The following is a 54,896-nucleotide window of genomic DNA, read 5'->3' on the forward strand; positions in this document are numbered from 1 at the left end:
TGTGTTTTACTTCAAAGGAACCTCGACCATCCGAAGATGGACGGGGTATCAACTAATCTGGCGTTGATTTTTGGCACGCTGTTGAGTTCTCAAGGAACGGACGCTTCCTTTGTACTCACCCTCTCGGGCTTTCCTCCGGGCTTCCCTTCGTGTTTCCAACCTTACCAGATCGTTTTCCGCTCCGTTTCCGGTTCGGATTTCATATCCAGTGGCCTGTTGGCGGCCTTGCCTCTCGGCGTGTTCACTACGTTAGCTGATTTCATCGGTGACTCATAATCGAGTCATTCGAATCCGAATTTCGGCACGCCGAAATAAGCCCCTGCTGGGGAGTCATCTTGAGTAGTGGGTGGCAGCTGCGGGGTGCTTGAACAAGCAGGCCCGTGTCCAGCTGCTCGGGCTACGTTAGGCGGTCGCCCGCCCGGAGTCAAGGCGGCGCTTGCGGGGCGTGTGGGGCCGGTAGGGACTGACCGTCGGATCGTCGTCGATCCAGAAGCGCCAGGGGTGCGGGGCGCCGTCGCCGCCCACACCCGTACGGGGGCCGTAGCGGACGAGTTCCGGCGCGGGCGGAGTCCCGGTCAGCAGGCCCACCGGGGCGTCCGGTCCGGCGCAGGCGTCCGTGCCGTTCAGGGAGAGACCGATGCCGAGGGCGGTCGCCAGACGGGCGGGGCCCTTCGCCAGCTCGCGGTCGGAGCGGGCCGAGCGGCGGCGTGGACGCGCCAGGTCCGCGCCCCGCAGGACCTCCCCGGCGCGCAGCAGCACCCCGCTCGCCTCGCCCTCGGGGCCGCACACCAGGTTCATGCAGTGCCACATGCCGTAGGTGAAGTAGACGTACACGTGTCCGGGCGGGCCGAACATGACGGCGTTGCGCGCGGTGCGGCCCCGGAAGGCGTGCGAGCCGGGGTCGACGGCGCCGGCGTACGCCTCCACCTCCGTGAGGCGCAGTTCCAGCACCCCTTCGGAGACACGGTGGACGAGCGTGCGGCCCAGGAGATCGGGTGCGACCTCCAGGACCGGACGGTCGAAGAAGGAACGCGGGAGCGGCGTACGGTCAGGGGTCTCGCTCATGGCGTCCGAGCGTAGTGGGGAACCGGTTACCGTCGTGGCGCGTATGTAGGGGTCAGGACCGAGAAGGAGTGAAAGTCATGGGATTCAAGAAGCTGCTCGCGAGCCTGGGCGCCGGCGGGGCCACCGTGGAGACGGTGCTCACCGAGGAGAACGTGGTCCCGGGCGGGGTCGTCCAGGGGGAGGTCCGTATCCAGGGCGGCAGCGTCGACCAGCAGATCGAGGGGCTGTCGGTCGGTCTCCAGGCGCGGGTCGAGGTCGAGGGCGGTGACCAGGAGCACAAGCAGAACATCGAGTTCGTCAAGGTGCGCCTCGGCGGTGCCTTCCAGGTGCGGGCCGGTGCGGTGCACGTGGTGCCGTTCGGTCTGGAGATCCCCTGGGAGACCCCGGTGACCTCGGTCTCCGGGCAGCAGCTGCGCGGGATGCACATCGGGGTGACGACCGAGCTGGAGATCGCCCGCGCGGTGGACTCGGGCGACCTGGACCCGATCAACGTGCACCCGCTGCCCGCGCAGCAGGCGATCCTGGACGCCTTCCTCCAGCTGGGCTTCCGTTTCAAGAGCGCGGACATGGAGCGCGGGCACATCCGGGGGACGCGGCAGCGGCTGCCGTTCTACCAGGAGATCGAGTTCTTCGCTCCGCAGCAGTACCGGGGGCTCAACCAGGTCGAGGTCAGCTTCGTCGCGGACGACCGCGAGATGGACGTCATCCTGGAGATGGACAAGAAGCCGGGTCTGTTCACGGAGGGCAGCGACTCCTTCCGCGCCTTCAAGGTCGGGCTGCACGACTTCCACACCACCGACTGGGCGGCCTACCTGAACCAGTGGCTCGCCGAGGTCGGCGGCCGTCGCAACTGGCTCTAGGCTCAGTCCCGTCAGGCTGCCGAGGCAGCGTACGGGCGTGAGGTTCGGAGGTTTTCGACGTGTCCGAGGGCAAGAGGGCGCCGCTCCCCCACGACTTCCATCCGCCGGTGGCGGCGTTCACCGTGGTGAGCGACGACATCGCACCGGGCGGGGTCCTGAAGGACGCGCAGGTGTACGCGGCGGGGAACACCTCGCCGCAACTGCGCTGGGAGGGTTTCCCGGCGGAGACGAAGAGCTTCGCCGTCACCTGCTTCGACCCGGACGCCCCGACGGGCAGCGGGTTCTGGCACTGGGTGCTGTTCGACATCCCGGCGTCGGTGACGGAGCTGCCCGTCGGCGCAGGCTCCGGTGCCTTCGAGGGACTGCCCGCCGGGGCCACGCACGTACGGAACGACTACGGGTCGAAGGACTTCGGCGGGGCGGCTCCCCCGGCGGGGGACCCGGCGCACCGGTACGTCTTCACGGTGTACGCGGTGGACAGCGAGAGGCTCGGGCCCGACGGGGACGTGTCGCCCGCGGTGGTGGGCTTCAACCTGCGCTTCCACACGCTGGGGCGCGCCCAGTTGGTCGGTGAGTACGCGGCTCCCGCGGCGGTCTGATCGTTCGTTTGTTGTTTGCCCGCTTCTGGTCTTGGAGAGATCAGAAGCGGGCATCTTTTGTTGCGCGGAAATTGCGTTGTCCGACCCCGGCCGTCCCGGCCATCGTTGATCCAGGTCCCGTCGCCCCGCCCGGGGGCCGGACCTGCACACGGGAGGTGGGCATCCATGCGGGAGACGCTGGTACTGAACGCGAGCTTCGAGCCGTTGTCGACGGTCACGCTCAACCGCGCGGTGGTGCTCGTCCTGACGGACAAGGCCGTCGTCGAGCACGCCCATCCCGATCTCCGTGTGCGGGGCGCGGCCGTCGATCTTCCGGTGCCGCGGGTGATCAGGCTCTGCCGGTACGTGCGGGTGCCCTTCCGAAGACAGGCGCCGTGGTCGAGACGGGGGGTGCTGGTGCGCGACCAGCACCGGTGCGCGTACTGCGGGCGGCGGGCGACGACCGTCGACCACGTGGTGCCGCGCGCCCAGGGGGGTGGGGACAGTTGGCTGAACACGGTCGCCTCCTGTGCCGAGGACAACCACCGCAAGGCCGACCGGACGCCCGAGCAGGCCGGGATGCCGCTGCTGCGCCAGCCGTTCGAGCCGACGCCCGCGGACGCGATGCTGCTCGCGATGCGGGCCGGTGACCGCTCCCAGCTGCCGGAGTGGCTGGCGGGGGTGGCCGCGTAACCCCTTCTCCCGCGGTGTGGGCCCGTCTTCCCCGGTGGGGGGAGGCGGGCCCTTCCGGCGTCGGGGTCAGCGCAGGGTCAGCTGGAGGATGGCGACGACGCCGACCGTGATGATCACTCCGCGCAGGACGGCGGACGGCAGTCGGCGGCCGATCTTGGCGCCGATCTGGCCGCCGAGGGTGGAGCCGACGGCGATGAGCAGGACCGCGGTCCAGTCGAAGTCGGCGACGAAGAGGAAGAAGACGGCGGCGACGGCGTTGACGAGGGCGCCGAGGATGTTCTTGACGGCGTTGATCCGCTGGAGCTCGTCATGGAGCAGCAGGCCCATGAGCGAGAGGTAGAGGACGCCCTGGGCGGCGCCGAAGTATCCGCCGTACATGCTGGCGAGGAAGAGTCCGACGAGGAGGACGGGGCCGCCGTCGGGGTGGGCCTCGGTGCCGGTCCGTTCGCGGCGGCGCTTGACGACGGCGGCGATCCGGGGCTGGAGGACGACCAGGACGAGTGCGAGTCCGATGAGGACGGGGACGATCGCGTCGAACGCCTTGGACGGCAGGGCCAGCAGCAGGATCGCGCCGATGAGGCCGCCGAGGAGGGCGGCGGTACCGAGTCGCAGGACACGGTTCTTCTGGCCCTTGAGCTCGCGCCGGTAGCCGATGGCTCCGCTGACGGAGCCGGAGACGAGTCCCAGGGCGTTGGACACGTTCGCGGTGATCGGGGGGAGTCCGGTCGCGAGGAGGACCGGGAACGTGATGAGCGTTCCCGATCCGACGATGGTGTTGATGGTGCCGGCGCCGATGCCGGCGGCGAAGACCGCCAGGGCTTCCCAGATGGACAACGCCATCTCCTTACATGGTCAGCGAGTCGCCTCCCCGCCCTGAGGTCGTCCGGGTCGAGGGGCTCGTACCGATCATGCACGAGTGTTACGTGTACGTGTCAGTCAACCGGCGGTTCGTCGCGTCGCTCGGCCCCGGCGCTCTTGGTGTTGAAGCCGGGTGCGCCGCCGGGCACGTTGCCGAAGGCGCCGGAGAGGCCCTTGAGGGCGTCGCCGATCTCGCTGGGCACGATCCAGAGCTTGTTGGCGTCGCCCTCGGCGATCTTCGGAAGCATCTGGAGGTACTGGTACGAGAGGAGCTTCTGGTCCGGGTCGCCCGCGTGGATGGCCTCGAAGACCGTGCGGACGGCCTGGGCCTCGCCCTCGGCGCGCAGGGCGGCGGCCTTGGACTCGCCCTCGGCGCGCAGGATCGCGGACTGCTTCTCGCCCTCGGCGGTGAGGATCGCGGACTGGCGGGTGCCCTCGGCGGTGAGGATCGCGGCGCGCTTGTCGCGCTCGGCGCGCATCTGCTTCTCCATCGAGTCCTGGATGGAGGTCGGCGGCTCGATGGCCTTGAGCTCGACGCGGTTGACGCGGATGCCCCACTTGCCGGTGGCCTCGTCGAGGACGCCGCGCAGGGCCGCGTTGATCTCCTCGCGGGAGGTGAGGGTGCGCTCCAGGTCCATGCCGCCGATGATGTTGCGGAGGGTGGTGACGGTGAGCTGCTCGATCGCCTGGATGTAGCTGGCGACCTCGTAGGTCGCGGCCCGCGCGTCGGTGACCTGGTAGTAGATGACCGTGTCGATGTTGACGACGAGGTTGTCCTGGGTGATCACCGGCTGCGGCGGGAACGGCACGACCTGTTCGCGCAGGTCGATCCGGTTGCGGATCGAGTCGATGAACGGGACGACGATGTTCAGCCCGGCGTTGAGCGTGCGGGTGTAGCGGCCGAAGCGCTCGACGATCGCCGCGCTCGCCTGCGGGATGACCTGGATCGTCTTGATCAGGGCGATGAAGACGAGCACCACCAGAATGATCAGGACGATGATGACTGCTGACATCGTGTTCCCCGTGCCCTTCGCTGCCGGTTGACTGCCGGGATGCTTTCGATGATCGAGTTTCGCAGACGTCGGGACGTCATGGGCGAGGTTCGGTCACATGACGACGGCGGTCGCTCCGTCGATGTCGACGACGTCGACCTGTTCGCCGGGCTCGAAGGTCTGTCCGGTGTCGAGGGTGCGGGCGGACCAGATCTCCCCGGCGAGCTTGATGCGACCGCCGTTGCCGTCGACCCGTTCGAGCACGACGGCCTGACGCCCCTTCAGCGCGTCGATCCCGGTCGCGATGCCCGGTCCGCCGCCGCGGTGGCGGGCGGCGATGGGGCGTACCACCGCGATGAGCGCCACCGAGACCACCACGAAGACGAGCACCTGGGGAACGACGCCGAAGCCCAGGGCCGCGGTCACCGCCCCCGCCACCGCTCCCACGGAGAACATGCCGAACTCCGGCATCGCGGTCAGGACCAGCGGAATGCCGAGCCCCACCGCGCCGATCAGCCACCAGATCCACGCGTCGATGTCCACCTGGTCATGGTAGGGCGGGTGGGGCCCCCTGGGACAGGGCGCGGGCGGCTGTGCGGGACGCCGGCGCCGGGTGGGTCACTTCAGGGGGAGGCCGCGGGCGGTCCAGCGGTCACCGGCGCGCTCGACGACGAGCGGCAGGCCGAAACAGTGCGAGAGGTTGCGTGAGGTCAGCTCCATCTCCACCGGGCCCGCGGCGAGGACCTTGCCCTGGCGGATCATCAGGACGTGGGTGAAGCCGGGGGCGATCTCCTCGACGTGGTGGGTGACCATGATCATGGAGGGGGCGTACGGGTCGCGGGCCAGGCGGCCGAGACGGCGGACGAGGTCCTCGCGGCCACCGAGGTCGAGACCGGCGGCGGGCTCGTCGAGCAGCAGCAGCTCGGGGTCGGTCATCATCGCGCGGGCGATCAGGGTGCGCTTGCGCTCGCCCTCGGAGAGGGTGCCGAACCTGCGGTCCAGGTAGTCGCTCATGCCGAGGCGGTCGAGGAAGGCCTTGGCGCGCTCCTCGTCGACCGGGTCGTAGTCCTCGTTCCACGTGGCGGTCATGCCGTACGCGGCGGTGAGGACGGTCTCCAGGACGGTCTGGTGCTTGGGGAGCTTCTCCGCCATGGCGATGCCCGCCATGCCGATGCGGGGACGGAGCTCGAACACGTCGGTGCCGACGCCGCCGAGCTGCTCGCCCAGGACGCGGGCGGTGCCGCGGGTGGGGAAGAGGTAGCTGGAGGCGATGTTCAGAAGGGTGGTCTTTCCGGCGCCGTTGGGTCCGAGGATCACCCAGCGCTCGCCCTCCTTGACCGACCAGGAGACCTCGTCCACCAGAGCACGTCCGTCGCGGACCACGGATACGTCCACCAGCTCCAGTACATCGCTCATGAGCGCGTTGTCTCCCCTTGCGGTCGAGTCGTGTCGTCGCCTTGCGCCGATGGGCGCGGCGTCCAGGGGAAAACCTACGTTATCGGCGGGACGGGCCGGTCCCTAGGGCTTCCTTTGGGCCGGAGAGCGCGCCCTAGTCTGGGGGGATGCTTTCTGAACCACGCTCAGGACGCCTGGCCGCATGGGGCAATGCCCTGCTGGCCGGGGAGGTGTCGCCGGACGGGGCGGCGCTGGCCATTGTCGGGGAGGACGCGGTGCACCGCGTCGAGGGGCTGCCGGGCGAGGCCGGGCAGGTGGGGTTGACGCTGGCGCTCGGGCGGCTGCGGGGGCTCGGGGTGACCGGGTGGCGGGTGGCGCTGCCCGCGCCGGGGCATCCGCTGGGGCTGAGCGGGCCGCCGGACTTCAACGCGCGCGCCCTGGAGGCGGAGGAGGCGGTGGTGGGCTTCGGCGCCCCGTACGGGCTCGTGCCCGAGGTCTCCGAGACGGGGCCCCCGGGTGACGCGCACGTGTCGGTGGTGTGGCGGTGCCTCCCGGTGCGGGAGGCGCCGCCCGCCGACGTGCCCTCGCTGGGCGAGGCGGAGCGGGAGCTGGCGGAGGGGCTGCGGGAGGCGACGGCGGTGCTGACCCGGCTGGACGTGGCGGCCTCGGGGCCGGTGGCGGACGCGGTGCGGGAGGCGTACCGGGCGCGGGCGGAGGTGGGGCGCGAGGTGCTGGCGCCGGGGTATCCGGCGCGGGCGGTGCGGGTCCTGGAGCTGGCGCAGCGGGTGGGGCTGCTGGTGGACCTGGCGTACGACCACGGGCACGGGGGCGCGGTGAGCGCCTCGGAGATGGCGGCGCGGGGGGCGGCGCTGCGGCCGGTGGAGCGGGCGGCCCGGCGGGCACAGGTGGCGGCGTACAACGCGTATGTGGAGGAGAGGGAGCGGGGGGTCTGAGGAGCCGCGCCCTCGTCTGTCCGGTGTCCGGGCGGGGCACGCGGGACTGGGACGAGGCCCTCGCCCTGAGATCCGTGCGCCCTCGCACTCTCGCGCCCTCGCCTTCGCCGGGGCGAGGGGTTGCGGGGTGGTCGGGGCGTGGTCGGGGGCGTACGGCTTCCGGGGCCGGAGTCCTGGTGGCCCTGTCTGTGTGCGGAGGGGGAGGCCGGGGCTGGTGGGAGCCTGCACTGCCTCGGGCGGCGGGGGCGTGGGGGGCGCGTGCCCTGGGTGGGCGGCTGGCCCGGGGCGTAACGGCCCGGGGGCGAGGTCCCCGGACGCGGGACCGGCCCAAGAACGGGTCCCGGACGCCGGACCGGCCCAAGAGCGGGGTCCCGGACGCGGGACCGGCCCCCGGCGGTTGCCGGGGGCCGGTCGGGTCCTGCGTGCGGTGGTCAGCCGTTGAAGGCGCCGTTGCCGAAGGCCGGGTTCAGCAGGCCGATCACGTTGACCGTGTTGCCGGAGACGTTCACGGGGACGTGGACCGGGACCTGCACCAGGTTGCCGGAGGCGACGCCCGGCGAGTGGTGGGCCTGCCCCGTGGCGTCGGCCCCGTGGGCGGAGGCGACACCGGCACCGGCGGCGACGATGCCACCGGCGACCATGGTGAGGGCGGCGGCCTTCTTGAGGTTCTTCACTGGGTACTTCCGTCCTGGTCATGGCTGCGGCCGGTCCGCCGCAGCACGCCATGGAGAACGCCGTACCTCCCGCGAGGTTGCGCCGAACGGGGGACATACACACGACGGTATGAAGTATTGAACGGTCGTGCGCCCGGCGCGTTCGGGGGCGCGTCAGTCGGTGAGGCCGTGCCGGACCGCCCAGAGGGCCGCCTGTGTGCGATCCGCGAGGTCGAGTTTCATCAGGATGTTCGAGACATGGGTCTTGACCGTCTTCTCGGAGAGGACGAGCGCGCGGGCGATCTCGCGGTTGGAGCGGCCGTCCGCGATCAGGCCGAGCACCTCGCGCTCCCGCTCGGTGAGGGTCGAGCCCCGGCCGGTGCCGCCCGGCGAGTCCTCCTGGGAGAGGAGCGCGCCCGCGACCTCGGGCTGGAGCAGCACGTGCCCGGCGTGGACCGAGCGGATCGCGCCGGCCAGCGCGTCCGGGTCGATGTCCTTGTAGACGTATCCGGAGGCACCGGCGCGGAGCGCGGGCACCACCGTGCGCTGCTCGGTGAAGCTGGTGACGACGAGGACCCTGGCGGGGTTGGCGAGCCCGCGGAGCCGCTTCAGCGCCTCCATGCCGTCGGTGCCGGGCATCTTCACGTCCATGAGGATCACGTCGGGGCGCAGCTCCTCGGCCCTGGCGACGCCCTCGGCGCCGTCGGACGCCTCCCCCACGACCTCTATGTCGTCCTGCACCTCCAGGAAGGTGCGCAGTCCCCTGCGGACGACCTGGTGGTCGTCGACCAGCAGGACGCGGATCCGCTTGTCAGCCACCGGGTACCTCCATCTCGATCGTGGTGCCCTCGCCCCGGGCCGAGGTCACGGTGAGCGATCCGCCGACGCCGCCCGCCCGGTCCCGCATGGAGACGAGGCCGAGGTGGCGGCCCGCGCTGCGGACCGTACGCGGGTCGAAGCCCTTGCCGTCGTCGGTGACGGTCAGCCGGGCTCCCTGGCCCGCGCGGGCCAGGGAGACGGCGACCTGTCCCGCCTCCGCGTGCCGCAGGGCGTTGTGCAGGGCTTCCTGGGCGACGCGGAGCACGGCCTCCTCCTGGGCGGCCGGCAGGGCCCTGGTGCCGGTGCTCTCGAAGGTGACGCGGGCGCTGTGGGCGCGGTCGAGGACCTGGATCTGGGTACGGAGGGTGTGGACGAGGCCGTCCTCGTCGAGGGCCGCGGGGCGGAGCTCGACGACGGCGGCCCGCAGTTCGTCGGCGGCCTCGGCGGCGAGCGCGGCGACCTGCTGGAGCTCGTCCTTGGCGCGGGCGGGGTCGCGGTCGACGAGGGCGGCGGCGGCCTGGGCGGTCAGCCGGAGGGAGAAGAGCTTCTGGCTGACGGCGTCGTGCAGCTCGTGGGCGAGACGGGAGCGCTCCTCGGCGATGGTCAGCTCGCGGCTGCGCTCGTAGAGGCGCGCGTTGGTGAGGGCGATGGCCGCGTGCTGGGCGAGGATCGAGAGGAGTTCCTCGTCCTCGGCGGTGAAGCCGCAGCGGCCGTCCTCCTTGGGGCAGCGCTTGTTGGCGAGGAAGAGGGCGCCGAGGGTCTCGTCGCCGTCCCGGACGGGCAGGCCGAGGAAGTCGGACATCTCGGGGTGGGCGTCCGGCCAGCCCTCGAAGCGGGGGTCGCGGCGGACGTCGGCGAGCCGCTCGGGCTCGGCCTTGTGGAGCATCGCGGCCAGGATGCCGTGCTGCCGGGGCAGCGGGCCGATCGCCTTCCACTGCTCGTCGCTGACGCCGTCGACCACGAACTGGGCGAAGCCCCCGTGGTCGTCGGGGACGCCCAGGGCCGCGTACTCGGCGTCGAGGAGCTCGCGGGCGGAGGCCACGATCGTCTTGAGGACGTCACGGACCTCCAGGTGTCTGCTCATCGCGAGGAGGGCGGTGCTCACGGCGGCCAGGCCGGAGCTGGGTCGATGGCTCATGTGTTCACCGTACCGGCGGGTCGTGACACTGCGTATCCGTCCGGGGACCTCGGCGGACGGGACCCGGGACCTAGGTCGCAGGGCCCCCGGGACCTTCTCCCCCTGAAGGAGGAGAACGCTCACCGAATGCGTTGCTTCAGCAACGTGGGGTGAGTTCGAGGTAGGGGCGGTGTGAGCCCGCGCATAGGACGCACATCACTTACGAAGCGGCCTAGTGGGCGCTCCACGGTGGCCCCAGAGCGGGGTGAGTCGGACATCAGGACCCTTCCGTGGTCCCTGCACAGGCCCCTGATCCACTACCCGGGATCGTAGGTCGCACCTTTGCCACAGTGTTTTGCCGCCGCTAAGAATTGCCCTCGTCGCCGCCGAGCAGGCGCAGCGCCGCCCCGGCCGAGCGACCCCCAGCGATTCGAAGAGGTAGTCCGTTATGTCTGCGAACACCCCTGGCCACAGTCGTGGTCTGAAGAAGACCCACAAGGCCGCCGCCGCCGGTGTGGCCGCTCTCGCTGCCGGGGCCCTCGCGCTCTCCCTCGTCCCGGGGAACGGCGGCACCGAGACGGAGCCGCAGGCCCTCTCCGGGGCACAGCGGGTCTCCTGGTCGTACGACGCGAACAGCCCGCAGGCGAAGGCGCTGGCCGCCAGCATCGCCGACCAGCAGAGCACGATCGGGCTGAAGGCCAAGCAGGAGGCCGAGGCGAAGGCCACGGCGGACGCGAAGGCGAAGGCGGACGCCCGCGCCAGGACCGAGGCGAAGGCCAAGGCCGACGCCCGGGTCAAGGCGCAGGCCGCCGCGCAGAAGCGCGCCGCCGAGCAGACGGCCGCGAACCGTTCCGTGGCCCGCACCCCGGTCTTCGCGAACAACCTCGACGGCTGGATCCGCGAGGCCCTGTTCATCATGGACAAGCACAACATCCCGGGCAGCTACAACGGCCTGCACAAGAACATCATGCGCGAGTCCAGCGGCAACCCCCGCGCCATCAACAACTGGGACATCAACGCCGTCAACGGCGTCCCGTCCAAGGGTCTGCTCCAGGTCATCTACCCGACCTTCAAGGCGTACCACGTGCCCGGCACCCCCTTCGACCAGTACCACCCGGTCGCCAACATCGTCGCCGCCGCCAACTACGCGGCCGACCGCTACGGCTCGATCGACAACGTCAACAGCGCGTACTGAGCCCGCGCGGACCACGCCGGGTCCGCCGCTCCGCGCCGTCGTACGCCGAAGGGCGGCACCCCGGGTCAGGGGTGCCGCCCTTCGGCGTGCGGACCGCGCTGTGCGGCCGACGGCTACTTGCGCATGACCTCGGGCTCGTGGCGGCGCAGCAGGCGCGCGACCAGGACGCAGCAGACCGTCGCCATCAGGAGCTGGACGCCGAGGTCCAGGCTCCACTGGCCGACCGAGTGCTCCCACAGCGGGTCGGTCTCGAGCGGGTTGTCGCGGTCCCACGGCGGCATCAGGTGCCCCAGATCGAGCGTGGCGCCCGCGCCCGCGATGGCCCAGCGGGACGGCATCAGCCAGGCGAACTGCTCCAGGCCGGGAGAGCCGTAGACCTGGAAGAGGACGCCGGTGAAGACGACCTGGACGATCGCGAACATGACCAGCAGCGGCATGGTCTTCTCGGCGGTCTTCACCAGCGCGGAGATGACCAGGCCGACCATCATCGAGGTCAGGCCGAGGGCGATGACCTGGACGCACAGCTCGACGGCCGGGGGCATGAGGAGGCCCTCGGCGGGCAGCGCCCGGGTGGAGAAGCCGATGCCGCAGATGATGACGCCCTGGATCGCGGTGATCACGCCCAGCACGATGACCTTGGACATCAGGTACGCCGAGCGGGACAGGCCGGTGGCCCGCTCGCGCTCGTAGATGACCCGTTCCTTGATCAGCTCGCGGACGGAGTTGGCCGCGCCGCTGAAGCACATGCCGACCGCGAGGATCAGCATGATCGTTCCGGCGTCGCTGTTGAAGCGGGCCGGAGGCTTGGGCGCGCCGAGGCCGAAGTCGGCCGGGATGACCACCGAGACCGCGCCGAGCACGGCCGGGAGGATGACCATCAGGGCCAGGAAGCCCCGGTCGGAGGCGATCACCGAGACGTAGCGGCGGATCAGGGTCCACAGCTGGGAGCCCCAGCCCTGCGGCTTCGGCGGCCGGACCATCGCCTGGTGCGGCATCTGCACGGGCTGGGCGGCGACGGCGTCGATGTCCGCGGCGTACAGCTGGTAGTGCTGCGAGCCCTTCCAGCGGCCCGCCCAGTCGTAGTCGCGGTAGTTCTCGAAGGCGGAGAAGACATCGGCCCAGGTGGAGTAGCCGAAGAAGTTCAACGCCTCCTCCGGCGGGCCGAAGTACGCCACGGAGCCGCCGGGGGCCATCACCAGGAGCTTGTCGCACAGGCCCAGCTCGGCCACCGAGTGGGTGACGACGAGGACCGTGCGGCCGTCGTCGGCGAGGCCGCGGAGCAGCTGCATGACATCGCGGTCCATGCCCGGGTCGAGACCGGAGGTCGGCTCGTCCAGGAAGATCAGCGAGGGCTTGGTGAGCAGCTCCAGGGCGACCGAGACGCGCTTGCGCTGGCCGCCGGAGAGGGAGGTGACCCTCTTCTCCTTGTGGATGTCGAGCTTCAGCTCGCGCAGCACCTCGTCGATCCGGGCCTCGCGCTCGGCCGTGGCGGTGTCGCCGGGGAAGCGGAGCTTGGCCGCGTAGCGCAGGGCCTTCTGGACGGTCAGCTCCTTGTGCAGGATGTCGTCCTGCGGGACCAGACCGATGCGCTGGCGCAGCTCGGCGAACTGCTTGTAGAGGCTCCGGTTGTCGTAGAGGACGTCGCCCTCGTTGGCCGGGCGGTAGCCGGTCAGGGCCTTGAGGAGGGTGGACTTTCCGGAGCCGGACGGGCCGATGACGCCGATCAGCGACTTCTCCGGGACGCCGAAGGAGACGTCCTTGAGGATCTGCTTGCCGCCGTCGACGGTGACCGTGAGGTGGCGGGCGGAGAAGGAGACCGAGCCGGTGTCGACGAACTCTTCGAGTCGGCCTTCGACGATCCGGAAGGTCGAGTGGCCGACGCCGACGATGTCCTGCGGTCCGAGGACGGCGGCGCCGCCCTTGGGGATCGGCTGGCCGTTGACGTACGTGCCGTTGTGCGAGCCGAGGTCGCGGATCTCGAAGCGCCCGTCGGGCGTCGAGCGGAACTCGGCGTGGTGGCGGGAGACCTGGAGGTCGGAGACGACCAGCTCGTTCTCGAGCGCACGGCCGATCCGCATGACGCGGCCCAGCGCCAGCTGGTGGAAGGTGGTCGGGCTGCGGTCGGCGTAGGCCGACGACGCCCCCGCGACGCCGTCGGGGCCCTGCTGGTGCGGCATCGGCTGGTGCGGAACCTGCTGATGGGGTACCTGCTGGTGCGGTGCCTGCGGCTGCGCGGGCGGGACCTGCTGCCAGCCCTGCTGCTGCGGCGCCTGCTGCGGCGGGCCGTCGTGCCCGGCCCACTCCGCCCGCTCGGCCGGCTGGTGGGCCGGGACCTGCTGGGCCACCGGAGACTGCTGCGGCGGCGGCTGGGCCTGAGCCTGCTGCGGCTGCTGGGCCTGCTGTCCGGCGGCGGCGAGATTCAGCCGCGGGCCGTCGGTCGCGTTGCCCAGGTGGACGGCCGAGCCGGGGGCGATCTCCATCTGGTGGATCCGCTGCCCCCGCAGGAACGTGCCGTTGGTGGAGCCGTGGTCCTCGATGACCCAACTCCGGCCGCCCCAGCTGATGGTGGCGTGGCGCCACGAGACCCTGGCGTCGTCGATGACCAGGTCACCCTGTGGATCACGGCCCAGGGTGTACGACCTGGACGGGTCGAGCGTCCAGGTTCTTCCGTTCAATTCCAGTACGAGTTCCGGCACTCCATGCCCCACTACTTGTCCCCCGATGTACCCCCGTCGCCGGGAGTCCAGGGATGGCGAACATCCGGGGGGAACTATTTCAGGCCCGGTCCCCTCTCCGGAAGTCGGGCCGGGGCGCGGACCGGCGGAACCTCCGCCCCGTCGTTCCGCCCGCTCTGGCTTCTTCCTTCTTCCGCCTTCTTCCGCCCGCGCGCCCGTTCGCTTCCGCCCGCGCGCCCGCGCGTACCCCACGGGGTCCTCCGGGGCAGCCGCGCGACCACTCGGGTGTCCGCTGGGCGGGACGGGGGGCCGGGGGGCGGGGCGTGCCCGATACGGTGGAAGCACCATGAGCGCATCGCAGACCTCAGACGTTCCCACCCTTCTCGTCAAGATCTTCGGGAAGGACCGTCCCGGGATCACCGCGGGACTCTTCGACACCCTCGCCGCCTACTCCGTCGACGTCGTGGACATCGAGCAGGTCGTCTCCCGCGGCCGTCTCGTCCTGTGCGCGCTCGTCACCGAGCCGACCGTCGCCCCGCAGGGCGAGCTCCGGGCCACCGTGCACAGCTGGGCCGAGTCCATGAAGCTCCAGGCCGAGATCATCTCCGGCACCGGTGACAACCGCCCCCGGGGCGAGGGACGCTCGCACGTCACCGTGCTGGGCAACCCGCTGACCTCGGAGCAGACCGCGGCCATAGCGGCCAGGATCACGGAGTCCGGCGGCAACATCGACCGCATCTTCCGGCTGGCGAAGTACCCGGTCACGGCGGTCGAGTTCGCCGTCTCCGGCTGTGGGACCGAGCCGCTGCGGACGGCGCTGGCCACCGAGGCGCACACCATCGGCGTCGATGTGGCCGTGGTCTCCGCCGGGCTGCACCGGCGGGCCCAGCGGCTCGTCGTCATGGACGTCGACTCGACGCTGATCCAGGACGAGGTGATCGAGCTCTTCGCGGCGCACGCGGGCTGCGAGGACAAGGTCGCCGAGGTGACCGAGGCGGCGATGCGCGGGGATCTGGACTTCGAGCAGTCCCTGCACGCGCGGGTGGAGCTGCTGGCCGGGCTCGACGCCTCCGTGGTCGAGAAGGTCCGCGCCGAGGTGCGGCTCACGCCCGGGGCCAGGACCCTGATCCGTACGCTCAAGCGGCTCGGCTACCAGGTGGGGGTCGTCTCCGGGGGGTTCACCCAGGTCACGGACGATCTGAAGGAACAGCTCGGGCTCGACTTCGCCTCCGCCAACACCCTGGAGATCGTGGACGGCAGGCTCACCGGGCGGGTGACCGGCGAGATCGTGGACCGGGCGGGCAAGGCACGGCTGCTGCGCCGGTTCGCCGAGGAGGCGGGTGTGCCGCTGGCGCAGACGGTGGCGATCGGCGACGGGGCGAACGATCTGGACATGCTGAACGCCGCCGGGCTCGGGGTGGCGTTCAACGCGAAGCCGGTGGTGCGGCGGGCCGCGGACACGGCGGTGAACGTGCCGTTCCTGGACACCGTGCTCTACCTCCTGGGGATCACCCGCGAGGAGGTCGAGGCCGCGGACGGCGGCGAGGACCTGCTGCACTGAGCGGGGGCTGCCGTACCGGGTGGGCACCTGCCGCGCGGAAGCCGGGCAGGTCCCGGGCGGAAGCGGAAGTCGTACGGGAGAGGGGCCCGGTCGTCGTCGGACGGCCGGGCCCTTCGTCGTACCGCGCTCCGTCACGCGCCGGGCGGCCCGCCGGGACCGGGGCTCTGGCCTGCGGGGTCCGGGCCGTACGGAGTCACGCCGTACGGGTCAGGGCCGTACGGGTCAGGGCCGTCACGCCGTACGGGGCAGGGCCGTACGGGATCCGGGGCGGACCGCTCCGGGCCGTACGGGATCCGGCGCGCCAGGCACGTGGAAGGGCGGCTCCGGCAGCCGGGCAGAGCACGGAGCCGTGGGGGCGGGCCCGGGAGCACCTGGATCAGGACACGTGCACGGGCGCCTTCCCCACGGCGGGTCACCTGAGCGGGCTCGAAAGCGCCGGGTTCGGGACCGCTGCCCGGACGTCCTCCCGGCAGCGGTCACCGGGGGCGGGCTCCGGAACACCGGGCTCAGGAACACCAGGCTCAGGAACACCAGGCTCCGGAGCTCCGGGCTCCGGAGCTCCGGGCTCAGGCGTGCGGCGTCCAGAAGTCGGCCAGGCGGCCGACGCCGTGCTCGACCGACTTCCACGGGCCGTCGAAGGTGAGGACGGCGAAGGCGGAGGTCGGGAAGCCGCTGCGGTTCATCCGGGCCTGGGCGTCTCCCTCGGCCTCGCCCGCGAGGGCGTCGGCGAGCGCGTGCATCCCCGGGTTGTGACCGATGACCAGGAGGTCGGAGACCTCGTCCGGCACCTCGTTGAGCAGGGCGATGAGCTCACCGAGCGAAGCCTCGTACAACCGCTCCTCGTACACGGTCCTGGGGCGCTCCGGCAGTGCCTGGACGGCCAGCTTCCAGGTCTCGCGCGTTCTGAGGGCGGTCGAGCAGAGGGCCAGGTCGAAGCCGATGCCGGTCCCGGCGAGCTTGCGGCCGACCAGGGGGGCGTCCGCGCGGCCTCGCTCGGCGAGGGGGCGCTCGTGGTCCGACTCCTGGTTCCAGTCCGCCTTGGCGTGTCGGAGCAGCGCGATCCTGCGGGGTGTGTCGACGCTCATGGTGCTCAGCTTCGCATGAAACAGGCCGTGTCGACTCAGAGAGAGAGCGTTTGCTGAACCCGCTCCAGGAACCCTCCGACCCCATGGGCCCCGAGGGGCGCCTGGGACTCTCCCGACCCGGTCACCAGGAGCAGCAGGGCGAGGAACGCGGCCACCGGAAGGGCCAGGGCCCACCAGGGCAACCGGGTGTCGACGCCGCTCGCCGTGGGCCGGGCCCGGGTGTGCGTATGGGCCGACATGACCGCCTCCATGGGTGAGAGTCTCCGTTTTCCCTGTGTCTCCAACCTAGGGATCGCGGACCCTCCGGCCCATCAGGTGATCCACCCACTTCACCCTGAGACGCGCCCCCTAGGGGATGCGGGGGTTACCCCCACCCCGGGGCGGGGCGCCGGGGGTTCAGGGGGAGGCGAGGGAGGCGATGACGGCGATGACGACCGTGATGCCGATCATGGCGCCGAAGACGATGAGCAGCTTCTTCTGGCCGTTGGGGGGATTGGGTTCGAGGACTGGCATGGGAACAGTCTCGCATCTCAGCATTCGTCCTCGACCGTCCGGTCCCTCCCCGCCAGGGTGCCGACGATCATCTGCGGGATCATCAGTCCGCCCATGAGCGCGATCGGCAGTCCCCAGCCGCCGCTGTGCTGGTAGAGCACGCCGACGAGGAGGGGGCCGGGGATCGAGATGAGGTAGCCGACGCTCTGCGCGAAGGCCGAGAGCCGGACGACTCCGACGCCGGTGCGCGAGCGCATCCCGATCATGGTGAGGGCCAGCGGGAAGGCGCAGTTGGAGATGCCGAGGAGGACGGCCCAGGCCCAGGCTCCCCCGGCCGGGGCGAGGAACAGGCCGGTGTAGCCGGTGAGTCCGCAGAGTCCGAGCGCGACGACGATCGGGCCCTGGGCCTTCATCCGGCTCGCGACCCGGGGTATGACGAAGGCGAGCGGGACGCCCATGACCATGGTGACGGCCAGGAGCACGCCCGCGGTGGAGGCGGAGACGCCCGCGTCACGGAAGATCTGCGGCATCCAGCCCATGGTGATGTAGGCGCCGGTCGCCTGGAGTCCGAAGAACACGGCGAGCGCCCAGGCGGTGGGACTGCGGCCGACGCGCGGGGCAGCGGCGGACGCGACCGGGCCGGAGCCGCCGACGGGCGTGGCCCCGGCGGGGGCGGTACCGGCCGGTGCGCCCGGGGTGGTGGCGGTGTTCGTGGCGCGGTCGCGCACCAGCGGCAGCCAGGGCAGTACGGCGAGGGCCGCGAGGACCGCCCAGATGCCGAGGCCGAGGCGCCAGTCGCCGCCGAGGGCCGCGGTCACGGGGACGGTGGCGGCGGCGGCGAGGGAGGTGCCGAGGGCCAGCGCCATGGAGTAGAGGCCGGTCATGCTGCCGACGCGGTCGGGGAAGTACCTCTTGACGATGACGGGCATCAGGATGTTGCTGACGGCGATGCCCATGAGGGCGAGGGCGCTGGCGGCCAGGAAGGCGGGGGTGCCGGTGGCGAAGGACCGCAGGAGCAGACCGGCGAAGATCGCGGCCATGCCCGCGCAGACGACGGCGGCGGGGCCGAAGCGGCGGGCGAGGCGCGGGGCCGTGATGCCGAAGACCGCGAAGCAGAGCGGCGGCACGGAGGTCAGGACCCCGGCGAGGCTGCCGCTCATGTGCAGGTCGGCGCTGACGTCTTCGAGGAGGGCGCCGAGGCTGGTGATGGCGGGGCGCAGGTTCAGCGCGGCGAGGACGAGGCCGACGGTGACGAGGCCGAGGGTCCAGCGGAGCGCCGGGGCGGGGGCGGCAGAGTCGGCGGCGGCCGTTCCGTTCGCCTTCGCGGAAGCGACCGGTGCGGAGGCGGCCGGTGCGGAGGCGGCCGGTGCGGAAGTGACCGGTGCGGAAGTGACCGGTGGTGCGGAGATGACCGGTGTGGAGACGGTCGGTGTGGAGACGGTCGCGCCGACGGCACCGTCCGCGGCGGGGCTCCCGGCCGGTCGTGCGGCGGGGTCGAGGGTCTTCGGCTCGTCTGGCATGAGGCCATCATAGAATCATGGGATGATTGATTGTCCAATCTCGAACGAACGGAAGGTGTTTCCATGGCCCTCGGTCACCCGCGGCGCGCAGGTCTCTCCGATCAGGTGATCGCCGAGCTGCGGAACCAGATCACCTCGGGCGAGTGGCCGGTGGGTTCCCGCATCCCGACCGAACCCGAGCTGGTCGAGCAGCTCGGGGTGGCCCGCAACACGGTCCGCGAGGCGGTGCGGGCGCTCGCCCACAACGGACTCCTCGACATCCGCCAAGGCTCGGGGACGTACGTCATCGCCACCAGCGAGCTGGCGGGCGTCATGCACCGCCGCTTCGCGGGCTCCGACCCCCGGCACGTCGCCGAGCTGCGCTCGACACTGGAGTCCACCGCCGCCCGGCTCGCCGCCGCCCGGCGCACCGAGCGGGACCTGAAGCAGCTCGACGCGCTCCTCCTGCGACGGGAGGAGGCGTGGGAGTCCGGGGACGCGGAGCGGTTCGTGACCGTGGACGCCGCCTTCCACCACGCGGTCGTCGCCGCCTCGGGCAACGAGGTGCTGACCGAGCTCTACGCCGACCTGGGCGATCTGCTGCGGCAGTGGCTGCGCGACGACATCGGGCAGGTGCTGCGGCCGGAGAACCACATGGACCACGCGCGGCTGGTGGACGCCGTCCGGGAGGGCGACGCCGAGCGGGCGGGCGCGGAGGCGGCCGGTTACCCCTTCATGTGCCTCAGGAGCCCCGTACCGGAGCCGGAGTCCGGTCCGCGGGCTGGTGGGTGAGCCAGGCGGCCCGGACCTCCTTCCAGCAGCGGCCGTCGAGCCGGCCGTAGTCGGCGGGGCCGACCTCCACCGGGGTGCTGTCGGTGTCCACGTCCCACCAGCGGTCGCACTCGACGTGCAGCCGGACCCGGTCGGTGACGAGGTAAGGGTTCTGGCAGTGCGCGGTGACGTGGGAGCCCCGCACCACGGTCCGGCAGGAGGCGCCGAAGTTCTCCGGCTCCCCGCCCTCCCCGCTCCGCGCCGGGGCGGCGGCGGGAAGGTCCTCGGCGGGGGCGGGCGCGGCCCGCACCTCGGCGGCGACGGCCATGCCGGTGAAGAGGACCGCGACGGAGGCGGTGACACCGAGTCCTTGCCGGGTGACGCGCATGTCCGCACCTCCTCCCCACCCGTAGCAGGAACATCACGCTCCGCCCATTTTGGGCTGGTTCGCGTGACTTTTCGAGTCGGGCAGGAGTTGCGGAACGCCCAGGGCCGTGCACCGCCCGGCGGGGGGCGGACGCACGGCCCTGGGGCGTCACGGAGACCGTGACGGGAGGAACGGGACGGACGGAAGGGTCCGGGCCCGCTCAGGCGTGACGCGGAACGGCCGCACGGGGCACCGGACGGTCACACGAGGTGTCGTACGGTCACGCGCCGATCGCGTGCAGACCGCCGTCGACGTGGATGATCTCGCCCGTCGTCATCGGGAACCAGTCGGAGAGCAGCGCCACGATGCCGCGGCCGGCCGGCTCCGGGTCGGCGAGGTCCCACTCCAGCGGGGAGCGGCTGTCCCAGACGGAGGCGAGCCCGTCGAAGCCCGGGATGGACTTGGCGGCCATCGACCCCAGCGGACCCGCCGAGATCAGGTTGCAGCGGATGTTCTGCTTGCCCAGGTCACGGGCCATGTAACGGCTGGTGGCCTCCAGGGCCGCCTTGGTCGGGCCCATCCAGTCGTACTGCGGCCAGGCGTACTGCGCGTCGAAGGTGAGGCCGACGACGGAGCCGCCCTCGGTCATCAGCGGCAGCAGCGCCACCGTCAGGGACTTCAGCGAGAAGGCCGAGACGTGCATGGCGGTGGCGACCGACTCGAACGGCGTGTGGAGGAAGTTGCCGCCGAGCGCGTCCTGCGGGGCGAAGCCGATCGAGTGCACGATGCCGTCGAGACGGTCACCGAGGTGCTCGCGGACCTGGCCTTCGAGGCGCGCGAGGTGTTCGTCGTTGGAGACGTCGAGCTCCAGGACCTTGACCTTGTCGGGGTGGGGCAGCTTCCTGGCGATGCGCTCGGTCAGCGACGGCCGGGGCCAGGCGGTGAGGATGATCTCCGCGCCCTGCTCCTGGGCCAGCTTCGCGGCGTGGAAGGCGATGGAGGACTCCATCAGCACACCGGTGATCAGGATGCGCTTGCCCTCGAGAATTCCGCTCATGTGATCAGTGACCCATGCCCAATCCGCCGTCAACCGGGATGACGGCTCCAGTGATGTACGAGGCGTCGTCCGAGGCGAGGAACCTCACCGCGGCGGCGATCTCCTCCGGCCGCGCGTAACGGCCCAGCGGCACCTGCGACACGATGCCCGCGCGCTGCTCGTCGGTGAGCACCGCGGTCATGTCGGTGTCGACGAAGCCGGGGGCGACGACGTTGAACGTGATGTTGCGCGAGCCCAGCTCACGCGCGAGGGAACGGGCGAAACCGACCAGGCCCGCCTTGGAGGCGGCGTAGTTGGCCTGGCCCGCGGAGCCCAGCAGACCGACGACCGAGGAGATCAGGACGACCCGGCCCTTCCTGGCGCGCAGCATCCCCCGGTTGGCGCGCTTGACGACCCGGAAGGTGCCGGTGAGGTTGGTGTCGAGGACGGACGTGAAGTCCTCCTCGGACATGCGCATCAGGAGCTGGTCCTTCGTCACGCCGGCGTTGGCCACGAGGACCTCGACCGGACCGTGCTTCTCCTCGATCTCCTTGTACGCCTGATCCACCTGATCGCCGTCGGTGATGTCGCACTTCACCGCGAGGAACCCCTCCGGAGGCAGGCCGGAACGGTACGTGATGGCGACCTTGTCGCCCGCCTCGGCGAACGCGCGGGCGATGGCGAGGCCGATGCCCCGGTTTCCTCCGGTGACGAGAACCGAGCGGCTCAACGGATCACCCTTTCGATAGCGGTCTGGTAGCCGAAAACCTATCGGTAACGCTCCCGACATGAGGAATCGACCTCCGACAGTCGCATACCGGCGGGACTGTCGAGTCCCTACAGCTCGGGGGCCCCGCGGGGGATCCGTACAGGGCTCCCGTCTGCGCCGCACGCCGTCCCCGCGCGCCCCGGAACGGCGGAGCGCGACAATGCGCCGCCCCCGCGCCCCGAGCCGTGATTGACTGCGCGGGCAGTCCAACCGCCGCATTTTGATCGCCGAGAGCGAGGCCGCTCGTGGTCCATCAGATCGACCCTTCGTTCGTCGCGCTGCCGTTGCGGGCGCTCGCCGACGCGGCGCTCGCCCGAGCGCGCGCGCTGGGTGCCGAGCACGCCGACTTCCGTCTGGAGCGGGTGCGCAGCGCCTCCTGGCGGCTGCGCGACGCCAAACCGTCCGGTTCCTCGGACACCACCGACCTCGGGTACGCGGTACGGGTGGTGCACGGCGGGGCCTGGGGGTTCGCCTCCGGGGTGGACCTGACCATGGACGGGGCCGCCCGGGTCGCCTCGCAGGCGGTGGCCATGGCCCAGCTGTCCGCGCGGGTCATCGCGGCGGCCGGGTCCGAGGAGCGGGTGGAGCTGGCGCCGGAGCCGGTGCACGAGGACAAGGTCTGGATCTCCTCGTACGAGATCGACCCCTTCTCCGTGCCCGCCGAGGAGAAGGGCGCGCTGCTCGCCGACTGGAGCGCGCGGCTGCTGCGCGCGGACGGCGTGGCGCACGTGGACGCCTCGCTGCTCACCGTCCACGAGAACAAGTTCTACGCGGACACGGCGGGGACCGTGACCACGCAGCAGCGCGTCCGGCTGCACCCGCAGCTGACGGCGGTGGCCGTCGACGAGACGACCGGCGAGTTCGACTCGATGCGGACGATCGCCCCGCCGGCCGGACGGGGCTGGGAGTACCTGACCGGCACCGGCTGGGACTGGGACCGGGAGCTGGACGAGATCCCGGGGCTGCTCGCCGAGAAGATGCGGGCGCCGAGCGTCGAGGCGGGCCGGTACGACCTGGTCGTGGACCCCTCGAACCTCTGGCTGACCATCCACGAGTCGATCGGCCACGCCACCGAGCTGGACCGGGCGCTGGGCTACGAGGCGGCGTACGCGGGCACCTCCTTCGCCACCTTCGACCAGCTGGGCAAGCTGGCGTACGGCTCCTCGATCATGAACGTGACGGGCGACCGGACCGCCGAGCACGGGCTCGCGACGATCGGGTACGACGACGAGGGCGTCGAGGGCCAGAGCTGGGACCTGGTGAAGGACGGCACGCTCGTCGGCTACCAGCTGGACCGGCGGATCGCGAAGCTCACCGGGCTCGGCCGGTCGAACGGCTGCGCCTTCGCGGACTCCCCCGCGCACGTGCCGGTGCAGCGGATGGCGAACGTCTCGCTCCAGCCGGACCCGGGCGGGCTGTCCACCGAGGACCTGATCGGCGGGGTGGAGCGGGGCATCTACGTGGTCGGCGACCGCTCGTGGTCGATCGACATGCAGCGCCACAACTTCCAGTTCACCGGACAGCGCTTCTTCCGCATCGAGAACGGCCGGCTCGCCGGGCAGCTCCGGGACGTGGCCTACCAGGCGACGACCACCGACTTCTGGGGCTCGATGGAGCAGGTCGGCGGCCCGCAGACGTACGTCCTCGGTGGCGCCTTCAACTGCGGCAAGGCCCAGCCGGGCCAGGTCGCCGCGGTCTCCCACGGCTGCCCCTCCGCCCTCTTCCGGGGCGTCAACATTCTGAACACGACGCAGGAGGCCGGTCGATGAACGTCCGCCACACGATCCGCTGGGGGTCCGGGGGTCGTCCCCCGGGCGAGCACAGCCCGAACACGACGCAGGAGGCCGGTCGATGAGCCGCGTCAGCAAGCCGTACGAGATCGTCGAGCGGGCCCTTGAGCTGTCCCGTGCCGACGGATGCGTCGTCATCGCCGACGAGGAGTCCTCGGCCAATCTGCGGTGGGCGGGCAACGCGCTCACCACCAACGGCGTGACCCGGGGCCGGACGCTGACGGTCGTCGCGACCGTCGACGGCTCCCGGGGCACCGCCTCCGGTGTCGTCTCCCGGTCCGCCGTGACCGCCGACGACCTGGAGCCGCTGGTACGGGCCGCCGAGGCCGCCGCGCGCGCCGCGGGACCCGCCGAGGACGCGCAGCCGCTGGTGACCGGGGTGCCCTCGTCGCCCGACTTCACGGACGCCCCGGTGGAGACCTCCTCCGCCGTGTTCGCCGACTTCGCTCCGGCGCTCGGCGAGGCCTTCGCCCGCGCGCGGGCCGGGGGCCGCGAGCTGTACGGCTTCGCCAACCACGAGCTGACCTCCACCTATCTGGGGACGTCGACGGGGCTGCGGCTCCGGCACGACCAGCCGAACGGCACCCTGGAGCTGAACGCCAAGTCCCCCGACCGCTCGCGCTCCGCCTGGGCGGGCCGGTCCACCCGGGACTTCAAGGACGTCGACCCGGCCGCGCTCGACGCGGAGCTGGCGACCCGGCTCGGCTGGGCGGAGCGGCGGATCGAGCTGCCCGCCGGGCGGTACGAGACGCTGCTGCCGCCGACGGCCGTGGCCGACCTGCTGATCTACCAGCTGTGGTCGTCGACGGCCCGGGACGCGGTGGAGGGCCGTACGGTCTTCTCCAAGCCCGGCGGCGGCACCCGGCTCGGCGAGACCCTCTCCCCGCTGCCGCTGACCCTGCGCAGCGACCCGCACGAGCCGGGTCTGGAGTCCGCGCCGTTCGTGATCGCGCACTCCTCCGGCGACGACTCGTCCGTCTTCGACAACGGGCTGCCGGTCGCGCCGGTGGACTGGGTCCGGGACGGGAAGCTGGAACACCTGATCACCACCCGGCACACGGCGGGCCTGACCGGGCTGCCCGTGGCACCGGGGGCGGGGAACCTGATCCTGGACGGCGGCGGCGAGCGGTCCCTGGAGGAGATGGTGGCCGCCACCGAGCGCGGTCTGCTGCTGACCTGCCTCTGGTACATCCGCGAGGTGGACCCGGCGACGCTGCTGCTGACCGGTCTGACCCGGGACGGCGTCTACCTCGTCGAGAACGGCGAGGTGGTCGGCGAGGTGAACAACTTCCGGTTCAACGAGTCGCCGGTGGACCTGCTGTCGCGGGCCTCCGAGGCGGGCCGGACGGAGAAGACGCTGCCGCGCGAGTGGAGCGACTGGTTCACCCGGGCCGCGATGCCCGCCCTGCGGGTGCCCGACTTCAACATGAGCTCGGTCAGCAAGGGGGTCTGACCCGCCTAGACTGGCCGAGAACAACTCTTTCCCACAGCATCACGAGGAGACGGACGATCGTGACCGACATCGTCGACGAGCTGAAGTGGCGCGGGCTCTTCGCCCAGTCCACCGACGAGGACGCACTGCGCAAGGCTCTCGCGGACGGTCCCGTGACGTTCTATTGCGGTTTCGATCCGACCGCGGCCAGTCTCCACGTGGGGCACCTGGTGCAGGTCCTCACCGTCCGCCGGCTCCAGCAGGCCGGGCACCGGCCGCTGGCGCTGGTCGGCGGGGCCACCGGTCAGATCGGCGACCCGCGGCCGACCGCCGAGCGCACCCTGAACGACCCCGAGACGGTCGCGAACTGGGTGGACCGGCTGCGCACGCAGATCGAGCCCTTCCTCTCCTTCGAGGGGGAGAACGCGGCGGTCATGGTGAACAACCTGGACTGGACCGCCGGTCTGTCGGCGATCGAGTTCCTGCGGGACATCGGCAAGCACTTCCGGGTCAACAAGATGCTGACCAAGGACTCCGTGGCCCGCCGCCTGGAGTCCGAGCAGGGCATCAGCTACACGGAGTTCAGCTACCAGCTGCTCCAGGGCATGGACTTCCTGGAGCTGTACCGCCGGTACGGCTGCACGCTCCAGCAGGGCGGCTCGGACCAGTGGGGCAACCTGGTGGCCGGTCTCGACCTGATCCACCGCCTGGAGCCGGGGGCGCACGCGCACGCGCTCGCCACCCCGCTGATGGTCAAGGCGGACGGCACCAAGTTCGGCAAGACCGAGGGCGGGGCCGTCTGGCTGGACCCGGAGATGACGACCCCGTACGCGTTCTACCAGTTCTGGCTGAACGTGGACGACCGGGACATCTCCACGTACCTGCGCATCCTGTCCTTCAAGTCCCGCGAGGAGCTGGAGGCGCTGGAGGCGCAGACCGCCGAACGGCCGCAGGCGCGGGCCGCGCAGCGGGCGCTCGCGGAGGAGCTGACCGCCCTGGTGCACGGCGCCGGGCAGTGCGCGGCCGTCATCGGCGCCTCCAAGGCGCTGTTCGGGCAGGGCGACCTGACCGAGCTGGACGGGGCGACGCTGGCCGCCGCCCTGTCCGAGCTGCCGCACGCCCGGGTGACCGCGCTGGGCCAGGTCGTGGACCTGTTCGCGGAGGTCGGTCTGGTGGCGAGCAAGTCGGCGGCGCGGCGCACGGTGAAGGAGGGCGGGGCGTACGTGAACAACGTGAAGGTCACCGCCGAGGACGCCGAGGTGTCGGCCGACGACCTGCTGCACGGGCGCTGGCTGGTGCTGCGGCGCGGCAAGAAGAACCTGGCGGCGATCGAGTTCACGGGGGCGTGAGTCCCTTGCGCGCGAGCCCTCCCGCGAGCAGCGCTTCGCGGGAGGGCCCGCGCGTGTGAAGGGCTCGCGTGCCTGAAGGGCCGCGCGAGCCGCTCGTCGTGCGTCCTTCCCCATGAGAACCGGAGGCCCGGTGCCGCACCTGAGGTGTGGCACCGGGCCTCCGGGTTTCCGTCGCTCTGCGCGCGGGTCAGCTCCGCTGTCTGCTGCCCTTCATCGAGACCCAGAGCATGTCGCCGACTCCGACCACGGCGACGGCGCCGATCAGCTGGAGCAGATGGCGGATCCAGTCGATGCCGCTGGTGTCGTTGACTCCGATCCAGGTCGCGACGGCGTTGCCGAGGAGGCTGCCGACCATGCCGAACACGATCGTCAGCCAGAGCGGGATCTGCTGTTTCCCCGGCAGGATCGCCTTCGCGATCAGACCGAGGACGAGTCCCACGATGATCGCCCACAACCAGCCCATGGTCGCCTCCTTCTGCGGGTCTGCGCCCAGTCTCGGCCCATCCTCCGTACGGCGCACGTCGGACACCGCCATCCGTGCCCCGGTCTCGTCGGCGCGGGCGGGCGGGCGTACCGTGGAGCGAGGTCCGGACCGGGGAGGGTCCGGCGCGAGCGGCGGGTGGTGGAGGACGATGCGGAAGCACGGCGGAAGCGAGGTCTTCCGGATCACGGGGGCCCGGCAGGGGCTCGCCGACGACGTGCGGGGGCGGCAGCGTCGCTATGTCATCTCCATGACGGTCCGCACACTGTCCGTGATCGCGGCGGCGGTACTGTGGAACGTCGAGCGGCACGTGGCCGTCGTGGCGCTGGCCCTGGGCATCCTGCTCCCCTACGTCGCCGTGGTCGTCGCGAACGCGGGCCGCGAGTCCGCTCCGTCCCTTCCCTCCACTTTCGTACCGGCTCCGGTGCGTCCGGCGCTGGCGTCCGACGAGGTCGCGGAAGGCCCGGACGACGGCCCTTCGAGCGGCCGGAACTGAGTCACTGGCAGTGGCCGGAAACCTCAGTAAAAGCTCAGATCAATCATGAAGTTCCGGTGCACCGCACCCTGGGTGCCGTGACATACTGCGTACGCGCTCCGCATCCCCCGTCGGAGCGACAGACCGATGCCGGGCAGCTCCCCCCGTGGCTGCTCGGCATCGCCTTTGCCGGACAATGACCGGATGAGCGAAGAGAATCCGAGCTGTTCCGCCAAGGGCTGCCGCGCCGACGCCGTCTGGGTCCTGGCGTGGAACAACCCCAAGCTGCACACGCCCGAGCGGCGCAAGACCTGGCTCGCGTGCGACGAACACCGCGAGCACCTCTCCCAGTTCCTGGGCGTACGGGGCTTCCTGAAGGACGTCGTCCCGCTCGCCGAGTGGGAGTCAGCCGCCGATGGCTGACATCGGGCGCTCGGGCTGGAGGAAGTCCGGGGCGTCGAGGCCCGAGCCCGCCTTCTTGCCCCACATCGCCCGCTCCCACAGCGCGGCGATCTCCTCGTCCGGCGCGCCGGAGCGGAGCGCGGCCCGCAGGTCCGTCTCCTCGGTGGCGAACAGACAGGTCCGCACCTGCCCGTCGGCGGTGAGCCGGGTCCGGTCGCAGGCCCGGCAGAACGGGCGGGTGACGGAGGCGATGACGCCGACCGTGTGCGGTCCGCCGTCCACGGTCCAGCGCTCGGCGGGGGCCGAGCCGCGCTCGTCGGCGCCCTCGGGGGTCAGGGCGAAGCGGGTGCGCAGGGACTCCAGGATGTCACCGGCGGTGATCATCCCGTCGCGCTTCCAGCCGTGCTGGGCGTCCAGCGGCATCTGCTCGATGAAGCGGAGCTCGTAGCGCTGTGTGATCGCCCAGGCGAGCAGGTCGGGGGCCTCGTCGGCGTTGAGTCCCGGCATCAGGACGGCGTTGACCTTGACCGGGGTGAGTCCGGCGTCCCGGGCGGCGGCCATGCCGTCCAGGACGTCCTGGTGGCGGTCGCGCCGGGTGAGCGTCTTGAAGACCTCGGGGCGCAGGGTGTCCAGGGAGACGTTGACGCGGTCGAGTCCGGCGGCCTGGAGGGCGGCGGCCGTGCGCTTGAGGCCGATGCCGTTGGTGGTGAGGGAGATCCGGGGCCGGGGCTCCAGGGCCGCGCAGCGCTCGACGATGCCGACGAGACCGGGGCGGAGCAGGGGTTCGCCGCCGGTGAAGCGGACCTCGGTGACGCCGAGGCGGGTGACGGCGAGCCGGACGAGGCGGACGATCTCGTCGTCGGTGAGCAGGTCCGGTTTGGCGAGCCACTGGAGGCCCTCCTCCGGCATACAGTACGTGCAGCGCAGGTTGCAGCGGTCCGTGAGCGAGACGCGGAGGTCGGTGGCCACCCGGCCGTAGGTGTCGATGAGCACTGTGGGCCCCCTTCCCGTCTTGCGGACGCGTGGTGCGGATGCGTGTGTTCTGAGACTACGTGAGCCCTCGGACAGCGAGGAGGGCAGATTGTCACGGGACCGGGGAGGCCGCGTCGTAGGACTCTACGACGCGGCCTCCCCGCGGTCGCGGACCGTGTGCGGACCGCTGCGCTCCGGTCAGTGCTTCACCGCCTCGCCGACCCCGACGCCGGTGAGGGACTTGACCTCCAGTTCGGCGTACTTGCCCGCGTCCGGCTCCTCCTTGGAGAGCAGCGAGCCGAGCCAGCCGAGGAGGAAGCCGAGCGGGATCGAGACGAGGCCGGGGTTCTCCAGCGGGAACCAGTGGAAGTCCACGCCCTTGAACATCGAGGCCGGGCCGCCGGAGACGACCGGGGAGAAGAGGACGAGGACGACGGAGGAGACCAGTCCGCCGTAGATCGACCACAGCGCGCCCTGGGTGGTGAAGCGCTTCCAGAACAGCGAGTAGAGGATCGTCGGCAGGTTGGCGGAGGCGGCGACGGCGAAGGCCAGGGCCACCAGACCGGCGACGTTGAGGTCGCGGGCGAGGGCGCCGAGCGCGATGGAGACGACGCCGATGAGGACGGTCGCCCAGCGGGCGGCCCGCATCTCCTCCTTCTCGGTGGCCTGTCCGCGCCGGATCACATTGGCGTAGATGTCGTGGGCGAACGACGAGGAGGAGGCCAGGGTCAGTCCGGCGACGACCGCGAGGATGGTCGCGAAGGCGACGGCCGAGATGACGGCCAGCAGGATCGCACCGCCGGTCGAGCCCGCGCCGCCGCCGACCTCCAGGGCGGTGAGCGGGGCGGCGGTGTTGCCCGCCTTGTTGGAGGCGATGATGTCGCTGTTCTTCAGCAGGGCGGCGGCGCCGAAGCCGAGGACGATCGTCATCAGGTAGAACCCGCCGATGATGCCGATGGCCCAGTTGACCGACTTACGGGCGGCCTTGGCGGTCGGCACCGTGTAGAAGCGGATCAGGATGTGCGGCAGACCGGCCGTGCCGAGGACCAGCGCGATGCCGAGCGAGAGGAAGTCCAGCTTCGACAGGGCGCTGACGCCGTACTTGAGGCCGGGCTCCAGGAAGGCGTCGCCCTTGCCGCTGTTGGTGGCGGCGGCGCCGAGCAGGTCGGAGAGGTTGAAGTCGAACTTGAGGAGGATGAGGAAGGTGATGAGGAGCGTGCCCGCGATGAGCAGGACGGCCTTCACCATCTGCACCCAGGTGGTGCCCTTCATGCCGCCGATGGTCACGTAGACGATCATCAGGACGCCGACCAGGGCGACGATCGCGACCTTGCCGCCGTCGCTGGTGATGCCGAGCAGCAGCGAGACGAGGACGCCCGCGCCCGCCATCTGGGCGAGCAGGTAGAAGATCGAGACGACGATGGTGGAGGTGCCCGCCGCGGTCCTGACGGGCCGCTGGCGCATCCGGTAGGCGAGGACGTCGCCCATGGTGAACCGGCCGGAGTTGCGCAGGGGTTCGGCGACCAGGAGCAGGGCGACGAGCCAGGCGACGAGGAAGCCGATGGAGTAGAGGAAGCCGTCGTAGCCGTAGAGGGCGATGGCGCCGCTGATGCCGAGGAAGGACGCGGCGGACATGTAGTCGCCGGAGATGGCTAGGCCGTTCTGGAAGCCGGTGAACTGCCCGCCGCCCGCGTAGAAGTCGGCGGTGCTGCGGGTCTGGCGGCCCGCCCAGACGGTGATGATCAGGGTCGCGATGACGAAGGCCCCGAAGAGGGCGATGATCAGCGGCCGGTGCTCGCTGGTGGCGTTGCCCGCCGCGAGCAGGACGGGTGTGCTCATGCGTCGCCCTCCATACGGGTTCTGATGGCCTCGGCCCTGGGGTCGAGGCGGCGTGCCGCGTGCCGCGAGTAGAGCCAGGCGATGAGGAAGGTCGTGGCGAACTGGCCGAGGCCCATCACGAGGGCCACGTTCACGTTGCCGAAGACCTTGGTGCCCATGAAGCCGCCCGCGTAGTTGGAGAGCAGCACGTACAGCAGGTACCAGGCGATGAAGGCCAGGGTCAGCGGGAAGGCGAACGAGCGGTAGGTGTGCCGCAGTTCGCCGAACTCCGCGCTCCGCTGGACCTCGACGAACTCCTCCGTCGTGGGCTGTGCGGGACCGGCGGCGGTCTCCGTGCCGTCTCTGGGCGGCGGTGCTTCGGTAGCCACGGAATCTCCTCGTGACGCGGGAATGGACGGCGTGGTCAAGGGGGCCTCACCGGGGGTGCGGACGACGGGGTTCCGGCTGGAACCCCTCCCCTGCACAACGGCACGGAGCGGGAAGCGAAGCGGTTCACCGGGAGATTTTCTTGCGCAGATCTTCATGAAGTCTTCTCAACTCATTGAAGGCCGAGGAAGATCAGCGATAGCTTCACTCGTCATACACCTGTTCGTGCGTAAACCCGCGCGCGGACGGACACGTACGGATGATGTGGAGAACCCATGGCTCATCTGGGATCGAGGCGCGGCCGAGCTCTCGCTCTGCCGGTTGGTCTCGCGCTCACGGCCTCGCTCGGCTTCCTTCCCTCCGGCGCCGCCTCCGCCGCGGAACTGAGTGACGCTCCGGCGGCCGCGGTCGCGGCGACGAACGGCCCGAAGCTGTCGTACGTCGTGAACGTCGGGGACGGCCGCAAGACCGCCGCCTCCGTGAAGAAGGCCATAGCCGCCGCGGGTGGCGAAGTGGTCATCGCGTACGACCAGATAGGCGTCATAGTCGTCCACTCGCAGAACCCCGAGTTCGCGAAGACGATCCGCAAGGCCCGTGGTGTGGTGTCGGCCGGTTCGACCCGTACCGCCCCGCTCTCCGTGCAGAGCGACAACGCGATCGGCGGCGGCACGCAGGTCCTGACCGAGGCCGAGGCCAAGGCCGCCGCGGCCCGCGCCACGGACGAGCAGGACGCCCTCGAGCCCCTGCAGTGGGACCTCCCCGCGATCAAGGCCGACAAGGCCCACAAGAAGACCCTGGGCAGCAAGCGCGTCACCGTCGGTGTCATCGACACCGGTGTCGACGACACCCACCCGGACCTGGCCCCGAACTTCAACGCCAAGGCCTCGGCCAACTGCGTGTCCGGCAAGCCCGACACCACGGCCGGCTCCTGGCGCCCGAAGGCGGGCGAGAGCGACCACGGCACCCACGTCGCCGGTACGATCGCCGCCGCGAAGAACGGCATCGGCATCACCGGTGTCGCCCCCGGTGTGAAGCTCGCGGGCATCAAGGTGTCCACCCCGGACGGCTTCTTCTACACCGAGGCAGTGGTCTGCGGTTTCGTCTGGGCGGCCGAGAACGGCATCGCCATCACGAACAACAGCTACTACACCGACCCGTGGATGTTCGCGTGCAAGAACGACGCGGACCAGGGCGCCCTCATCGAGGCCGTCACCCGCGCCACCCGCTACGCGGAGCGCAAGGGCACGGTCAACGTCGCCGCGGCCGGCAACTCGAACTTCGACCTGGCCGCCGACTCGATCGTCGACAACAGCAGCCCGAACGACAGCACCCCGGGCGACCGCGTCATCAACCCGAAGGAGTGCCTGGACTACCCGGCGATGCTCCCGGGCGTCGTCACGGTCTCCGCGACCGGAGCGAAGGGCCTGAAGGCCTCGTACTCCAACTACGGCCGGGGCGTCATCGACATCGCCGCCCCCGGTGGTGACCGCACCGCGTACCAGACCCCGGACGCCCCGGCGACCAACGGCCTGATCCTGTCGACCACGGTCAACGGCGGCTACAACTACAAGGCCGGTACGTCGATGGCCTCGCCGCACGCGGCGGGCGTCCTCGCGCTCCTGAAGTCGACGTTCCCGAAGGCGGGCCCGGCGACCCTGAAGGCGCTGCTGTACGCGCAGGCCGACAAGCGCGCGTGCACCAACCCGTACGACATCAACGGTGACGGCAAGATCGACGCCGTCTGCGAGGGCGGCAAGAACAAGAACGGCTTCTACGGAGTCGGTCTGATCGACGCGCTGGACGCCGTCCGCCCCTGACGGCGGCAGCCCCACGGTCACCGCGCGCCGGTGACGGCGGGCGTGTGAGCGGGAACCCGTCGGCCACGGCGGGAGCGTGAACGAGGGCCCTGGTGCGGCAGTTTCGCACCAGGGCCCTTCGCATGGCACCCAGTGCCACACTGGGTGCCATGGAGAACATCGACAACACCGTGCGCGGGGGTACGGAGGCGCTGTGGTCGGCCCTGGGCGGCGATCCCGCCCTGCTCGACCGGGTCGAGTACGGCGGGCCCGCCGGGGTGCTGCCCGCGCGGCTGCCGGTGCGGGAGCTGGCCCTCGCCACGGTCGCGGTCGCCGGGCTCGCCGCCGTCGAACGGGCCGGGCTGCCGGGCCCGGTGCGGGTGGACGAGGGGGCCGTCGCCACCGCCTTCGTCAGCGAGCGCCATCTGCGGATCGACGGACGGGCTCCGGTGAACTTCGCCCCGCTGTCCCGGTTCTGGCGGACCCGCGACGGCTGGGTCCGCACCCATGCCAACTACCCGCGCCACCGGGCGGCACTGCTGTCCGCGCTCGGTGTGCGGGACGGGGCCGCGGGGACCGTGGCGGCCGTGGCGGCGGCGCTCGGCGAGCGCACGGCAGTCGAGACCGAGACGGCGGTGTACGCGGCCGGGGGCCTGGCCGTGGCCCTGCGCACCCCCGGGGAGTGGGCGGCGCACGCGCAGGGCCGGGAGGTGGCGGCGCGCCCGGTGCTGACCCGGGAGCGGCTCGACGAGGCCCCGCCCCGGCGGCGCCGGGGACCCCTGCGGGTGCTCGACCTGACCCGGGTGATCGCCGGACCGGTGGCGACCAGGACGCTCGCGCTGCTCGGCGCGGACGTGCTGAGGATCGACCCGCCGGGCAGTCCGGAACTGCCCGACCAGCACGCGGACACCGACGTCGGGAAGCGGACCTCGGCGCTCGACCTGACCCGCCGGTCCGACCTGCGTACCTTCGGGGAGCTCCTCGCCGCCGCCGACGTGCTCGTCACCGGCTACCGGCCGGGTGCCCTCGACCGTTTCCTCACCGGCGCCGACCGGCCGGGCCTGGTCACCGCGCGGCTCTCCGCCTGGGGCGACTTCGGGCCCTGGGGCGGGCGGCGGGGTTTCGACAGCCTGGTGCAGGCGGCGACCGGGATCGCGGTCACGGAGGGGTCGGCGGACGCGCCGGGGGCGCTGCCCGCGCAGGCCCTGGACCACGGCACCGGCTACCTGCTCGCGGCGGCGGTGCTGCGGTCGCTCACCGAGCAGGATCGGGACGGCGGGAGCAGGCTGGTCCGGCTGGGTCTGGCGCGGACCGGCCACTGGCTGACGCACGCGCTGCCCCTCCCCCACGGTCCCGGGGACACGGGCGGTGCCCCCGTCCCGCCCGAGCGGTACCTCGCGGAGTCGGACGGGCCGCTCGGCAGGCTGCGGTACGCGCGGTCGCCGGTGGCGTACGAGGGCGGACCGGCGGACTGGTCGCGTCCGCCGGGGGTCGCGGGGGCCGACGCCCCCCGCTGGCTCACGGCTTGACGAGGACCTTGAGCGCGGTCCGCTCGTCCATGGCCCGGTAGCCGCCGGGGACGCCGTCGAGGCCGACGGTCAGGTCGAAGACCGGGGACGGGTCGATCGTGCCGTCGAGGACGTCCGGGAGCAGCTCGGGGATGTAGGCGCGGACGGGGGCGACGCCGCCGCGCAGGGCGATGTTCCGGTCGAACATGACGGAGAGGTCGAGGCCGGTGCCGCTGCCGTGCGGGACGCCGACGTAGCCGACGGAGCCGCCGTCCCGGGCGATGGCGACGGCGGTGCGCATGGACTGCTCGGTGCCGACGGCCTCGATGACGCCGTGGGCGCCCTGGCCGCCGGTGAGTTCGCGGACGGCGGCCTCGGCGGCCTCGCCGCGTTCGGCGACGACGTCGGTGGCGCCGAAGAGGCGGGCTATGTCGGTGCGCGCGGTGTGGCGGCCGAGGGCGATGATCCGTTCGGCGCCGAGGCGCTTGGCGGCGAGGACGCCGCAGAGGCCGACGGCTCCGTCGCCGACGACGGCGACGGTGGCGCCGGGCCGGGCGCCCGCGCCGAGGGCGGCGTGGTGGCCGGTGCCGAGGACGTCGGAGAGGGCGAGCAGGGCGGTCAGGAGCCGGTCGTCGGAGGCGGCGTCGGCGGGGAGCTTGACCAGGGTGCCGTCGGCGAAGGGCACCCGGACTGCCTCGCCCTGGCCGCCGTCGGAGCCGACCGAGCCCCAGAAGCCGCCGCGCGGGCAGGAGGTCTGGAGGCCCTCGGCGCAGTGGTCGCAGGTGCCGTCGGACCAGACGAAGGGGGCGACGACGAGGTCGCCGGGGGTGAAGCCGGTGACCTCGGGACCGGCCGCCTCCACGACGCCGAGGAACTCGTGGCCGATGCGCTGGCCGGGGCGGCGGGCCGACTCGCCCCGGTAGGCCCACAGGTCGCTGCCGCAGACGCAGGCGCGCAGGACGCGGACGACCACGTCGGTGGGGTCCTGGAGCACCGGGTCGGGCACCTCCTCCACGCGCAGGTCGAACGGGGCGTGGATGGTGGTGGCGCGCATGACGGACGGTCCTTGCTGTCAGACGGTTGTACGACTTTCGCTTATGTACGACTTTCACCGTACAGCGCGCGGAGGGCGCCCGAGGTCAGCAGGTACTGGGCGGCGAGGTAGGTCAGCATGACCCAGAAGTCGGGCGCGGGGAGCTGGGGCCAGTCGGCGATGCCGCCGGCGATGAGGGTGTCCGAGAGCAGGAAGAGGGCGCCGCCGACGCCCGCCGCGAGCCCGAGGGAGCTGGCCCGGTAGGCCATGGCGGTGAGCAGCAGGGAGTAGCAGGCGACCGGGAGGCGCAGGTCGGCGGGGAGGTCGGGCCAGAGGAGGAGGACGGTGCCGACGAGGGCGACGGCGTACAGGGCGCCGAGCGCCGGGGAGGTCCGGCGGCGGCCGAAGAGGACCAGGTAGCAGACGTGCCCCACGGCGAAGGAGCCCATGCCGACGAGGAAGGCCCAGTCGGCGTCGAGGAGCAGGAAGACGTCGCCGCCCCAGCCGAAGAGGAGGGCGGCGGTCAGCAGCCGGGGGGCGCCCCGGGTGGCGGCGTACGCGGCGAGCAGCGGCAGCAGGAGGGGCTTGGCGATCCGGTGGCCGAGGTCCGCTCCGGCGAGCAGGGAGAGCAGGTCGACGGCGGCGGCGAGCACGAAGGCGGCGAGCAGGACGCGGGAGACGGTACGGGGGGTGGTGCGGGCGGTGTCGGCGGGGGTGGCGGTGTTCACGCGGTCGCCTCCGGGGCGGTGGGGGCGGTCGGTCGGGTGTCGGGGCGGGCGGCGGGGGCGGGCCGCCAGCCGGGGCCGCGGAAGAGGTGTCCGGCGCGTTCGCGCCAGCCGTGCGCGGTGCGCAGGTCGCGGGCGATGGCGGCGTACTCGTGGGTGGCGACGCGCAGCGGGTTGTAGGTCTCGATGTTCTTGGTGAGTCCGTAGACGGGCCGTTCGGTCTCGCCCGTCCAGGAGCCGAACATCCGGTCCCAGACGATGAGGATGCCGCCGAAGTTCCGGTCCAGGTAGCCGCCCTGGGAGGCGTGGTGGACGCGGTGGTGGGAGGGGGTGTTGAGGACGTACTCGAAGGGGCGGGGCAGTCTGCCGACGCGTTCGGTGTGGACCCAGAACTGGTAGACGAGGTTGACCGAGTAGCAGAAGGCGACGGCCGCCGGGTGGACTCCGAGGGCGATCATCGGCAGGTAGAACGGCCAGCCGGTGACGCTGGTCCACGGCTGGCGCAGGGCGGTGGTGAGGTTGAACATGCGGCTGCTGTGGTGGACGACGTGGCAGGCCCACAGGACGCGGACGACGTGGTGGCCTCGATGCTGCCAGTAGTAGAGGAAGTCCTGCGCGAGCAGCATGAGCGGGATCGTCCACCACAGGACGGGGACGCGGAGCGGGGTCAGCTGGTGGACGGCGGTGTAGACCGCGACGACGGGGATCTTCCACAAGGCGTCGAAGAAGAGGCTGCCCAGGCCCATGCCGAGGCTGGTGGCGGCGTCCTTGGCCTCGTACCCGGCGGCGTCCTCGTCGGGACGGATCCGGTGGCTCACCATCTCCACGACGGTGAGCAGGACGAACGCCGGTATGGACCAGAGCACGACATCGGGCAGGTTCGACATGCCGACGACGGTAGAGGCGGGGGCGGGGGTGCGGCTAGACGTGGTTACCAACAAGTATGCGAGACGGCTTGTCAGCAAGCTTTGGAGCCTTCCGACAAGGGGCTCCGGCAAGGGGCGGGGCCTGCCCGGTGGCCGGGCGGCGCTCCCGCCCGGTGGCCGGGACCGGTCCCCGTCCCGGGGGGCCGGGCTCAGATCCGGGGGCCGGGCTCAGATCGGAGGGGCCGGGCTCAGATCGGGAGGGCCGGGCTCAGACGCCCGCGGCTCCCAGCAGTGCCCCCGTCGCGTAGGTGACCGCCATCGCCAGGGCGCCGCCCGCCACGTTGCGGAGGATCGCCGGGTTCGTGGGGGCCCCGCCGAGGCGGGCGCTCCACCAGCCGGTGAGGACGAGGGCGACGAGCACGCAGGCGACGGTGACCCAGAGGCGGGCCGAGGCAGGGGGGAGGACGATCGCCAGGAGCGGGAGCAGGGCGCCGACGGTGAAGGCGAGGAAGCTGGCGGCGGCGGCGTGCCAAGGGACGGTGAGCCGGTCGGGGTCGATGCCCAGTTCCACGCGCGCGTGGGCGCGCAGCGCGTCGCGGGCGGTGAGCTGTTCGGCGGCCTCGCGGGCCACCTCGGCGGAAAGGCCGTGTCCGGCCAGCAGTCCGGTCAGCTCGCGGAGTTCGGCCTCCGGCTCCTCCCGCAGTTCGCGCTTCTCCTGGGCGAGCGCGGCCTCCTCCGAGTCGCGCTGGGTGGAGACGGAGACGTACTCCCCCGCCGCCATCGACATCGATCCGGCGACGAGCCCGGCGAGTCCCGCGGTGAGCAGGGCGTCGTGGGACTCGGTGGCGCCCGCGACCCCGACGACGAGGCCCGCGGTGGAGACGATGCCGTCGTTGGCTCCGAGCACGGCGGCCCGGAGCCAGTTGAGACGGGGGCCGAGGCCGCCGCCGTGGGCCTCGTCATGGGCGGGAAGGGACGAATCGGTCACGTCAGGAGGGTCGCACCCGGTGGTTCACCAGACGCGGACCGACCCGCCCGGGGCGAAGGCCGGGCTGGTGGCGCCCGCCGGGACCTCCGTGAGGGGTTCGGCGATCTCCTCGACGGCCGGGCCGTGGACGGCGGCCAGGGCGTCGAGGAAAGTGAGGTCGAAGCCGTAGACGCGGGCCGCGTTGCCGCCCACCATGGCCGCGACCTCGTCCCTCGGCAGACCCGCGTAGGCGATCCGCAGCGCTTCGCGGGAGTGCGGGGCGGTGCCCTCGTCGTGCGGGTAGTCACTGCCCCACATGATCTTGTCGAGGCCGATCCGGTCGCGCATCGGGACCTCGTGGGGGCGCATGAAGCTCGCGCCGACGAAGCAGTGGTCGCGCCAGACCTCGCTGGGGCCCTTCCCCATCCCGGCGGCGAGCCCGGCGCCGAACTTCGACTCGGCGGTGCCCGCCCCGGCGGCCGAGGCGGCGACCAGCCGCCCGTGGTAGTAGTCCAGCATGGCGAGCACGCCCGGGATCCAGCCCGAGCCCTGTTCGGTGAGGACGAGCCTGAGCCCGGGGTGGCGCCGGAAGGCACCGCCGAAGAGCAGGTGCCACAGGGCCCGGTGGGAGAACCAGGTGGTCTCCACCATGAAGACCGCGCGGGCGGCCGGTTCGTCGCCGAGCGGCGGGGACGCCGAACCGCCGTGGTGGTTGACGGGCAGGGCCAGTTCGGCGCAGACGGCCCAGATCGGGTCGTACGCCCGCGCGTACAGCTCGGGCACGGACGAGCCGGGCGGGACCCCGGGCAGCAGGACGCCCCCGGTGAGCCCGGCCTCGCGGGCGCGGCGGATCTCGGCGACGGCCTCGTCCACGTCGTTGAGGAGGATCTGCGCCACGCCCGCCCGGCGCCCCGGTGCCTGGGCGCAGAAGTCGGCGAGCCAGCGGTTGTGGGCGCGGAGCCCGGCCCAGCGGTGCTCGAACTCGGCCCGGGTGGGCGGCTGGGCCGTCAGCGAGGCCGTGGGGAAGAACGGCGGGACGGTGTTGGGGAAGACGACCTCGGCGACGATGCCGTCGGCCTCCAGTTCGGCCGTCCGGCGCGCCGAGTTCCAGTTGCGGTCGGCGGTGTCGGCGAGCAGGTCCTGGTAGGGGTTGACGTAGGAGGCGGCCCAGGCGTCGAAGTCCTCGTGGTGCTTCTTCTCCAGGTAGGGGCGGTAGTCGAGGAGGTCGGCGCCCGCGTGGCAGTCGGCGGAGATCACCGTGTACCGGTCGGTCACGGCGTCACCCCCAGGACCGGGAAGTCGTGGTCGGTGAGCCAGTGCCGGCCGACTTCCCTGGAACGGGCCCAGGAGGCTTCCACGGCGGCCTGGTCGGGGCTCTGGCCGAGGTCGGCGGGGGTCGGGCCGATGCGGCGGGCGAGCGGGGCTAGCGCCTCGGTGTCGAAGCCGAAGACCTCCGCCGCCGCGAGCCCCAGCATCCGGCGGGTCTCGGCGACCGGGATGTCGTGGAAGGTGCGGCGGAGCCAGCCCCGGGTGTCGGGCCAGGTGCCCTCGGGGTGCGGGAAGTCGGAGCCCCAGAGGATGTTGTCGACGCCGATCTCGTACCGCTGGGCGAGTTCGCGCCGTTTGGTGTTGGTGGCGCAGACGAAGACCTGGCGGTCCAGGTACTCGCTGGGCGGCCGTTTCAGCTCGGCGAACGGGGAGAGCTTCTTGCCGCCGTGCGCGCCGAGGTAGAGCCGGTCCATGAACCACAGCAGGTTCGGCAGCCACCAGCAGCCGGACTCGGCGATCCCGAAGCGCAGTCCGGGGTGGCGTTCGAAGACGCCGGACCAGAGCAGGAACCACAGCGGCCGGGCGGGCCACCAGGTGACCTCGGAGACGTAGATGCCGAGGTGGTCGCCGTACTCCTCGCGCGGCGCGGCCCCGGAGTGGGTGAGCAGCGGCATCCCGGTCTCGGCGGCGGCGGCCCAGACGGGGTCGTAACGCCGGTCGTGGTAGGGGGCCTTGTCGACCCACATGGACGGGATCATCAGGGCGCCGAGCCCGGACTCCCTGGCGCGGTGGATCTCGGCGACGACCTCCGCCGGGTCGGCGGTGACCGGGAGCAGCGCGACCCCCCGGTGCCGTGCGGGGTTCTCCCCGACGAACTCGGCGAGCCAGCGGTTGTGCGCCCGCGCGCCCGCCATGCCGAGCTCCGGGTCCTGGTCGCCGGAGAGGCCGAGTCCGACGCCGAAGGGGGCGGCGGTCCCGCTGTCGACGGCGTCCGCGTCGGGGAAGACGACCTCGGCGGCGATCCCGTCGCCGTCGAGTTCCTCGATCCGTCGTACGGGGTCCCAGCCGCCGCGCAGTCCTTCCTCGTGGTCGTGGAACCAGCGGTCGGCGAAGGCCTCGTTGCGCACCCCGAGCCGGGTCATGGCCTCCCGTCGGGCGTCCCGTCCGGCGAGGAAGCCGTCGAAGGCGCGGTGGAAACGGGGGTCGAGGTAGGGCCGGTACTCCTCGGTGGGCAGCCCGGCGTGGCAGTCGGAGGAGATGATCAGATAGGGGTCCTCGTACGGTGTGTCGGCGTCCTCGGTCATGTGGGTGCCCTCGGTCTCGGTCGGTGCGGACGGGTCCCGGACGGTCCAGGTCCGGACGGTCCAGGTCGGTCACGGTCGGTCACGGTCCGGTCAGCCCCGGACTGTCCAGGTGGTCGGTCCCGGTCAGTCCCGGTCGGTGCGGTCGAGGATGAAGCTCTCCAGGTACGCGGGGGCGGCGCGGTCGAGCATGGAGCGGGCGCGGGCCCGGATCTGCCGGTCGCTGTGCGCGCTCTCCGGCAGCATCCAGAAGCGGTCGGCGCGGATGCCGTCCACGACGTGCTCCGCGACCTCCTCCACCGGGGTGAAGGCGACCTCGTGACCGGCCTCCTTCATCGCTGCCTCCCACTGGTCGAGGGTGCGGTACGGGGTGCGGCGGGGGCGCTGTTTGGCGTACCGCTCGGGCCGGTTGCGGTGCGACTCCCACAGACCGGTGCGGAGCATGTGGGGCCCGGGGAAGAGCACGGAGGCGCCCACGCGCGCGTGCTCGGCCCTGAGGTGGGCGTAGAGCGACTCGGTCATGGTGACGACGGCCGCCTTGGTGACCGCGTACACGGAGGCGGTGGGCAGCGGGGCGATGCCGCCGTCGCCGGAGGAGGTGTTGACGACATGGCCCGGTGCGCCGCCCGCGATCATGCGCGGGACGAAGGCCTGGATGCCGTGGAAGACGCCCCAGACGTTGACGGAGAAGGCCCATTTCCAGTCGTTGGGCTCGTGCTCCCACATGCGGCCCTCGGCGCCGGAACCGACGCCCGCGTTGTTGCAGAGGACGTGGACGGCGCCGAAGGTGTCGTAGGCGGCGTCCGCGAACGCCCCGACCGCCGCCGGGTCGGAGACGTCCACCGTCCGGGCGAGGACCTGCGCCCCGGACGCCATCAGTTCGTCGGCCGCCGCCGCCAGGGCGTCCTCCTCCACGTCCCCGAGGACGACGGCCAGGCCCTCGGCGGCGAAGCGGCGGGCCAGGGCGAGCCCGACGCCGCTCGCCGCTCCGGTGACGACGGCGACCTGCCCCTCGCGCAGTTCCATCAGGCGCTCCCTTCCGGAGGTCCGTCGAGCAGGTGCAGCGGGTCGTCGTAGCGCTGGTGGACGTAGGGCAGCAGGGCGCTCGCGCGGACGCGTCCGGCGACCGTGCCCCGCTGGGCGGTGGTCTTCTCGCCGAGGGTGATCTCCAGGAGCCTGCGGACGGGGAGGTCGGCGACCGGGTCGTACCCGGACTCGCGGAGCACGACGTCACCGGTGACCCGCTCCAGCCTCCGCACCCGTTCGCGGCGGACGCAGTGGACGAGGACGGGGTCGGCGTCGAAGCCGGTGCCGTCCACACCGGGCAGGAACTTGAAGTAGAAGTCGGTCTTCTCCACGGGGTCCGGCAGCGGCAGCGGTCCGGAGACCGCGCCCCGCACCTCCAGGAACGCGATGCCGTGCCGGGCCAGGGCGGCGCGGACCACCGGGCCGTCGCGCTCCACGGTGACCTCGCCCAGCTTCTTGGGTTCGCCGAAGACCTCGCGGCCACCGGTCAGGGCCCGTTCGTGGGTCATCGGCATGACCAGCGGGTACCAGCCCGGCAGGTCGCCGTGGGCGGCGGCGACGGCGACGGAACCGGCGCCGAGCGGATAGCCGGACAGTTCGACCCTGCTGACCGTGGCCCGGACGAGGGGCCGCCCGGTGGGTCTCAGCGGGGGCGGCAGGACCGCCGCGACGACGTCCGGGTCGGTCTCCCAGAGGGCGACCACTCCGGTGGACCAGATGTCGGGGAGCTTCGCGCTCCGTTCGCGGGCCGCCGCCGCCTCGGCGTCGGAGCGCGCCCCGTACCGTACTCGTGCCATGAGGTACCGCCTTTCGGGACCGTCAGCCTGTAACACAGTTACACCGCTGGCCGCGAAGGGTAAAGAGCCGCGCACGCGGGGGAGTCGGAGGAATCGGATGGCACGCTCGGCGCTGACCCGGGACGAGGTCCTGGACACCGCCGCCGCCCTGGTGCGGGAGCACGGCCCGGACGCCCTGACCATGCGCGGGCTCGCCGCCGCGCTCTCCACCGCGGTCACGTCGATCTACTGGCACGTCGGCAACCGCGAGTCGCTCCTGGACGCGCTGGTCGCCCGTACGGTCGCCGATCTGGGCACGATCCGGCCGCGCGGCGGGACTCCGGCCGAGCGGATCGTGTCGGTCGCCCGCGCGCTGCGCCGCGCCCTGCTCGAACGCCCGCACCTGGTGGCGATGGTCCACGAACGGGGGCTGACCGAGCGCATGTTCCTGCCCTCCCGGCGGGTCCTGGTCCACGAGGTCCACGCGGCGGGGCTGCGCGGGGCGCGGGCGGCGGGGGTGGTCCGCGCGGTGCAGTTCCAGGTCGTCGGACACGTGCTGGTGGAGCGCGCCCGGGAGCGCGCGCCGGTCCCGGAGCCGGGCGAAGAGCCTGGTGGGGAGCCGGGCGGGGGCGAGCCGTGGGACGTCGGAGGGGTGGAGCCCGACGGGCCCCTCGCACGCGCGCTGGCCGCCCCGGTCGACACCGAGCGGCTGTTCGTGGACGCGGTGCGGGCGCTGGTCGACGGGCTGCTCCGGGGGGCCGCCGGGGGCACCGGGGACGAGGGTGTCGGTGGCGGGCCGTATTCTCAGTGACCGTGCTTGACGACCGTACGACTGCAGCGACGTGGCCGGCCGCCTACCCGGAGGGGTACGCGGTGGTCGACGTGGAGACCACCGGACTCGCCCGCGACGACCGGATAGTGTCGGCCGCCGTCTACCGGCTCGACGCCCAGGGGAACGTCGAGGACCACTGGTACACGCTGGTCAATCCGGAGCGCGATCCCGGCCCGGTCTGGATCCACGGGCTGACCAGTGACGTCCTGGCGGGCGCGCCGCTCTTCCCCGAGGTGGCGGCGGAGTTCGCGGCGCGGCTCGACGGCCGGGTCCTGGTCGCGCACAACGCGATGTTCGACTGGCAGATGATCGCCCGGGAGTACGCGCGGGCCGAGTCCGCGGCCCCGGTGCGCCAGCGGCTGTGCACGATCGCGCTCGCCAAGGAGCTGGCGCTGCCGCTGCCGAACCACAAGCTGGAGTCGCTCGCCGCGCACTTCGGCGTGGTGCAGCAGCGCGCGCACCACGCGCTGGACGACGCCCGGGTGCTCGCCGAGGCGTTCCGGCCGAGCCTGCACGCGGCGGCGGAGCGGGGGGTCCGGCTGCCGCTCCTGGAGTGCCGGCCGCTGACCGAGTGGGCGGCGTCCCCGGCGGAGCCGCGGATCGGCCGTCAGGGCGGGTACGGCTCCTCCTCGTACGGGGCGGGCAGCTGGCGCCCCTCGCGGAAGCGTCCGGCGTGCCCGCACCCCAACCCCGGCCGGTACCGGTCGGACAAGCCGCTCAAGCAGGGCATGAGGGTCGCCTTCTCCGGTGACACCTCCGTCGACCGCGAGCTCCTGGAGGACCGCACCGTCGACGCCGGGCTGCACGTGGCGACCAGCGTCTCCCGGCTGACCAGCCTGCTGGTCACCAACGACCCGGACGCCGCCACCTCCAAGACCGTCAAGGCCAAGTCCTTCGGCACGCCGATCGTGGACGAGGCCGCCTACACACAGCTCCTGCGGGACGTGGCCCCGGCAGACGGGTGACGCCCCCGGCACGGCGGGCGCGGCGCCCCGCGCGCGCCCGCCGTGCGCTCCACCCTGTGGCGCATGGCACGTTGTGAGGTCTGCGGAAACGAATACGGCATGTCCTTCGAGGTGCACGCGCAGGGCGCGGTGCACGTCTTCGACTGCTTCGCCTGCGCCATCCACCGCATGGCGCCCCTCTGCGAGCACTGCCGGGTCCAGATCATCGGACAGGGCGTCGAAGTGGACGGCAGCTGGTACTGCGGCGGCCACTGCGCCCGCGCGGAGGGGAAGGTGGGCATCGTCGACCGCGTGTGAGGAAACGATTCGCGGCTCGCGCCGGTACGAGCCGGACCCCCGGTGCTCACGCCGGTACGAGCCGACCCCGGGTGCGCGCGCCGCTACGGGCCCGGCACCCGGCGCGCGCTCCGGCCCGGGGCGAGGCCGCTCAGGCCCTGGGCCAGGCATCCCCTCACCCAGCACCGGGACCGGCCACCGCACGGCACGCACCCCGCAGGGACCGGCCGCGTCCGCCGCGCGCGCACCACAGCCGCCGCGCGTCCCGCAGGCAGCGGCCACCGCCACTCCGCGCGCACCCCGCCGGAACCGGCCGCCCGCACGACGCCCACCCGCCGGAACCGGCCGGGCCCGCCGCGCGCCACCACGTCCGCCGCCGCGCGCACCACCGTGACCGGCCACCGCCACCCCGCGCACCCCATCGTGACCGGCCGCCACCGCCCCCGCGTACCCCACCGGACGGACCACCCCGGCCCAGCACAGCCCAACCCCGCCCAGCACAGCCCAGCCCAGTGCAGCGCACCCCACCCCACCAGCCACACCGGCCGGGCGGACCACGCCCCGGCCTCGTACACCGCGCCAGGCCGACCGGCCGCACCGCGTCCACCCCACCACGCACCCCGGGGCGGACCGCCGCTCCCGCCGGGGCGCCGGGTGAGCGCCCGCCGGACCGGGCGGCCCCTCCCGCCCGCGCCGACGGCGGCCGAGCCGAACCCCCCTGCGTGCGTCCCGGCACCCCCGCTGTACGGTCATGGGGTGTACCGCTTCCTGTTGTCCCGGCAGTGGGTGATCCTCACCCTCGTCGCCCTCGTCCTCGTCCCCACGATGATCGAGCTGGGCTTCTGGCAGTTCCACCGGCACGAACGGCGGGTCGCCCAGAACACCCTGATCGCGGACAGCGTCGCGGCGGAGCCGGTGCCCGTCGAGCGGCTCACCTCCCCCGGGCACACCGTCCCCCGCGAGGACTACTGGCGGCCCGTCACCGTCACCGGCACCTTCGACACCGCCCACGAGGTGGTGGTCCGCCGCCGCACCTCCTCCGACGACCGGGTCGGCGTGCACGTCCTCACCCCGCTGGTCCTCCGGGACGGCAAGGTCGTCCTGATCAACCGCGGCTGGATCCCGGCCGCCTCCGACCAGTACTCCTTCCCGCCCGTGCCGCCCGCCCCCAAGGGCGAGGTCACGCTCACCGGCCGCCTCAAGGCCGACGAGACCACCGGCGCCAGCGGCATCAAGGACCTCAAGGGCCTGCCCGAGCGTCAGGTCATGCTCATCAACAGCCGGCAGCAGGCCGAGCTGATCGGCCGCGAGGTGCTCGGCGGCTATGTCGAGCAGACCGCGCCGAAGCCCGCCGGGAACACCCCCGAGCAGATCCCCGAACCCGATCACGAGTCCATCGGCGCCCATATGGCCTACGCCGTCCAGTGGTGGCTCTTCACCGCCGGAGTGCCCGTCGGCTGGGTGATCCTGGTCCGCCGGGAGAAGCGTGACCGGCAGACCTCCGCCGTCTCCGGCCCGGCCGGGACCCCCGAACCGGCCCCCGGGACCGCCGCGGCCGTCCCGTCCCGCTGATTGACCGTCGCCGCTTCCGGGAACAGCCCAGAGCGTGACACAACGTATCGACGACTACGCCCTCATCGGCGACCTCCAGACCGCCGCCCTCGTCGGGCGCGACGGATCGGTCGACTGGCTGTGTCTGCCCCGCTTCGACTCCGCCGCCTGCTTCGCCGCCCTCCTCGGCGACAAGGACAACGGCCACTGGCGGATCGCCCCCAAGGGGGCCACGACCTGCACCGACCGGCGCTACGCCGAGGACTCCCTGATCCTGGAGACCTACTGGGAGACCCGCACCGGCACCGTCAAGGTCGTCGACTTCATGCCCCAGCGGGACAGGGCCCCCGATCTGATGCGGATCGTGGAGGGCGTCAGCGGCACCGTCGAGATGAGCGCCGTCCTGCGGCTGCGCTTCGACTACGGCTCGATCGTGCCCTGGATGCGCCGCTCCGACGGACACCGGGTCGCCGTCGCGGGACCCGACGCCGTGTGGCTGCGCAGCGATCCCCCCGTGAAGACCTGGGGCCAGCAGTTCTCCACCTGCTCCTCCTTCACCGTGTCCGCAGGGGAGAAGGTCGCCTGGGTCCTCACCTGGCACCCCTCGCACGAGCCGAGGCCCGAGCTGGTCGACCCCCACCAGGCCCTCGAACAGTCCCTCGCGGACTGGCACGAGTGGGCCGCCCGCTGCACCTACCGGGGCCCGTACCGCGAGGCGGTGATGCGCTCCCTGATCACCCTCAAGGCGCTCACCTACGCCCCGACCGGCGGGATCGTGGCCGCCCCCACCACCTCCCTGCCCGAGGAGATCGGCGGCGTCCGCAACTGGGACTACCGCGCCTGCTGGCTCCGCGACTCCTCCCTCACCCTCGGCGCGCTGCTCGCCGCCGGATACGTCGAGGAGGCCTCCGCCTGGCGGGACTGGCTCCTCCGCTCCGTCGCCGGGGACCCCGCCGACCTCCAGATCATGTACGGCCCCGCCGGGGAGCGCAGACTGCCCGAGACGAGCCTGCCGTGGCTGCGGGGGTACGGCGACTCCGCCCCGGTCCGGACCGGGAACGCGGCCGTCGACCAGTTCCAGCTGGACGTCTACGGCGAGGTCATGGACTCCCTCGACCGCGCCCGGCTGGCGGGCATCCCGGCCGAGCGGCACGCCTGGAACCTCCAGCTGAGCCTGCTCGGCTTCCTGGAGTCGACCTGGCGCGAACCCGACGAGGGCCTGTGGGAGGTGCGCGGGCCGCGCCGCCACTTCACCCACTCCAAGGTGATGGCCTGGGTGGCCGCCGACCGCGCCGTCCGCACCCTGGAGGCCGACCCCTCGCTGCCCGGCGACGCGGGACGGTGGCGGGCCATGCGGGACGAGATCCACGAGCAGGTGTGCGCCCGGGGGTACGACCCCGTCCGCAACACCTTCACCCAGTCGTACGGCTCCGCCGAGCTCGACGCCGCGACCCTGCTCATCCCCCAGGTCGGGTTCCTGCCGCCGGACGACCCCCGGGTGGTCGGGACGGTCGACGCGGTGCGCGCCGAGCTGACGCACGGCGGCTTCGTCCGCCGCTACACCCCCTCGGACGCGGTCGACGGGCTGCCCGGCCAGGAGGGCACCTTCCTGGTCTGCTCGTTCTGGCTGGCGGACGCGCTCCGGCTGACCGGCAGGACCGAGGAGGCCCGCGCGCTCTTCGAGCGGCTCGTCGCCCTCCGCAACGACGTGGGCCTCCTCGCCGAGGAGTACGACCCGGTGGCGGGGCGTCAGCTGGGCAACTTCCCGCAGGCTTTCAGCCACATCGGTCTGGTGGGCACCGCGTTCGCACTGGCCCGGGACGATTCCGAACCGGCAGGATAGGTGTCATGGATCTGGGACTGAAGGACCGTGTGTACGTGGTGACCGGGGCGACGCGGGGACTCGGGCGGGCCTCCGCCGAGGCGCTGCTCGCCGAGGGCGCCAAGGTGCTGATCACCGGGCGCGAGGAGAAGACCGTCGCCGAGGCGGTGGCGGAGCTGGGCCCGGACGCGGCGGGCGTCGCCGCCGACAACACCGACCCGGCGACGCCCGCCCGGCTGATCGCCGAGGCCCGGTCCCGGTTCGGCGGCTTCGACGGCGTCCTGATCAGCGTCGGCGGCCCGGCCCCCGGCTTCGCCGCGGACAACACCGACGAGCAGTGGACGGCCGCCTTCGACACGGTCTTCCTCGGGGCCGTACGACTCGCCCGCGCCGCCGCGGAGACCCTCACCGAGGGCGGGGTCATCGGCTTCGTGCTGTCCGCGTCCGTCCACGAGCCGATCCCCGGCCTCACGATCTCCAACGGGCTGCGCCCCGGCCTGGCGGGCTTCGCGAAGTCCCTCGCCAACGATCTGGGCCCGCGCGGGGTGCGGGTCGTCGGACTGCTGCCCCACCGGATCGACACCGACCGGGTGCGCTCCCTCGACGCGCTCTCCGGCGACGCGGACGCGGCCCGCGCCGCCAACCAGGCCGGGATTCCGCTGCGCCGCTACGGCGCCCCCGAGGAGTTCGGCAGGACCGCCGCCTTCCTCCTCTCCCCCGCCGCCTCCTACCTCACGGGCGTGATGCTCCCGGTGGACGGCGGGGCGCGGAGCGGATTCTGAGCCGCCGTCGGGTGGCCCCCGGCCGTCTCCGGGCCGGTGCCGGTGGGCCCCCGGCGGTTTCCGGTCCGCCGTCGGCCCGCCCGTCAGGACCCGCCCGCCCGTCAGGACCCACCCGCCGTCAGGACCCGCCCGGCGGGCCCGGTCCCGCCGTCAGGTCACCCGGCGGGCCCGGTGCTTCACGGCCCGCAGCCGCGCCTCGGTGGGCAGTGCGGACAGCCCCGTGGACGTACGGGCGTGGGCGAGGGCCTCGGAGCTGAGGGCGGTCAGGGCGTCGCCCGGGGTGGCGTACGGCTCCAGACGGAGCGCGACCCGGGTGCGGGGCGCGGCCCGGCGGCCGGTGAGGGCGACCCTGGCCCGCGCCACCCCCTCCTGGGCGGCGGCGTCCGCCTCCATGACGCCCTCCAGGGCCCGGCCGCGCACCAGGGCCGCCTCGCCGTCCCCGGTGTCGACGAGGACCTCGGCGAGCCGGGCCCGCCGGAACTGGGCGACCAGCCACCACAGGGCGAGCAGGACGACGATCCCGAGGGCCGCGATGACCACGGGCCACCACCAGCCCTCGTCCCGCCACCGCTGCCGGTCGGCGGTGGAGAGGAGCACGTCGGAGCGGCCCGACCAGGGCCACCAGGACGGCACGGAGGAACCGAGGGCGGCGGCGAGGACGGCCCCGCCGCCGACGAGGAGCAGGAGCCCGGCGAGGGCGAGCAGGACGCGGTTGACGCGCCGGAGGACGACCGTCACCGGGTCACCCCTTCCTGGGCGGGCGGGCCACCCGTACCGTCAGCGCGGGCGTCCGGGCGAGGCCCAGTTCACCGACGCCGGTGGTGAGGACCCGTTCCAGGTCGGTGCGGACCTCGTCCAGCGGGCGGAAGTGCGAGAGCGCGCGGACCGAGACCTTGGCGCGGCCCGCGCGGACCCGTACGGACTGCACTCCGGAGACCTCCATGGCCCGGTCCCGCAGGGTGAGGGCCGCCGCCTCGCGGTCGAGTCCGGCGCGTACGTCGGCGTGCTCGTGGCGCATCGGGAGGACGGCGCGGAGCCCGGGGGTGAGCGCGAGGACGAGCAGCCAGAGGCCGAGGGCGCACGCGAGGGCGGCGCCCAGGACGACCCAGGTGTCGTCGAGCGGCCGGGTGGCCAGTCCGTCGGCGAGTTCACGCCGCCAGGCCATGGCCCGGCGGTCGGCGCGGACGGCGGCCACGTCGTAGAGGAGCAGCCCGGCGCCGCCGAGGACGACGGCCGCGAGGAGCGCGGCGGGGACCCGCCGGACGGCCCAGAAGCGCCGGACGCGGCGGACGGGTTCCCCGGCGAGCACGGGCACGCCCGCGTCCCCACTGCCTGGACCGGGACCGCCGGGACCACCTGGGCCGGAGCCACCGGGACCGCCGGAGCCACCGGGGCTGGAACCACCGCCGGGACCGGGGCCGTTCCGGGGGCTTCCGGGGGCTCCCGGGGCGGTCGTCATGAGACGCGGTCCCGTCGGCCGGTCTGCCGGGTGAGCGGGGAGTGGAGCCGTTCCACATGGACGGTGACCTCGTGGACGTCCATGCCCACGAGTTCCTCCACCCGGGTGCGGACCCGGCTCCGCACGGCCCCGCACCGGTGCCCGACGTCGGTCGGGTAGTCCAGTTCGAGGCTGACCGCGACCTTCGCGGCGTCCCGGTGGACGACGACCGAGGCGTGCGGCTTCGAGGCTCCCTCGGGGACGGGCCCCGCGGCCTCCCGGGCCGCCTGGGCCGCGATCTTCGCGACGACCCGGTCGGCGATCCGGGTGGCCCCCCGGTCGCGGACCGGGCCCGGGGCGAGGTCGGCTGTCACCCCGCGCTCACCGCCGCCGTTCGCCGCGTTCGCGGCTCCGGAACAGATCGCCGGGTTCGAGGTCGCCGTCGAGGAAGCGGCCGGCCACGAAGCCGATCGCCCCCAAGGCGGCGACCAGCACAAACGCTCCGAAGCCGCCGAAGTATCCGGCGAAGCCGAGAGCCATACCGGCCAGCAGGCCGACCACCGACATGCTCATCCTGACCCCTTCCTGAGTCTTCCTGAGCCCCCCGGTACGTGCTCGTCGCGGTTACTGGAGCCGCTGTTCGGGCTCCTCGTCCTCCTCGTCGGGCAGCTTCACGTCGCTGACCGCGATGTTGACCTCGACGACTTCGAGGCCGGTCATCCGCTCGACGGCGGCGATGACGTTCTCGCGGACGTCGCCCGCCACATCGGCGATGGAGACGCCGTAGTCGACGACGATCTCCAGGTCGAGCGCGGTCTGCACCTCGCCGACCTCGGCCTTCACCCCTCGGGTGACGTTCGCCTTGGCGCCGCCTCCGCCGGGGACCCGGTCGCGCACGGCGCCGAAGGTGCGGGAGAGCCCGCTGCCCATCGCGTGGACGCCGACGACGTCCCGGGCCGCGAGGCCCGCGATCTTCTCGACGACGCCGTCGGCGATCGTCGTACGGCCCCGGGCCGCGGCGGCGCCGCCGCCCCGCTTGGTGACCGAGGTGCGGCGCTGTTCGCCGCCGGTGGAGCCGCTGGACTGTGTGGTGTCCGTCATTGCGTTTCGCCCCTTCTGGGATATTTCGGGGTTCTTCGCCCACACTAAGGGCGCTTACCCGGTCCCGCCCCGGGGATACGGCAGGCTGGGGCAATGACGACGGCTGAGGGTTGGACGCAGGCGGTCCGCGACCGCCTGGCCCCGGGCAGGCTGCTGCCGCTCGGAACGGCGGCGGACGGCGCCCTGATCACCGAACGGGCGGCGCGCTCGGTGCTCGACGGCGCCGGGGCGGCCGTACGGGGGGTGGTGCCCGGAGAACTGCGGATCGGCCCGGCGCGGGGGCCGGACGAGGAGGACCCGGAGCCGCCCCCGGACGGGCTGCGGATCACGGCCTCGTTCGGGGCGGTGACCGGACGGCCGCTTCCCGAACTGGCCGGGGAACTGCGGGCGGCCCTCCTGGCGGCGGCCGTGGACGGGCTCGGGCTCGTGGTGGCGGCCGTGGACCTGCGGGTGACGGAGCTGTTCGACGCGCCGCCCCCGGCGCCGGAGCCCGCCGCCGCGCGGCCCGGCCCGACCTCCCCGGCGACGGACGACCCGGTGGCGCTCCTGGCCCTCGGGGTGCCGGGGGTCGCGGGGATCACGGACACCCTGGGCCCGCCGGTACGGCGGGACGCGGCCGGGGTGCGGATCGAGGTCGCGGTGACGGCGGGCGGTCACCCGCTGGACGTGGCCCGCGCCGTCCGCGCCTCCGTGGCGAAGGCGTCCCCGGAGGACACCGGGGTCACGGTGGTGGTGTCGGGTTTCCGCTAGGAGGCACCACCACCGGAAAGCACCGGGAAGCACCGGGAAGCACCGCCGGAAGGATCACGGCATACGGTTCCGGGGGCACCGCGCACGCCCGGAAGGCCCACCCCGGCACCCCCGCCCCGGCTTCCCACCCGCACCGCCCCCGCCCGGGAGGGGCGGTACCGGCGCCGGGCGGGCGCCGCCGTACGGTCCGGGGCGCGGGTCCGGGGCGCCTGGGCGCAGCCGGTGGTGTCAGTCGCCGATGCCCGCGAGGTCCCGCAGGCGGCGGGCCTGGGCGGCGCGCTCGGCGGCGCGCTGCTCCTCGTACGAGCGGCCCTGGACGCCCCGCAGGAGCGCCTTGGTCTCGGTGACCGCGTCGCGGGGTGCCGCGAGCAGGGCGGCGGTGAGGTCCCGTACCGCCGCGTCGAGGTCCTCGGCGGGCACGGAGAGGTTGGCGAGGCCGATGCGCTCGGCCTCCTCGGCGTGCACGAAGCGGCCGGTGGCGCAGATCTCCAGCGCGCGGGCGTACCCCACGAGCGAGACGAGCGGGTGCGTCCCGGTCAGGTCCGGGACGAGACCCAGGCTGGTCTCGCGCATGGCGAACCGCACGTCCTCGGCGACGACCCGCAGGTCGCAGGCGAGGGCGAGCTGGAAGCCCGCGCCGATGGCGTGCCCCTGGACCGCCGCGATCGACACGAGGTCGCTGCGGCGCCACCAGGTGAACGCCTCCTGGTACTCGCTGATGACCGCGTCGAGGTCCTCGTCGGAACCGCGCGCGAGGTCGAGGAAGGACGGCTCTCCGTCGAAGCCCTCGGGCGTGAACGCCTGCCGGTCGAGTCCGGCGGAGAAGGACTTGCCCTCACCGCGCAGCACCACGACCCGCACGCTGCCGGGCAATGACCGGCCGGCTTCCGTCAACGCCCGCCACAGAGCGGGAGACTGGGCGTTGCGCTTCGCCGGATGGGTCAGGGTCACCGTGGCAACGGCGTCCTCGACGGTGAGCCGTACACCGTCCTTGTCGATGACGGGTTCAGAGTCGTCGAGCGTGGTCATGGGGCGCCTCCGGTTCCGGTGCAGCACTCTGTCCGATGCTAAGTGACTGCACAGTAACCACCCGGGCCGGTCCGGGGACCGACCGGGTGGCCACCGGGAGACCCGGTGGCCGGTCGAGGCACCCCGGCATCAGGCCGAGGCCGCCTTCTTGCCCCGGGTCGCTCCGCCGCGTCCACGCAGCGTGACTCCGGATTCGCTGAGCATCCGGTGGACGAATCCGTAGGAGCGGCCGGTTTCCTCGGCCAGCGCCCGGATGCTCGCACCGGAGTCGTACTTCTTCTTCAGGTCTGCCGCGAGCTTGTCGCGCGCGGCGCCGGTCACCCGGCTGCCCTTCTTCAGAGTCTCGGCCACCCGTGCCTCCTCATGGGAAGTGCGCTCTGGACTTCTCATGATCACCCCTCCCGTCCATCCTGGCCACCCATTCGACAAGGTCCGTGCCGCCGGGTTTGTGGACGAGTGCCGCGCCACCACGATCGGAATCCTTGATTCCGGTGGCGGGAAAACCCGGCCCGCGCCCCTCGGGGGCGGGAAGTCCCAGGTCAGCGGCGCGGCGGAGGAAAGCGAGCGGCGCGGGTCCGCCGGAAGGATTCGGCAGAGCACCGCGCCGGGAGGTACGAGACGCCCTCACTCAGATGATGGATCACCCATGGGCCGAATGATCCAGCCGATGATGATCACTCCCTTCGGCCACGCAGCGCGCCCGGGGCGTCACGGCCCGCTTCCGGGGCCGCCACCGGGTGTCGCCGGGCCGTCACGGTGCGCGCCCGGGGGCGCCCCGTGTCAGGCGAGGGTCACCAGGTCCGCGTAGTCCGGGCCCCACAGGTCCTCGACGCCGTCCGGGAGCAGGATGATCCGCTCCGGCTCCAGCGCCTCCACCGCGCCCTCGTCGTGGGTGACGAGGACGACGGCGCCCTTGTAGGTGCGCAGGGCCCCGAGGATCTCCTCGCGGCTCGCCGGGTCGAGGTTGTTGGTGGGCTCGTCGAGGAGGAGGACGTTCGCCGAGGAGACGACCAGGGTGGCCAGGGCCAGCCGGGTCTTCTCGCCGCCGGAGAGCACGCCGGCGGGCTTGTCGACGTCGTCGCCGGAGAACAGGAAGGAGCCGAGCGTCTTGCGCACGTCGACGAGGTCGAGGTCGGGCGCGGCGGAGCGCATGTTCTCCAGGACGCTGCGCTCGGGGTCGAGCGTCTCGTGCTCCTGGGCGTAGTAGCCGAGCTTGAGGCCGTGGCCGGGGGTCACCTCGCCCGTGTCGGGCTTCTCGGCACCGGCGAGCAGCCGCAGCAGCGTGGTCTTGCCCGCGCCGTTGAGGCCGAGGATGACGACGCGGGAGCCCTTGTCGATGGCGAGGTCCACATCGGTGAAGATCTCCAGCGAGCCGTAGGACTTGGAGAGCCCCTCGGCCGTGAGCGGGGTCTTGCCGCAGGGCGCGGGCTCCGGGAAGCGGAGCTTGGCGACCTTGTCGGAGGCGCGGACCGCCTCGAGGCCGGAGAGCAGCCGCTCGGCGCGCTTGGCCATGTTCTGCGCGGCGACGGTCTTGGTCGCCTTGGCGCGCATCTTGTCGGCCTGCGAGTTGAGGGCGGCGGCCTTCTTCTCGGCGTTCTGGCGCTCGCGCTTGCGGCGCTTCTCGTCGGCCTCGCGCTGCTGCTGGTAGAGCTTCCAGCCCATGTTGTAGACGTCGATCGTGGAGCGGTTGGCGTCCAGGTAGAAGACCTTGTTGACCACGGTCTCGACGAGGTCGACGTCGTGGGAGATGACGATGAAGCCGCCCCGGTAGCTCTTCAGGTAGTCGCGCAGCCAGACGATGGAGTCGGCGTCGAGGTGGTTGGTCGGCTCGTCGAGCAGGAGCGTGTCGGCGTCCGAGAAGAGGATGCGGGCCAGCTCGACCCGGCGGCGCTGACCGCCGGAGAGGGTGTGCAGCGGCTGGCCCATGACCCGGTCGGGCAGGCCCAGGGCGGCGGCGATGGTGGAGGCCTCGGCCTCGGCCGCGTATCCGCCCTTGGTGAGGAACTCGGTCTCCTGGCGCTCGTACTGCTTCATCGCCTTGTCGCGGGTGCCGCCGGAGCCGGTGGCGATGCGCTCCTCGTTCATCCGCATCTTCTTGATGAGGGTGTCGAGGCCGCGGGCGGAGAGGATGCGGTCGCGGGCCAGCACGTCGAGGTCGCCGGTGCGCGGGTCCTGCGGGAGGTAGCCGACCTCGCCGGAGCGGGTGATGGTGCCCCCGGCGGGCACGCCCTGGCCGGCGAGGCACTTGGTGAGGGTGGTCTTGCCCGCTCCGTTGCGACCGACGAGGCCGATGCGGTCGCCCTTGGCGACTCGGAAGGAAGCGGACTCGATGAGGACACGGGCGCCGGCGCGCAGCTCGATGCCGGATGCGGTGATCACGGACAGACTCCAGGACGATGGGAAGGGCGGAAGGAACTGCTGGGGAGGGCTTCGACGCCGCTAACCCACGAGGAGAATGGCCATGCGGCCAGTCTAACGGGCACCTGCAACTGCTTTTCGGCCACGCGGACGGCGGGGCGGACGGCCGCCCTTTCCGGGCCTTAC

At 72.5% G+C, this 54,896-nt stretch carries 58 protein-coding genes; 22 read left to right on the forward strand and 36 right to left on the reverse strand.

The window, feature by feature from the left end; translation table 11 throughout:
- Positions 1-276 (forward strand): hypothetical protein (locus tag ACFXGN_RS07065; RefSeq protein ID WP_384854562.1); only part of this gene is annotated, 276 nt, incomplete at its 5' end.
- Positions 277-402: 126 nt separating this feature from the next.
- Here ACFXGN_RS07065 and ACFXGN_RS07070 read toward each other — a convergent pair.
- Positions 403-1,065, reverse strand: a complete 663-nt coding sequence (locus tag ACFXGN_RS07070) for a DNA-3-methyladenine glycosylase (RefSeq protein ID WP_384854564.1) — start codon at positions 1,063-1,065, stop codon at positions 403-405.
- Positions 1,066-1,142: 77 nt separating this feature from the next.
- On the opposite strand from ACFXGN_RS07070, the gene ACFXGN_RS07075 reads away from it, so the two are divergent.
- The 3 genes from ACFXGN_RS07075 to ACFXGN_RS07085 all read left to right on the forward strand — a co-directional run bounded on the left by ACFXGN_RS07075 (position 1,143) and on the right by ACFXGN_RS07085 (position 3,196).
- Entirely contained in the window at positions 1,143-1,925 is a 783-nt protein-coding gene (locus ACFXGN_RS07075) for a sporulation protein (protein WP_384854567.1), read from the forward strand.
- 59 nt (positions 1,926-1,984) lie between these two features.
- A complete protein-coding gene (locus ACFXGN_RS07080; protein ID WP_384854569.1) occupies positions 1,985-2,524 on the forward strand; it encodes a YbhB/YbcL family Raf kinase inhibitor-like protein in 540 nt (179 codons plus the stop codon).
- A gap of 165 nt (positions 2,525-2,689) precedes the next feature.
- Positions 2,690-3,196: an HNH endonuclease gene (locus tag ACFXGN_RS07085; RefSeq protein WP_384854572.1), complete on the forward strand. Its 507-nt coding sequence runs from the start codon at positions 2,690-2,692 to the stop codon at positions 3,194-3,196.
- A 66-nt stretch (positions 3,197-3,262) separates the two neighbouring features.
- Here the strand turns inward: ACFXGN_RS07085 and ACFXGN_RS07090 are convergent, their stop codons facing one another.
- From ACFXGN_RS07090 to ACFXGN_RS07105, 4 genes are all read right to left on the reverse strand, one after another.
- Positions 3,263-4,036 (reverse strand): sulfite exporter TauE/SafE family protein, encoded by a 774-nt coding sequence (locus tag ACFXGN_RS07090; protein ID WP_384854575.1) that lies wholly within the window; start codon positions 4,034-4,036, stop codon positions 3,263-3,265.
- 92 nt (positions 4,037-4,128) lie between these two features.
- Positions 4,129-5,067 (reverse strand): SPFH domain-containing protein, encoded by a 939-nt coding sequence (locus ACFXGN_RS07095; RefSeq protein WP_384854577.1) that lies wholly within the window; start codon positions 5,065-5,067, stop codon positions 4,129-4,131.
- Positions 5,068-5,160: 93 nt separating this feature from the next.
- Positions 5,161-5,589 carry an NfeD family protein gene (locus ACFXGN_RS07100; RefSeq protein WP_384854580.1) on the reverse strand — a complete coding sequence of 143 codons (429 nt, stop codon included), beginning with the start codon at positions 5,587-5,589 and terminating at the stop codon, positions 5,161-5,163.
- 75 nt (positions 5,590-5,664) lie between these two features.
- Positions 5,665-6,462, reverse strand: coding sequence for an ABC transporter ATP-binding protein (locus ACFXGN_RS07105; protein WP_351796318.1), 798 nt, complete (start codon positions 6,460-6,462; stop codon positions 5,665-5,667).
- A 146-nt stretch (positions 6,463-6,608) separates the two neighbouring features.
- Here ACFXGN_RS07105 and ACFXGN_RS07110 point away from each other — a divergent pair, with 146 nt between their 5' ends.
- Complete coding sequence (locus tag ACFXGN_RS07110; RefSeq protein ID WP_384854583.1) at positions 6,609-7,394, forward strand: hypothetical protein; 786 nt, start codon at positions 6,609-6,611, stop codon at positions 7,392-7,394.
- 431 nt (positions 7,395-7,825) lie between these two features.
- On the opposite strand, the gene ACFXGN_RS07115 is transcribed toward ACFXGN_RS07110, so the two are convergent.
- The 3 genes from ACFXGN_RS07115 to ACFXGN_RS07125 form a co-directional block, all read right to left on the reverse strand.
- Positions 7,826-8,068 (reverse strand): chaplin, encoded by a 243-nt coding sequence (locus ACFXGN_RS07115; protein ID WP_351796345.1) that lies wholly within the window; start codon positions 8,066-8,068, stop codon positions 7,826-7,828.
- Positions 8,069-8,221: 153 nt separating this feature from the next.
- A complete protein-coding gene (locus ACFXGN_RS07120; RefSeq protein WP_384854585.1) occupies positions 8,222-8,866 on the reverse strand; it encodes a response regulator in 645 nt (214 codons plus the stop codon).
- Complete coding sequence (locus ACFXGN_RS07125) at positions 8,859-10,004, reverse strand: GAF domain-containing sensor histidine kinase (protein ID WP_384854588.1); 1,146 nt, start codon at positions 10,002-10,004, stop codon at positions 8,859-8,861. Before ACFXGN_RS07125 ends, ACFXGN_RS07120 begins: the two co-directional genes overlap by 8 nt.
- Positions 10,005-10,431: 427 nt before the next feature.
- Between ACFXGN_RS07125 and ACFXGN_RS07130 the strand changes: the two genes are divergently transcribed.
- The gene (locus tag ACFXGN_RS07130; protein ID WP_384854590.1) at positions 10,432-11,178 is read left to right on the forward strand and encodes a transglycosylase SLT domain-containing protein; all 747 of its coding nucleotides are present in this window, start codon (positions 10,432-10,434) and stop codon (positions 11,176-11,178) included.
- Between the two features lie 113 nt (positions 11,179-11,291).
- On the opposite strand, the gene ACFXGN_RS07135 is transcribed toward ACFXGN_RS07130, so the two are convergent.
- Positions 11,292-13,886 (reverse strand): FHA domain-containing protein, encoded by a 2,595-nt coding sequence (locus ACFXGN_RS07135; RefSeq protein WP_384854592.1) that lies wholly within the window; start codon positions 13,884-13,886, stop codon positions 11,292-11,294.
- Positions 13,887-14,199: 313 nt separating this feature from the next.
- Here ACFXGN_RS07135 and serB point away from each other — a divergent pair, with 313 nt between their 5' ends.
- Complete coding sequence (serB, locus tag ACFXGN_RS07140) at positions 14,200-15,414, forward strand: phosphoserine phosphatase SerB (protein WP_384854593.1); 1,215 nt, start codon at positions 14,200-14,202, stop codon at positions 15,412-15,414.
- 566 nt (positions 15,415-15,980) lie between these two features.
- Here serB and ACFXGN_RS07145 read toward each other — a convergent pair.
- The 4 genes from ACFXGN_RS07145 to ACFXGN_RS07160 form a co-directional block, all read right to left on the reverse strand.
- Positions 15,981-16,499 (reverse strand): SixA phosphatase family protein, encoded by a 519-nt coding sequence (locus ACFXGN_RS07145; RefSeq protein ID WP_384854595.1) that lies wholly within the window; start codon positions 16,497-16,499, stop codon positions 15,981-15,983.
- Between the two features lie 35 nt (positions 16,500-16,534).
- Positions 16,535-16,738 carry a hypothetical protein gene (locus ACFXGN_RS07150; protein ID WP_384854597.1) on the reverse strand — a complete coding sequence of 68 codons (204 nt, stop codon included), beginning with the start codon at positions 16,736-16,738 and terminating at the stop codon, positions 16,535-16,537.
- A 157-nt stretch (positions 16,739-16,895) separates the two neighbouring features.
- Entirely contained in the window at positions 16,896-17,012 is a 117-nt protein-coding gene (locus tag ACFXGN_RS07155; RefSeq protein ID WP_384854599.1) for an SGM_5486 family transporter-associated protein, read from the reverse strand.
- Between the two features lie 17 nt (positions 17,013-17,029).
- Positions 17,030-18,511, reverse strand: a complete 1,482-nt coding sequence (locus tag ACFXGN_RS07160) for a CynX/NimT family MFS transporter (RefSeq protein ID WP_384854602.1) — start codon at positions 18,509-18,511, stop codon at positions 17,030-17,032.
- Positions 18,512-18,574: 63 nt separating this feature from the next.
- Here ACFXGN_RS07160 and ACFXGN_RS07165 point away from each other — a divergent pair, with 63 nt between their 5' ends.
- Positions 18,575-19,282, forward strand: a complete 708-nt coding sequence (locus ACFXGN_RS07165) for a FadR/GntR family transcriptional regulator (RefSeq protein WP_384854605.1) — start codon at positions 18,575-18,577, stop codon at positions 19,280-19,282.
- On the opposite strand, the gene ACFXGN_RS07170 is transcribed toward ACFXGN_RS07165, so the two are convergent.
- The 3 genes from ACFXGN_RS07170 to fabG form a co-directional block, all read right to left on the reverse strand.
- Complete coding sequence (locus tag ACFXGN_RS07170) at positions 19,233-19,649, reverse strand: hypothetical protein (protein ID WP_384854608.1); 417 nt, start codon at positions 19,647-19,649, stop codon at positions 19,233-19,235. The genes ACFXGN_RS07165 and ACFXGN_RS07170 overlap by 50 nt on opposite strands.
- A 259-nt stretch (positions 19,650-19,908) precedes the next feature.
- Positions 19,909-20,685, reverse strand: a complete 777-nt coding sequence (gene fabI / locus ACFXGN_RS07175) for an enoyl-ACP reductase FabI (RefSeq protein WP_384854611.1) — start codon at positions 20,683-20,685, stop codon at positions 19,909-19,911.
- 4 nt (positions 20,686-20,689) lie between these two features.
- Entirely contained in the window at positions 20,690-21,394 is a 705-nt protein-coding gene (fabG, locus tag ACFXGN_RS07180) for a 3-oxoacyl-[acyl-carrier-protein] reductase (protein ID WP_384854614.1), read from the reverse strand.
- Between the two features lie 284 nt (positions 21,395-21,678).
- Between fabG and ACFXGN_RS07185 the strand changes: the two genes are divergently transcribed.
- The 3 genes from ACFXGN_RS07185 (at position 21,679) to tyrS (ending at position 26,004) form a co-directional block, all read left to right on the forward strand.
- Positions 21,679-23,202, forward strand: coding sequence for a TldD/PmbA family protein (locus ACFXGN_RS07185; protein ID WP_384854617.1), 1,524 nt, complete (start codon positions 21,679-21,681; stop codon positions 23,200-23,202).
- Positions 23,203-23,284: 82 nt separating this feature from the next.
- On the forward strand, positions 23,285-24,676 hold the full coding sequence (locus ACFXGN_RS07190; protein WP_384854620.1) for a metallopeptidase TldD-related protein: 1,392 nt from the start codon (positions 23,285-23,287) through the stop codon (positions 24,674-24,676).
- Positions 24,677-24,735: 59 nt separating this feature from the next.
- A complete protein-coding gene (gene tyrS, locus ACFXGN_RS07195) occupies positions 24,736-26,004 on the forward strand; it encodes a tyrosine--tRNA ligase (RefSeq protein WP_384854623.1) in 1,269 nt (422 codons plus the stop codon).
- A 187-nt stretch (positions 26,005-26,191) separates the two neighbouring features.
- Here the strand turns inward: tyrS and ACFXGN_RS07200 are convergent, their stop codons facing one another.
- Complete coding sequence (locus ACFXGN_RS07200; protein WP_384854626.1) at positions 26,192-26,467, reverse strand: GlsB/YeaQ/YmgE family stress response membrane protein; 276 nt, start codon at positions 26,465-26,467, stop codon at positions 26,192-26,194.
- 169 nt (positions 26,468-26,636) lie between these two features.
- On the opposite strand from ACFXGN_RS07200, the gene ACFXGN_RS07205 reads away from it, so the two are divergent.
- Positions 26,637-26,981: a DUF3099 domain-containing protein gene (locus ACFXGN_RS07205; RefSeq protein ID WP_384854628.1), complete on the forward strand. Its 345-nt coding sequence runs from the start codon at positions 26,637-26,639 to the stop codon at positions 26,979-26,981.
- A 183-nt stretch (positions 26,982-27,164) separates the two neighbouring features.
- On the forward strand, positions 27,165-27,383 hold the full coding sequence (locus tag ACFXGN_RS07210) for a hypothetical protein (RefSeq protein WP_384854631.1): 219 nt from the start codon (positions 27,165-27,167) through the stop codon (positions 27,381-27,383).
- Here the strand turns inward: ACFXGN_RS07210 and moaA are convergent.
- The 3 genes from moaA to ACFXGN_RS07225 form a co-directional block, all read right to left on the reverse strand.
- Positions 27,366-28,355: a GTP 3',8-cyclase MoaA gene (gene moaA / locus ACFXGN_RS07215; RefSeq protein ID WP_384854634.1), complete on the reverse strand. Its 990-nt coding sequence runs from the start codon at positions 28,353-28,355 to the stop codon at positions 27,366-27,368. The two genes, ACFXGN_RS07210 and moaA, sit on opposite strands and share 18 nt — an antisense overlap.
- Positions 28,356-28,532: 177 nt before the next feature.
- A complete protein-coding gene (locus tag ACFXGN_RS07220) occupies positions 28,533-30,173 on the reverse strand; it encodes a cation acetate symporter (protein ID WP_384854636.1) in 1,641 nt (546 codons plus the stop codon).
- Entirely contained in the window at positions 30,170-30,541 is a 372-nt protein-coding gene (locus tag ACFXGN_RS07225; RefSeq protein ID WP_384854638.1) for a DUF485 domain-containing protein, read from the reverse strand. The genes ACFXGN_RS07220 and ACFXGN_RS07225 overlap by 4 nt, the downstream gene beginning before the upstream one ends.
- A 273-nt stretch (positions 30,542-30,814) precedes the next feature.
- Here ACFXGN_RS07225 and ACFXGN_RS07230 point away from each other — a divergent pair, with 273 nt between their 5' ends.
- Together ACFXGN_RS07230 and ACFXGN_RS07235 are read left to right on the forward strand one after the other, a co-directional pair.
- A complete protein-coding gene (locus ACFXGN_RS07230) occupies positions 30,815-32,356 on the forward strand; it encodes a S8 family serine peptidase (RefSeq protein ID WP_384854639.1) in 1,542 nt (513 codons plus the stop codon).
- A gap of 149 nt (positions 32,357-32,505) precedes the next feature.
- On the forward strand, positions 32,506-33,864 hold the full coding sequence (locus ACFXGN_RS07235; protein WP_384854642.1) for a CoA transferase: 1,359 nt from the start codon (positions 32,506-32,508) through the stop codon (positions 33,862-33,864).
- On the opposite strand, the gene ACFXGN_RS07240 is transcribed toward ACFXGN_RS07235, so the two are convergent.
- The 8 genes from ACFXGN_RS07240 to ACFXGN_RS07275 all read right to left on the reverse strand — a co-directional run bounded on the left by ACFXGN_RS07240 (position 33,854) and on the right by ACFXGN_RS07275 (position 41,827).
- On the reverse strand, positions 33,854-34,897 hold the full coding sequence (locus ACFXGN_RS07240) for a zinc-dependent alcohol dehydrogenase family protein (protein WP_384854645.1): 1,044 nt from the start codon (positions 34,895-34,897) through the stop codon (positions 33,854-33,856). The two genes, ACFXGN_RS07235 and ACFXGN_RS07240, sit on opposite strands and share 11 nt — an antisense overlap.
- A gap of 41 nt (positions 34,898-34,938) precedes the next feature.
- Entirely contained in the window at positions 34,939-35,604 is a 666-nt protein-coding gene (locus ACFXGN_RS07245; protein WP_384854648.1) for a lysoplasmalogenase, read from the reverse strand.
- Positions 35,601-36,488, reverse strand: coding sequence for a sterol desaturase family protein (locus tag ACFXGN_RS07250; protein WP_384854651.1), 888 nt, complete (start codon positions 36,486-36,488; stop codon positions 35,601-35,603). Before ACFXGN_RS07250 ends, ACFXGN_RS07245 begins: the two co-directional genes overlap by 4 nt.
- A 247-nt stretch (positions 36,489-36,735) precedes the next feature.
- Complete coding sequence (locus tag ACFXGN_RS07255) at positions 36,736-37,455, reverse strand: VIT family protein (protein WP_384854654.1); 720 nt, start codon at positions 37,453-37,455, stop codon at positions 36,736-36,738.
- Between the two features lie 24 nt (positions 37,456-37,479).
- Complete coding sequence (locus tag ACFXGN_RS07260) at positions 37,480-38,709, reverse strand: amidohydrolase family protein (protein ID WP_384854657.1); 1,230 nt, start codon at positions 38,707-38,709, stop codon at positions 37,480-37,482.
- Complete coding sequence (locus tag ACFXGN_RS07265) at positions 38,706-40,007, reverse strand: amidohydrolase family protein (protein ID WP_384854660.1); 1,302 nt, start codon at positions 40,005-40,007, stop codon at positions 38,706-38,708. The genes ACFXGN_RS07260 and ACFXGN_RS07265 overlap by 4 nt, the downstream gene beginning before the upstream one ends.
- A 123-nt stretch (positions 40,008-40,130) precedes the next feature.
- The gene (locus tag ACFXGN_RS07270; protein ID WP_384854663.1) at positions 40,131-41,030 is read right to left on the reverse strand and encodes an SDR family NAD(P)-dependent oxidoreductase; all 900 of its coding nucleotides are present in this window, start codon (positions 41,028-41,030) and stop codon (positions 40,131-40,133) included.
- Entirely contained in the window at positions 41,030-41,827 is a 798-nt protein-coding gene (locus tag ACFXGN_RS07275; protein WP_384854665.1) for an acetoacetate decarboxylase family protein, read from the reverse strand. Before ACFXGN_RS07275 ends, ACFXGN_RS07270 begins: the two co-directional genes overlap by 1 nt.
- A 97-nt stretch (positions 41,828-41,924) precedes the next feature.
- On the opposite strand from ACFXGN_RS07275, the gene ACFXGN_RS07280 reads away from it, so the two are divergent.
- The 6 genes from ACFXGN_RS07280 (at position 41,925) to ACFXGN_RS07305 (ending at position 48,034) form a co-directional block, all read left to right on the forward strand.
- Entirely contained in the window at positions 41,925-42,617 is a 693-nt protein-coding gene (locus ACFXGN_RS07280) for a TetR/AcrR family transcriptional regulator (protein ID WP_384854668.1), read from the forward strand.
- A complete protein-coding gene (locus tag ACFXGN_RS07285; RefSeq protein WP_384854671.1) occupies positions 42,614-43,603 on the forward strand; it encodes a DEDDh family exonuclease in 990 nt (329 codons plus the stop codon). The genes ACFXGN_RS07280 and ACFXGN_RS07285 overlap by 4 nt, the downstream gene beginning before the upstream one ends.
- A gap of 63 nt (positions 43,604-43,666) precedes the next feature.
- A complete protein-coding gene (locus ACFXGN_RS07290) occupies positions 43,667-43,900 on the forward strand; it encodes a hypothetical protein (RefSeq protein WP_351795012.1) in 234 nt (77 codons plus the stop codon).
- A 735-nt stretch (positions 43,901-44,635) separates the two neighbouring features.
- Complete coding sequence (locus ACFXGN_RS07295) at positions 44,636-45,451, forward strand: SURF1 family protein (RefSeq protein ID WP_384854674.1); 816 nt, start codon at positions 44,636-44,638, stop codon at positions 45,449-45,451.
- 34 nt (positions 45,452-45,485) lie between these two features.
- Positions 45,486-47,273: a glycoside hydrolase family 15 protein gene (locus ACFXGN_RS07300; RefSeq protein ID WP_384854677.1), complete on the forward strand. Its 1,788-nt coding sequence runs from the start codon at positions 45,486-45,488 to the stop codon at positions 47,271-47,273.
- Between the two features lie 5 nt (positions 47,274-47,278).
- Positions 47,279-48,034, forward strand: a complete 756-nt coding sequence (locus tag ACFXGN_RS07305) for an SDR family oxidoreductase (protein WP_384854679.1) — start codon at positions 47,279-47,281, stop codon at positions 48,032-48,034.
- A 150-nt stretch (positions 48,035-48,184) separates the two neighbouring features.
- On the opposite strand, the gene amaP is transcribed toward ACFXGN_RS07305, so the two are convergent.
- The 5 genes from amaP to ACFXGN_RS07330 are packed head-to-tail and all read right to left on the reverse strand — an operon-like array spanning position 48,185 to position 50,573.
- On the reverse strand, positions 48,185-48,772 hold the full coding sequence (gene amaP / locus ACFXGN_RS07310) for an alkaline shock response membrane anchor protein AmaP (RefSeq protein WP_384854682.1): 588 nt from the start codon (positions 48,770-48,772) through the stop codon (positions 48,185-48,187).
- A gap of 4 nt (positions 48,773-48,776) precedes the next feature.
- On the reverse strand, positions 48,777-49,493 hold the full coding sequence (locus tag ACFXGN_RS07315; RefSeq protein WP_384854685.1) for a DUF6286 domain-containing protein: 717 nt from the start codon (positions 49,491-49,493) through the stop codon (positions 48,777-48,779).
- Positions 49,490-49,846: an Asp23/Gls24 family envelope stress response protein gene (locus ACFXGN_RS07320; protein WP_384854687.1), complete on the reverse strand. Its 357-nt coding sequence runs from the start codon at positions 49,844-49,846 to the stop codon at positions 49,490-49,492. The genes ACFXGN_RS07315 and ACFXGN_RS07320 overlap by 4 nt, the downstream gene beginning before the upstream one ends.
- A 7-nt stretch (positions 49,847-49,853) precedes the next feature.
- Positions 49,854-50,045, reverse strand: a complete 192-nt coding sequence (locus tag ACFXGN_RS07325) for a hypothetical protein (protein WP_366443093.1) — start codon at positions 50,043-50,045, stop codon at positions 49,854-49,856.
- Between the two features lie 51 nt (positions 50,046-50,096).
- Positions 50,097-50,573, reverse strand: a complete 477-nt coding sequence (locus ACFXGN_RS07330; protein ID WP_384854691.1) for an Asp23/Gls24 family envelope stress response protein — start codon at positions 50,571-50,573, stop codon at positions 50,097-50,099.
- Positions 50,574-50,666: 93 nt separating this feature from the next.
- On the opposite strand from ACFXGN_RS07330, the gene ACFXGN_RS07335 reads away from it, so the two are divergent.
- A complete protein-coding gene (locus ACFXGN_RS07335; protein WP_384854693.1) occupies positions 50,667-51,323 on the forward strand; it encodes a hypothetical protein in 657 nt (218 codons plus the stop codon).
- Positions 51,324-51,551: 228 nt separating this feature from the next.
- Here the strand turns inward: ACFXGN_RS07335 and ACFXGN_RS07340 are convergent, their stop codons facing one another.
- The 3 genes from ACFXGN_RS07340 to ACFXGN_RS07350 all read right to left on the reverse strand — a co-directional run bounded on the left by ACFXGN_RS07340 (position 51,552) and on the right by ACFXGN_RS07350 (position 54,731).
- Positions 51,552-52,352: an enoyl-CoA hydratase/isomerase family protein gene (locus ACFXGN_RS07340; protein ID WP_384854696.1), complete on the reverse strand. Its 801-nt coding sequence runs from the start codon at positions 52,350-52,352 to the stop codon at positions 51,552-51,554.
- 129 nt (positions 52,353-52,481) lie between these two features.
- A complete protein-coding gene (locus tag ACFXGN_RS07345; RefSeq protein WP_006123601.1) occupies positions 52,482-52,703 on the reverse strand; it encodes a helix-turn-helix domain-containing protein in 222 nt (73 codons plus the stop codon).
- A gap of 429 nt (positions 52,704-53,132) precedes the next feature.
- Positions 53,133-54,731: an ABC-F family ATP-binding cassette domain-containing protein gene (locus tag ACFXGN_RS07350; protein WP_384854698.1), complete on the reverse strand. Its 1,599-nt coding sequence runs from the start codon at positions 54,729-54,731 to the stop codon at positions 53,133-53,135.
- Between the last annotated feature and the right edge of the window lie 165 nt (positions 54,732-54,896).

Source organism: Streptomyces sp. NPDC059247 (assembly GCF_042754005.1).
Lineage (GTDB): Bacteria > Actinomycetota > Actinomycetes > Streptomycetales > Streptomycetaceae > Streptomyces.

Coding starts and splice junctions, on each gene's coding strand:
- ACFXGN_RS07165 (WP_384854605.1), top strand. CDS start 18,575: ATGGCCCTCGGTCACCCGCGGCGCGCAGGTCTCTCCGATCAGGTGATC.
- ACFXGN_RS07125 (WP_384854588.1), bottom strand. CDS start 10,004: ATGAGCCATCGACCCAGCTCCGGCCTGGCCGCCGTGAGCACCGCCCTC.
- ACFXGN_RS07110 (WP_384854583.1), top strand. CDS start 6,609: ATGCTTTCTGAACCACGCTCAGGACGCCTGGCCGCATGGGGCAATGCC.
- ACFXGN_RS07145 (WP_384854595.1), bottom strand. CDS start 16,499: ATGAGCGTCGACACACCCCGCAGGATCGCGCTGCTCCGACACGCCAAG.
- ACFXGN_RS07150 (WP_384854597.1), bottom strand. CDS start 16,738: ATGTCGGCCCATACGCACACCCGGGCCCGGCCCACGGCGAGCGGCGTC.
- ACFXGN_RS07205 (WP_384854628.1), top strand. CDS start 26,637: ATGCGGAAGCACGGCGGAAGCGAGGTCTTCCGGATCACGGGGGCCCGG.
- ACFXGN_RS07325 (WP_366443093.1), bottom strand. CDS start 50,045: ATGAGCATGTCGGTGGTCGGCCTGCTGGCCGGTATGGCTCTCGGCTTC.
- ACFXGN_RS07160 (WP_384854602.1), bottom strand. CDS start 18,511: ATGCCAGACGAGCCGAAGACCCTCGACCCCGCCGCACGACCGGCCGGG.
- ACFXGN_RS07330 (WP_384854691.1), bottom strand. CDS start 50,573: ATGACGGACACCACACAGTCCAGCGGCTCCACCGGCGGCGAACAGCGC.
- ACFXGN_RS07105 (WP_351796318.1), bottom strand. CDS start 6,462: ATGAGCGATGTACTGGAGCTGGTGGACGTATCCGTGGTCCGCGACGGA.
- ACFXGN_RS07315 (WP_384854685.1), bottom strand. CDS start 49,493: ATGACGACCGCCCCGGGAGCCCCCGGAAGCCCCCGGAACGGCCCCGGT.
- ACFXGN_RS07155 (WP_384854599.1), bottom strand. CDS start 17,012: ATGCCAGTCCTCGAACCCAATCCCCCCAACGGCCAGAAGAAGCTGCTC.
- ACFXGN_RS07200 (WP_384854626.1), bottom strand. CDS start 26,467: ATGGGCTGGTTGTGGGCGATCATCGTGGGACTCGTCCTCGGTCTGATC.
- ACFXGN_RS07220 (WP_384854636.1), bottom strand. CDS start 30,173: ATGAGCACACCCGTCCTGCTCGCGGCGGGCAACGCCACCAGCGAGCAC.
- ACFXGN_RS07095 (WP_384854577.1), bottom strand. CDS start 5,067: ATGTCAGCAGTCATCATCGTCCTGATCATTCTGGTGGTGCTCGTCTTC.
- fabI (WP_384854611.1), bottom strand. CDS start 20,685: ATGAGCGGAATTCTCGAGGGCAAGCGCATCCTGATCACCGGTGTGCTG.
- ACFXGN_RS07070 (WP_384854564.1), bottom strand. CDS start 1,065: ATGAGCGAGACCCCTGACCGTACGCCGCTCCCGCGTTCCTTCTTCGAC.
- ACFXGN_RS07290 (WP_351795012.1), top strand. CDS start 43,667: ATGGCACGTTGTGAGGTCTGCGGAAACGAATACGGCATGTCCTTCGAG.
- ACFXGN_RS07270 (WP_384854663.1), bottom strand. CDS start 41,030: ATGGAACTGCGCGAGGGGCAGGTCGCCGTCGTCACCGGAGCGGCGAGC.
- ACFXGN_RS07280 (WP_384854668.1), top strand. CDS start 41,925: ATGGCACGCTCGGCGCTGACCCGGGACGAGGTCCTGGACACCGCCGCC.
- ACFXGN_RS07305 (WP_384854679.1), top strand. CDS start 47,279: ATGGATCTGGGACTGAAGGACCGTGTGTACGTGGTGACCGGGGCGACG.
- ACFXGN_RS07335 (WP_384854693.1), top strand. CDS start 50,667: ATGACGACGGCTGAGGGTTGGACGCAGGCGGTCCGCGACCGCCTGGCC.
- ACFXGN_RS07090 (WP_384854575.1), bottom strand. CDS start 4,036: ATGGCGTTGTCCATCTGGGAAGCCCTGGCGGTCTTCGCCGCCGGCATC.
- ACFXGN_RS07075 (WP_384854567.1), top strand. CDS start 1,143: ATGGGATTCAAGAAGCTGCTCGCGAGCCTGGGCGCCGGCGGGGCCACC.
- ACFXGN_RS07240 (WP_384854645.1), bottom strand. CDS start 34,897: ATGCGCGCCACCACCATCCACGCCCCGTTCGACCTGCGCGTGGAGGAG.
- ACFXGN_RS07265 (WP_384854660.1), bottom strand. CDS start 40,007: ATGACCGAGGACGCCGACACACCGTACGAGGACCCCTATCTGATCATC.
- ACFXGN_RS07275 (WP_384854665.1), bottom strand. CDS start 41,827: ATGGCACGAGTACGGTACGGGGCGCGCTCCGACGCCGAGGCGGCGGCG.
- ACFXGN_RS07230 (WP_384854639.1), top strand. CDS start 30,815: ATGGCTCATCTGGGATCGAGGCGCGGCCGAGCTCTCGCTCTGCCGGTT.
- serB (WP_384854593.1), top strand. CDS start 14,200: ATGAGCGCATCGCAGACCTCAGACGTTCCCACCCTTCTCGTCAAGATC.
- ACFXGN_RS07190 (WP_384854620.1), top strand. CDS start 23,285: ATGAGCCGCGTCAGCAAGCCGTACGAGATCGTCGAGCGGGCCCTTGAG.
- ACFXGN_RS07085 (WP_384854572.1), top strand. CDS start 2,690: ATGCGGGAGACGCTGGTACTGAACGCGAGCTTCGAGCCGTTGTCGACG.
- ACFXGN_RS07130 (WP_384854590.1), top strand. CDS start 10,432: ATGTCTGCGAACACCCCTGGCCACAGTCGTGGTCTGAAGAAGACCCAC.
- ACFXGN_RS07250 (WP_384854651.1), bottom strand. CDS start 36,488: ATGTCGAACCTGCCCGATGTCGTGCTCTGGTCCATACCGGCGTTCGTC.
- ACFXGN_RS07235 (WP_384854642.1), top strand. CDS start 32,506: ATGGAGAACATCGACAACACCGTGCGCGGGGGTACGGAGGCGCTGTGG.
- ACFXGN_RS07340 (WP_384854696.1), bottom strand. CDS start 52,352: ATGACCACGCTCGACGACTCTGAACCCGTCATCGACAAGGACGGTGTA.
- ACFXGN_RS07170 (WP_384854608.1), bottom strand. CDS start 19,649: ATGCGCGTCACCCGGCAAGGACTCGGTGTCACCGCCTCCGTCGCGGTC.
- ACFXGN_RS07210 (WP_384854631.1), top strand. CDS start 27,165: ATGAGCGAAGAGAATCCGAGCTGTTCCGCCAAGGGCTGCCGCGCCGAC.